Genomic DNA, 57,671 nt, shown 5'->3' with positions numbered 1-57,671 from the left:
AAGCGGACCGCCGGCCTTGGCATACTGCCGCTCGATGGCAGCACGTCCACGGACCGGCGGATGCCCGATCGAGAGCACGAATCCATCCTCGGCAAAGAGCATCGCCAGCTTCTTCGGATCAGGCGCCTGCCAAGCCGCCTCGTAGTCAGTCAGCACGCGAGCCAGCTCCGGCGGCGGCAAGACCGATGGCAACTGCGCCTCGGCTCTAGTCTGCGCCTGAGCACTAAACGCCATGGAGCACACGATGCTCGCGGCTAATAACGTGGAAGTCATGGTTAGAGTCATGCCAACCTCATCAGTTGAAGGTCAGGTTGTGTCGGATCGGAACTTGACTTTCAGCGAGCCAGAATCCTAAGAAACTGAGTCGGTCCGATAATCTCAACTCTCCCATACTTCTTAATGCGAAGCAGGGCCCTGTCGCCGGTAATCACGTAACCGGCCGTGGCGGCGCTCGCCGCCTCCAGGAACTTGTCATCGTCGGGATCATCGCACACTGGCGCCTCGAAGCGCGTAGATGCAACGATCTGTGAGTGGAATTCAATGAGTTCCAGAATTGGGTCGATTACAGTTGACCGTCGAGTCCTGGTCATCTCGTGAAGAACTCTCCGGTACTCCTCGAGGATTGCAGCGGAGATGACCAGCGAGAACTGTCCGTGCTGTCAGGCTCCCAGAATCTCGAACGGTGGCCCCTTCCAGAAGACCCCAGAAATGAGAACGTTCGTGTCGAGGACTGCTTTGAGTTTCACCTCGCGCGGCGCCTGACCTTTAAGAGGGCCGCCTTCAGATCGGATTTCTTGATCCTCACTTTTCGGGCTTCTGCGCGGGCTTGAGCAAGTAGTCCCTCAAACTGTTCGAGTCTGGGGGGAGTGATTGCTTTTAGAATCACCGCGTCACCTTCACCGATGACGAGGAACTGGTCTCCCTCTTTCAGACCAAGATTCGATCGGACTTCCTCGGGGATAACGACTTGCCCTTTTGAGGAGAGCTTCGTAGTACCGTAGCCAGCCATATGTAAATCTTACATGTAAGACGTAAGCACAGCAACGAAAACACCTCTTTAGTGAGTGGGTGCTGCGTTCTTGTAAACCACCCCGCCCTTCATCACAAACACAACCCGCCGCACAGCCGTGATGTACTTCAGCGGATCGCCTTCGAGAGCGATGATGTCTGCCTGCAGGCCCGGGGCGATCGTGCCAATCTGGTTGGACATTCCCAGCGCTTCTGCACTCACTGAGTTAGCGGAGACCATGGCCGCCATTGGATCCGCTCCACACTCGCGGACTCGTTCGACGAACTCCTCAGCATTGCGCCCGTGCATGCCGGCTACTGCGTCGGTGCCGAAGACAATTATCAATCCGGGAATCTTGGCTGCACGCCGCATCACATCGTGGTTCATTGGGATGATCTGCTCCATCGGTGCGAAGCCTTCGAGCGTAGTAGGGAAGTACGGTGTGCCGACGAACTTTTCCTTGTTCTCGAGGTAATTCTTCAGCAGCAGGCCTGCCTGCGGATCGAAGTAGGTTCCTTTTTGGGCCATGAGCTCCAGATCATCGTCCGTAGCGCCGAGGCCATGTTCGACCTGAGTGCATCCGGCAAGCGCTGCGGCGCGGACAGCGTCACGGTAAGCGTGCACGAGCACGCGCAGGCTCTGTTTTTTCGCTTCGTCGCATGCGGCATTCAGTTGATCCTGCGAAAGCGTCATACCGCCCTGGCGCATGCCGCCCGAGGCGAAGATCTTGATCAAGTCCGCGCCTGCTTCCTTCTGCTTGCGCACCCAGGAGCGGATTTCATCTGGTGCTCCGGTTTTCTCGCCCTGGCCCATGAGCGGCTCGAGCGACGTGATGATGCGCGGGCCGGGAAGCAGACCTCTCGCGATGGCGTCGCGCAAGGGAGCATCCACCGCCGACCCGACGCTTTGCACCGTGGTGAACCCGGCCATCAACGTGGCCCAAGCATTCGAAGCCGTCTGATAAGCTGCCTCCTGCGTCGTACCTCCGCCATTTGCGTTTTTGCCGTCCGGACCAAAGCTCCAGCTCATGTGCACATGCGCGTCAATCCATCCAGGCAAGACGGTCAACCCGCGAAGATCGTAGTCCACCGGCGCGGCCTTGGGATCGAGCGCAACGATCTTCCCGCCCTCGACGACGATGCGAGTGTCGTGGAGGATGTGTCCTTTGCCGTCAAGGAGCGTGCTCGCGGCGATCACGATGCGCTTTGGTTTCGTCGGAGACGAGGTCATTTGTTGGCCGAGGACGCAGGCGCCAAGAACAAGGATGCAGAGAACCAAGGCACCAGAAACAGATTGTTTCATAGCCCTCCTCGAGCGACTGCGGAGTGCCGCCCGCCGTGGCGGGGCACGAATGAGAATAGCCCGGCGGTGAAACCCCGGGTTAGGTGGTGTTGGTAACAGGAGTCGGGCTCTTCGAGCCGACGGCTGGCATTTTGCCACTGAAGAACTGGCCATACCAATCGGTTCATAGGGCCAAGCCAATATTCAGCAATAAACTAAGCAACCGCGTTCTTCCAGACTTTCAATCCATTCTGGTAACGGCAGAGTCTCGATCCAGCGCAGGTCCACCTTCTCCAGCTTTGGCAGCAAAGCGATGCTCGCAGGCAACGAGATGAGCGGATTGCTGCGAAGATCAATTTGCCGGAGTTCTCGCAGCGCGCCGACCGCATTGGGGAGTGACGTTAGCTGATTGTTTCTCAAGTGCAACTCCCGCAACCGCGACAAGCACCCGACCGAATCGGGAAGTGAAGTCATCGGATTGCCTTCCGCACGCAACTCGATTAGGTTCGTCATCGACGTAACCGCCTCTGGCAACGCAGTGAACTGGTTGCTGCTGATATTGAGATAGCGCAGCTTCGTTAGCTGGCCGAGAGACGCGGGCAATGACGTTAAGCGATTGTCATGCAGGTAGAGGAAGTCTGTGAGCGCGTCGAGATCGCCAAGCGACTCAGGCACGCTCGTCAGGACATTGTGCCCAAGGTCGAGCATGCGAAGTTTCTTTAAGGTTCCAATTTGTTCGGACACCTCCGCCAGCCCGTTTTCAGCCAGGACGAGTGTTTCCAGTTCGGTTTGTTCCCATACGGAGTCCGGCACACGACCAGGCTGCTTTTTCCAAAAACTCAAGTCCTTTACAGTCGACGACCGCATCAGGAGATATTAAATTGGCTTAGTTTGCGGTTCCAACAATGGAAGGTCGGGAACCAGCAGATTTTTCCTGAAAGGGAATCAGTATGAAACGTTTCGCAATGAACCTCACCGCGTACGTCCTGATCGCATTGGGACTCCTCGTTTCGACGCAGCATGCTTACCTGTATGGGCTGGCAAAAGGCAAGCTGGAGACAGCCTCAAGCACAGACGCCCTGCGTATCCATTCCCTCCAAAATCTGTCCGTCACGGGATTCGCTGGTGGAATCCTGATCCTTGTAATTGGGCAGGTGCTTCTGTATAGAAATGTTCGCAAGGTTCATCCCGATCCAGGCCGCGAAGCCAAATCTGTCGACAGTTGAGAAGCGTGTTGACTGCAGCATTGTGATGATTACAATTGGCGCGCTTACACCCAAGCGACAAACCTAGGTTAACCATTTCGGACACAAACCTACTTCATCAGGAGGAATGATGGTTCCCACCTCGGCGTTATGGCTTCCGATTCTGCTCTCGGCCGTGCTTGTGTTTATCGCGAGCGCAATTCTGCACATGATCTTGCCCTCGCACAAAGGGGATTGCCGGCAGCTTCCGGATGAAGCCAAAGTGCTCGATGCATTGCGCGCCGCAGGCGTGACTGCGGGCCGGGCCTACCGCTTCCCGTACTGCAGCATGAAGGAGATGAAGTCGCCTGAGACCATTGAGAAGTTCAAGCGCGGACCGGTTGGCATGCTAACGATCTTGCCCAGCGGACCCCCTGCCATGGGGAAGTACCTGGGCCTATGGTTTGCTTTCTGCATCCTCACCAGCCTGATCGTCGGCTGCTTTGCCTCGATCTCTCACGGTCCCGGCGTCGAGCATCACGAACTCTTCCACTTCTTCGCCGTCACCGCATTTCTCGCCTACGGCTATGGCCAACTTGTGGATTCCATCTGGAAAGGACAGACGTGGGGAGTAACGCTGAAGCATGTGTTCGACGGTCTCATTTACGCGTTCGTAACAGCGGAAACGTTCAGTTTGCTCTGGCCGAGGTAATCATCCATAGGACGGAGCATACTGCGTCGACCCAGCTTCTCGAATTGGAACTGGTTTGTATCCGGACTATCGGCGAGGCAAATCGAGCAACACAACATCCGAGCGTGCTTGCGCGCGTTCCAGTACAACCTCACGGCCATCCGCGGAGATGTCGTAGTCGCGAATGTCGAAGTCCGAAGGAAGGTTGGTCAACTGTCGCTCGGCGCCCGTTGTCAGGTCGAGGAGCCAGAGATTCTTATGCTGCATCTCTCCGCGCAGGAACACGAGCGCTCCTCCTCCACGCAGAAAGACAACATGTCGAGCTCCCCGAGTCAGAGTCAGGGGTGGTAAGGGATGAGCGGCAGCGTCAGCTGTGGCCGCTTTTACTAAGAACGTAGTGCCAACGTCGGGTCCGGAGTAAACAACGAAGCTGCCGTCAGGCGACCACGCGGGATCTACCGATTGTTCCCGCAGAAAAGGAATGGGCGAGCGACCGTCCAACGGCACGCGATAGAGGCGCGGGACGCCTTGTTCGTCGACGGCCGAGGTAAGCGACTTCCCATCCGGCGACCACGCCAGACCGCCGTGCAGTTCGAGCGAATCGGTCACAATGTGTGCGTTGGCGCCGTCGGACTGCATTACATAAAGGACAGTCCTCCCGCGCTGCCGAACTGAGAATGCAATCGACCGTCCATCAGGGGCGATTGCCGGCGCAGTCAGGATTTGCGCTTCCGGGCCACTCCACAACTCGGTGTTTTTTCCGTTGGCAAGCTTCCAGATACTCTCACTCGGGCCAGTCGCAGAGACATAAAGAAGATAATCTGGACCGAATCGTGGAAAAAAAACCGCATTGTGCGTGAGAGAGATCTGCTCAGCCGACGAAACTTGCGCGGACGAATCAGGAATCCGCAAACGCCACAGTGCTCTCTTTGGAGTTGCGAGTGTCGCAACCAGACGGCGGCCATCTGCGCTTGCTGCCAGAGAAGTGTATCGATCGGGGCCAAAGGTCAGCCGGTGTGGAACGCGGCGCTCGACGTCCATGCTGTAAAGCCACGGCCCGGAACCATCAGGATCGGTCGCAAGGTACACCAACGTCCGCCGATCCAACAGCACGGGATGACTCACCTGCCCATTATGGGAAGTGATCCGTTCAGGAGTTCCTCCTGACGCAGGGATTCGCCAGATGTCGAGTTTGTCCGGCAGCGAACCGTGGACGAAGTACACAAATGAGCCATCTACCCCCCACACTGGAAAGTGGCTGTGGAACCCGGCGGGCGCAGTGAAGATGGGCCGAGCACCCAATCGCAGCCCGCCATCAGAGACAAACATTGGGTCGCCGGGCGCCGGCGTATGGTAGGTCAGGCGGGAGCCGTCCTGCGACCAGTCGTACTCAGCCACTCCTTCAAGGTACGGCTTTGGCTGTCCACCCAGCGTTGGTATCGCCCAGATACTGATGTCGTTCTCGCTCGAGCCATCTCGCTTACGGACCCAAAATGTGACAAAGGCACCGTCCGGGGTGAATCCAAGCGTGCGAACCTGACGATTCACTAGATCCGCGATAGTTCCGTGAGTCAGGTTGTGAAGCTGTCCGGAACCAACCTGAGTAACCCAAACGTCCATCGGTCCGTCCCGATCCGAGAGAAGCGCCACAAACTTGCCGTCGCGGGACAGCGCCGCGGCCTGCTCCAGTCCTGAGAAGTCAGTGACCGTCTGAAAGCGTGCGTCAGCGAGTGGATTCCGCCAGAAGTATTCTTTCCGCTGAAGCCAGAGCACTACGCCGATAACTAGGGCAACTCCGGCCGCTGTGAGCGCCAGTACCGATTTCCAGCGAGGCCAGGGCGACGCTACCGAGGCCGGGACCGATGCAGCCGGATCAGGCGAGACAACCTTACTTCCGTCTTCTGATGCTGCAAGGATGTTCCGACTTTCGGCCCATGCTTCTAACTCCGCCCGAGACGCGTAAACGGACCCCACCCTGCTATGCAGGTGCCGGTGGACCGGCATCCCCTCCCGCTTCTCCCATCGCTGCACGGTGGTCACGTCGCGGTTCAGGTAGGCCGCGATTTCCTTCCAGGAATCGAGGCGATCTTCGGGTGGTCTCACGAATGGCGTCGTGCCAGAGGATGGTTCAGCCATCGTGCTCTCCTGATTTAGCCGGCGGGAATCCCGAAATTGTACCCCGAAGGCCACGGCAAAACACAGCATTTCACTGCAAGTAAAAGCACGGGTTGCAGTTCTGCAGATTGCGGCTTGATCCGCGCGTCGGCACGTCTGATTGTGTTCATCTGCGTTCCACGCTTCCGGGCGCGCAAAGGAGATTAGTTATGCGAGGAAAAATAACTTGGATTGCTTTGTGTACTGCGGCGATGTTGATAGCCGAGATCTACGTGGCAAAAACTGTTCAGGCGACTGCGCCGACTCCGCCGCCAGGATTCATGGGCACGACCATGGCCAGGGGGACCTTCAGCCCATTTCAAGTCTTTAAGGCGTGCGCCTAACCTTCCTACTTTTTTCTTGCTTCTGGGCTTTTTATACCCTCACCATTCAAGCAGATTTCCGTCTATGCGATGTCGGAGGCCCGGTTGGCTAAACACAGCCAGCCGCGTTGCCCAACTCATATGAACACAGTCTTCCTGGGAACCATCGCCTTGATCCGGGCGTTACTAGTGGCGCTCCTTGCCGTTCCGCTCGCGGCACAAAGCGTCGATCAGCTTGTTGGAAAGAACGTTTCGATCGCACAGACGAATTACAAAGGGCGAAGTGCCATTCAGCTGCTGGCCGCTCCACAGGCTGCCAATGACACTTCCTACGCGCTGATCAAGGGCTCTTCATTTAAAGATGGCACGATCGAAGTAGACCTGGCGGGCAAACCAGCCGCCGGTGCCGGCGAAGCCGCGCGCGGGTTCATCGGCATCGCGTTTCGCATACAGGATGATGGAAAGCACGAGTACATCTATCTAAGGCCAACCAACGGCCGAGCCGACGACCAAATCAGGCGAAATCACTCCACCCAGTACAGCTCAGGTCCCGATTTCGACTTCGCCCGTTCGCGCCAGGAGGCTCCTGGAAAATATGAGTCCTACGTTGATCTTGAACCCGGTGTCTGGACCAAGTACAAGATCGAAATAGAAGGCCGCAAGGCACGGCTCTACGTGAACGGCGCCGAGCAACCTTGCTTAATCGTCAATGACATGAAGCTCGAACCGCGCGCAGGCGGTGTCGCGCTCTGGGTCGGCCCCGGCACTGAGGGATATTTTTCGAATCTGAAGATTACGTCGAGGTAGCTTGTGCCATGATGGAGCTGGATTGCGACGTTTACATTCGCCAGAGACTCCGGTGCCTCATCTGGCTCTGTATCACTTTGGAACGCTAGAAAAGAACACTTCGTCACTAACGAGTCTGGCCGAAGACTAAAACTTAGGAGGAAAGATCCCTATGCTTCGGAGAATCTCGCTGGTGTTTGTAGTGTGCATCCTCGCTTCGCTCGTGGCGCAAGCGCAAGACGAAGCCGAATTATTTGGCGGCTTTTCCTATATGCGCTTCCGCGGTGCCAACCTCGCCGGATGGGAGGCCTCAGAACAATATAAGTACCAGGATTGGCTGGGCGTGGTCGCCGATTTTGACGGGCACTATGGATCCATCAGAGGGATCGGCACATCGACCCACACGTTTCTGTTCGGACCTCAAATCTCAGTACCTTCCAGCGTATCGCCCTTCGGTCACTTACTGCTCGGTGGAGCCCATAACAGCACAGGAGGTTTCGGAAGTTCATCTTTCTCGATGGCCCTCGGAGGCGGGGTCGATACGGAACTGACCGATAAAGTGCGATGGCGCCTCGTTCAAGCAGACTACTTGCTAACGCAGTTCGGAGGCGGCTCGCAGAACAACTTCAGGTTCTCGACCGGAGTTATATTCCGATTCTGATTAGCTCGAAACTGGAGTCGCATTGTGGCTGGGCCCGGGCATCGAAAGACCTTTTCCAATCTGAAAGTAACGGCGAAATAGCACCCGCGCATTTCTGGACTATCCGAGGCAGTGTGCCCATTCATAGCTGGTTGATGATTGAAGCCAGATATCCGGCGCCGAATCCGTTGTCGATGTTCACTACGGCTGTGTTTGGCGAGCACGAGTTCAGCATTCCCAGAAGAGCGGCCAGTCCTCCGAAGGAGGCGCCGTATCCAACGCTGGTGGGAACGCAGATCACCGGAGCCGGTACAAGCCCGGCAACAACACTCGGCAGCGCGCCTTCCATGCCGGCGCAGACGATCAGAATTCGAGCCCTGGAGAGAAGATCGTGCTGCGAGAGAAGACGATGGAGGCCGGCGACTCCGACATCACAGAGTTGTTCAACGTCATTGCCCATAAGATCCGCGGTGACAGCGGCCTCTTCTGCCACTGGAAGATCGCTGGTTCCGGCGCAGACAACCGCGACCAATCCCCGGCCTCGTTTCTCGTGATTGCGGTGGAGCACGATGCAACCCGAAATGGGATGGAATTGGGCTTCGGCAATATGGGCGTGTACGGCCTCGAACTTTTCGTGATTCGCCCGAGTTGCGAGTACGTTGTTACTGCGAGCTGCCATTCGCACAAAAATCTCAGAGACCTGCTCGGGAGTCTTGCCGGCCGAATAGATCACCTCCGGCATGCCGACGCGCAAGGGCCGGTGATGGTCGATCTTCGCGAAACCCAGATCCTCGAAAGGAAGATGGCGCAGGCGCGCAATTGCTTCTTCTGGAGACAGTTGGGAATCGCGAACCTGTTCGAGCAGCTTGCGAAGTGCGCTCTCGTCCATGCTCAGGCGACGTGTGACTTCGTGCTCAGCGGCTTTCTGGTGTTGTCGGAGAGGGAAGAGGAGGATTGTCTTTTTGCAAGATAGGAGCCGATCGCCTCCTGCTGAACTTGTTTCAGCGGAATCGAATTGGCCTCGGCGATCCGGCGGCAATCTTCATACTCGGGAGCGAAGTTCGTGACCGTCCCGTTCAAGCGAGACTCTTTTACCCGAACTTCACCCCATTGTGTGGCTGCACGGATCATCGCACGTTCAAGGCAGTCGCGGCGTTCGCGCCGCGTGCGAATTCCGATGGTGCTGGTCTCACGGAAAAGAATCTCGCGCATTGTTGGCGCCGTCGTTTCATCGCACAAGACCGTGAGCAGCGATCCGGGACGATTCTTCTTCATCTGCGCAGGCGTGACGAATACATCAAACGCTCCTTCCGCCAGCAAGCGTTCAGTGACGTACCCCATCACCTGCGGACTGAGATCATCGATTGTCGTTTCCAGAACTGTGACTTCTTGGTGCGAGTGATCGTGATCAAGCATTCCCGTTTCGAGCAGTTCACCGACTGAGATTCGGAGGACGTTCGGCGAGCCATCAAGATCCCGCGAGCCCGCACCATACCCGATCGATTGAATATTCATTGCCGGAAACGCAGAGAAGGAGCAGTCGAGCGCGCGAAGAAGAGCCGCGCCGGTGGGCGTCACCAGCTCCACATTGACTCCCGACGAGTAAACCGGCGCTCCTTTTAACAGAGCGAGAGTCGCAGGAGCTGGAACGGGAAACTCGCCGTGCGCACACGTTACGCTACCGCCACCAAGATTCAGCGGAGAGCAAACGAATCGATCCACGCCAAGTGAGTGACATCCGACTGACGCGCAGACGATGTCCACGATGGCATCGACTGCTCCGACCTCGTGGAAGTGAATCGACTCGAGCGGAACATTGTGAATTCCCGCCTCAGCTTCGCCGAGAAGTTCGAAAGCGCGGATTGCCGTTGCGCGCGCGGTATGCGGAATATCCGCATGCCGAATGATTTCTCGGATTTCCGAAAGTGATCTTCCGTGCTGATGTTCGTGCGCGTGTGAGTGCGAATGGGAGTGGCCATCTCCTGTTGAAACGTCGTTCGGAGCCTGGTGTTCGTGAGCGTGTGGGTGAGCGCGCGAATCATCGTGACTGTGACCGTGCGCATGCTCACGGGAGCGTTGAGGCTGATCCGCGAGCTTTCCGTTCACCAGCACATCGACTTTCGTCGCAGAAATGCCACTGCGATCGACGCGGCTGATGCGAAGCTCGGCGTTGACATTCAGTGCGGCTACCGTCTGCTGCAAAAGCTCCGGCTTGACGCCCCCGTGAAGCAGGGCGCCCAGCATCATGTCCCCACTAATTCCCGAGAAGCACTCTAGATAAGCAACGCGCATGCCTTTTACCTGGTTACACGATCCAATCCCAGTTTGAAGCGACAAAGGAAGCTCACTTCGCCAGCCCGATCTGCTCAATCGGTAGCACAGCATTCATCGAGCCGGACCGATATCCTTCGCAATCCAGGGTCACATATTTGAATCCGAGCTTTTTGAATATCGGCACGAGTCGCGCTGCCATTTCGGGACTGAATGCGCGGTCGAGCTCATCGCGCGCGATCTCGATGCGCACAATGTCTCCATGGTGGCGTACGCGAGCCTGTTTGAATCCCAGCTCTCTAAGCGCATCCTCTCCGGCTTCGATCGCCGCCAGGGCCTCGCGAGTAACCGGACGTCCATATTCAATGCGTGATGACAGACAAGCAGAGGCAGGCTTGTTCCACACCTGCAGACCAGCACGCTCAGATAAAGTGCGAATGTCGACCTTGCTGAGCCCTGCATCTGCCAGAGGACTCAGGACGCGGTGCAGCGCAGCAGCGCGTTGTCCCGGACGAAAATCTCCCTCGTCGTCGAGGTTCTTACCATACGCGATGTAGTCAAAATCCAACTGATCGCGTTCTCTCTCCATAACGGTGAACAGTTCGTCTTTACAGTGGAAGCAGCGAGCCGCGTCGTTGCGCGTGTACTCTGGTCGGTCCATCTCTTGAGTCGCAATCACCTTCAGCGGAATATGCCAGTGCTCTGCGAATTCAATGGCCAGTTTCAACTCGCGGCGGGGAAGACTGGGAGAATCTGCCAATACAGCCAGCATGCGCTCTCCAAGCACTTCGTGAGCGGCCCACGCCAGGAATGCGGAATCCGTTCCGCCGGAATAAGCGACCAGCACGCTTCCCAACGACGCAAGTCGAGCGCGTAAAGCTTGCTCTTTCTGATCAAGGTCGATAGTGAGCGAGCGTGCTCCGAGTGCGGACATGATTTTATTTTCCAGGCGCCATCAGTGCGTTCAACCTAACCATTGCGGATTGTGAACCGTGCCGTCGAAGTTCGTGGTGGTTTTGTACTGCTCGTACTCACCATTCTTCGCCGGAGCGGCCGTTTTAGCCAACAGCGCTGTGCGCTGCCCTTCATCCAAAGGCTTAAAGTCCCGTGCAGCCTTCAGCGCCTGTTGAAGTATATCGATCGAATCGCACCCTGTGACCACGACGCTGGTAGGCAGGCTCATCGCGTAGTGCAGACACTCAACCGGCGTGACCGCTTTGCTGCGGAGAATGATCTTGTCTCCCATCGGCTTCATTCCCAATACACCGATGTTCTTCTTGACCAATATGGGAAGAACGATTTTCTCGAAGCTGTGGTAATGCGCGTCCATTACGTTGAGCGGCATCTGCACACTATCGAACAGGAACTTGTTCTGATCTGCCAGTTCGAGCATGTGACGATGAATCTCAGGGCTCTTGTGTCCGGTAAATCCGATGTAACGGATCTTGCCCGCCTGCTTCGCTTTCACGGCCGCCTCCATGCCGCCGCCAGAGGCGAAGATGCGCTCTGGATCGTTCATGCGAATGATTTCGTGAAACTGCAGCAGGTCGATGCGGTCGGTCTGAAGGCGACGCAGTGATTCGTCGATCTGATTGGCGGCGGACTTCGCATCTCGACCATCGATTTTCGTCATGAGGAAAGCCTTCTGCCGATAGCCATCGCCCAGAGCTTTACCCATGCGGATCTCGCTTTGTCCCTCGTTGTAGTCCCAGCAGTTGTCGAGGAAGTTGATTCCTTCATCTAGCGCGGTTCGGATGATGCGGATGCTCTCGTTTTCATCCTTCTGGCTCCCAATATGGTACCCACCGAGTCCCACGATTGAGACCTTCTCTCCAGTATGGCCGAGCGTCCGTCTCGGAATCGAACCTGTCGATGCATTGAGAACTGGGTCGAAAGAAGAGGCGATTCCGGTCATGGCGATTCCCTTCATGAACTCGCGACGCTTCATAAAAGCCTCCCCGGAAATTCTACTGAAGGGCGAAGTCGGTTGCAGAACCCCTGCGGTAGCGGGAGGTGCTTTTGTCCACCAGCAAAAGAGTTCGCCGGCTCTTAAGCCGATGCACCGATTCTACGAATCAAATCTTCCTGTTCTGTTTTGCTCTCCGCGCCGATCGTGAATGCGTCGAGTGTTCCGAGCGAGAGGGCGAACTTAAGCGCCTCGTCCTGACGCTTGCTCAGATCGCCCTGGCCGAGAATCTTCATTCCGATGATTCCGTTTCCTGCCGCTCGCATTTCTCGAATGACGCTGGCTACCGTTTCAGGTTCGGCATCCATGTGCGAGCCGATGGGATTCATGCGTACCAAATCAACTTCCACCCAGGGAGACTTCGCGGCTGCACGAAGTGCTTCGATGCTGTGACACGAGCACCCATGAGTTCGTATGATGCCTTTTTCTTTTGCCTCTGAGAGCACGTCCATCACGCCGCGGAAACGCGTAGTCCAATCAGCTTCTGTCAGGCAGTGCATGAGGCAGATGTCGAGATAGTCGGTCTTCAGCTCGCGGCGGAAGCGATCAAGATCGGCACGCGCGGTCTGCGCATCGCGCGCCCAAGTCTTCGTCATCACCGTGACCTTGTCGCGAGGAAGCTGCCGAATCGCCTCGGCCACGTGCGGATGACTCCCATAGGAATCCGCAGTGTCAAAGAAGCGCAGACCATGATCGTAGCCATTCAGCAGCAGCTCGGAGAGTCCCTTAACTCCCATGGAGCTCTGATGAGACGTGTGTCCGTACCCGACGGTGCCGGTTCCCATTGCAAGGCGGCTGGTCTTGATTCCCGTCTTGCCCAGTGTGACTGTGTCGGTCGCGGCGAAGCGGCGGGGGAGAGTCTGGCTGAGGAGATTGCTGGCGAAAGGATGAGAGCTTAGCCAGGCAACTCCCAAACCGTAGGCGGAACGGACGAGGAACTCGCGACGCTTCATGGGCGCCTCCGTTTCGATCATTTTAGACGTGGCTAACGCGATTCGGTTTTGCCTAGCGGCTCAGTTTGAAGATGATCGCCGATAGAAAGCCCGAAGCACACAGAAAGCCAGCATCATGGCTCCAGTGGCACCCGTCAAGATCATGGGAATACCAAGGAGCATGCCGAGCACCGCAACGCCGAGACTCTTTTCGCCGGGGCTTAACGCTTGTTCGTGAGCGACTGAAATCTCTAATCCGACATACAGAATTACAGACGCTGCAACCAGTACGCAGCCAGCGAATAGCAATGGTCTCTTGCGCAACATCCTTTCAGCCTAGTTTGCCAGAAGCGGAACTCCAAAGCGTTTGCCACTCCTTGACTATTTGCCTTTTATTCGCCTATAATGACTCAGTGCAACTTGTTGGCCTTCAATCTCTGCGTCTGAGTTCAGCCGCCAGTCATTCGTTCCTTTTCTTAGTGTTCTTAGTGCCGATCCGGCAATTTAATTGTTCATCCATCGCAAGGATCGATGGATATCGCATGAGATCCCAAGGGATTAAACATGGGATATCCCTAGGGACTTCATGGGATCAGAAGGGACTTTGCGATTTTTTTGCGCAATGACGGCGTGGCTCTTGGGTAGGCTGAAGGAAGCCTCGGGTAACGCCGTGGAAAAGTCGGGGTAACGCCGCGGAAATTTCGGCGTTACGCTGTGGGAAATCCGGGGTTACCCCGGGGTTTGTTTGGGAAGATCTTGTGTTCAATACTCCAGAAATCTCCATTGGTTCTTAGTCTAAGTACTGTAGATGACAGAATTTACGCAAGAAGAGGAGGGGAGGGGTGTAGAGCTGGATGTCCCACAGGCGCTTGCCTGGGCGCATCCGCTGGTCCAAGAGTGGTTTGTCTCGAAATTCGGCACGCCCACTGAGCCGCAGGAGGAGGGCTGGCCTCGTATCCTCTCTGGACGCTCCACACTCATCGCCGCGCCTACTGGATCAGGTAAGACTCTTGCCGCGTTCCTTGCCTGCATCGATCGGCTGATATGCAAAGCGGTCACCGGCCAGCTCGAGAACAAGATTGAAGTCGTTTACGTTTCGCCGCTGAAGGCGCTGGGAAACGACATCCAGACGAACCTGGAGCGGCCGCTGGCGGAGATTGCGCGGCTGGCTGGCGAACGCGGGTTGCTTATGCCCCAGATCCGCACCTTTGTGCGTACCGGGGACACGCCTTCCGCCGATCGGCAGCGCATGCTGAAGTCGCCGCCACACATTCTGGTCACCACACCCGAGTCTCTGTACATCCTGCTCACGGCAGAGAAGAGCCGCGAACTGCTGCGCGATGTGGAGACCGTGATCGTGGACGAAATCCACGCCATCGCCGACGACAAGCGCGGCGCGCATCTTGCCATCTCGCTTGAACGTCTTGATGTGCTCGCCCATCGCAAGCCGGTGCGCATCGGGCTCTCGGCTACACAGAAGCCGATAGAACTCGTCGCTAAATTCCTCGCTGGCGCCTCGGGGGAGCCGGAGATTGTGAATGTTGGTCATAAGCGGCGGCTGGATTTCGCCGTGGAAGTTCCTCCGAGCCCACTGTCGGCTGTGATGACCCACGAAATGTGGGACGAGGTCTATGACCGTCTCGCACAGCTCACCGAGCAGCATCGCTCCACGCTCATCTTCGTGAATACACGCTCTTTGGCGGAGCGCATCGCACACTGTCTCGCCGACCGGCTCGGTGAAGACGCGGTCGCTGCGCACCACGGCAGCCTCTCGCGCAAGCTGCGTTTGCACGCTGAGTCTCGTTTGCGAAAAGGCGAACTCAAGGCGCTGGTGGCCACCGCTTCGCTCGAACTCGGTATCGATGTCGGGCACATCGATCTGGTTTGTCACATTGGCTCGCCGCGGTCGATTGCGGTGATGCTGCAGCGCGTCGGACGCGCCGGGCACTGGCGCGGAGCCATTCCCAAAGGCCGCATCTTTGCCACCACCCGCGACGAGCTGATCGAATGCGCTGCGCTCGTTGGTGCCATCGAAGCCGGCGAACTCGATGCGCTGATGATTCCTGAGGCTCCGCTCGATGTGCTGGCACAGCAGATCGTCGCCATGTGCGCTGCCGACGATTGGCCTGAGCAGGATCTGTTCAACGTGTTGCGTCGCGCTTATCCCTATCGCAATCTGACCGAGCGCGACTTCGAGGAGATCGTGACCGTGCTCTCCGACGGTATCGCCGCCAGCCGCGGACGATACGGAGCTTACCTCCATCGCGATCGCGTGAATGGCTTGCTCAAAGCTCGTCGCGGCAGCCGCATGATCGCCGTCACCAATGGTGGCGCGATCCCTGACAATTCGCTCTATACCGTGGTTGCGTTGCCCGAAGAAGCGGTCGTCGGCACGGTCGATGAAGACTTTGCTGTCGAGAGCCAGCGCGGTGACGTGATGCTGCTGGGCAGCACCAGCTGGCGCATTCATCGCGTTGAGTCTGCGGGACGCGTGGTTGTGGAAGACGCGCAAGGCGCGGCGCCAACCATTCCTTTCTGGCGCGGCGAGGCTCCGGCGCGAACTCCCGAGCTGTCGCATCAGGTTGCGGCGATCCGCGCCAAGGTGGATGAACTCACGCCTAACGTGACTCCAGTTGGAATCTCGCAGAACATTCCCGAAGTGGCATCGGCCGTCGGGTGGCTGAAGAACGAATGCCACATGGACGACTCTGCCGCTGAGCAGATCGTGGAATACATCGTCACCGGACGGGCAGTGCTCGGGGCTGTGCCCACGCAAACCACGCTGATTGCCGAGCGCTTCTTCGACGAAGGCGGCGGCATGCAGCTCGTGATCCACGCTCCCCTGGGCGCGCGCATCAACAAGGCCTGGGGACTTGCTCTGCGCAAGCGCTTTTGCCGCTCGTTCAACTTCGAGTTGCAGGCTTCGGCCACTGAGAACGGCCTGAACATCGCTCTGGCCGAGCAGCACAGCTTCCCGCTGGCGGATGTCTTCGAGTTTCTGCGCGAGGAGAGCGTGCAGGAGGTGCTGGAACAGGCCGCACTCGACTCGCCCATCTTCAAGACCAGGTGGCGCTGGGATGCCGGGCGAGCGCTCGCACTGCTGCGGTACCGGAATGGAAAGAAGATTCCGCCGCAGATTCTACGCATTCGCTCCGACGATCTTCTAGCCTCGGTATTCCCCGATGTTGCAGCTTGCCAGGAGAACATCGAGGGCGACATCAAGATTCCGGATCACCCGCTGGTTCGCGAGGTCATGAAAGATGTCCTCACCGAAGCAATGGACATCGATGGCCTGAAGAACCTGTTGCACGGCATCTCGGACGGCTCGATTCGCCTGCTCGCCGTCGATACTCCCGTGCCCTCACAGTTTTCGCACGAGATCCTGAACTCTGCGCCGTATGCCTACCTGGACGATGCTCCGCTCGAAGAGCGCCGCGCCCGCGCCGTGGAGATGCGGCGTACGCTTCCCGATTCGGTACTGCAGGAGGTGGGTGGCCTCGACCTGAGCGCTATCGAGCAGGTCCGCAACGAGGCCTGGCCCGACGTTCGTGATGCCGATGAGCTGCACGATGCGTTGCTCACGTGGATAACTCTGCCCGAGCACTTTTGTACACTTGGAGCACTGTCCTCTAATGACTTTGTGCCACAGCCGCCCTCGGCTGTGGCTCTGCCCAAGGTCAACCCAAGTGATGCTGCATTTGTTACCAATGCACTGAACAGTTCTCTTTTGGACAGGTTCTCGCTTATGTCGCCTGCATCGAACACAGCCGAGGGCGGCTGTGCCACAGGTGACATAGGAGTCACAACCTGGGCCACGTTCTTCTCTGATTTACAAAGGCAGCGTCGCGCCGCACGCGCGCGCGTGGCAGGTCGTTCGTTCTGGGTAGCTGCCGAGAAGCTGACCAGCTTCCGCGCGCTCTATCCCGATTCGGAACTGGAATCTCCGGTCGACTCCGCCGAACGCGAGTCGCCAACTGCCGACGATGCCCGCCTGGCAATGGTCACCGGCTGGATGATGCACTCTGGGCCAGTCACCGCCGAGCAGCTGGCGACCGCACTGCATCAGCCGGCAAACGAGATCGACATCGCCCTGCTTCGCCTCGAAGCCAAGGGCTCGATCCTGCGCGGCAAATTCGCGCGGCGTGACGGAGTTACCGAGTGGTGCGACCGGCGTCTGCTGGCCCGCATTCATCGGCTCACCCTTGGCGTGCTACGCAAGCAGATTCAGCCGGTCACTCCGGCCCAACTCATGCGCTGGTTGCCACGCTGGCAGCATGTGGCGCCGGGGACGCAATTGAGTGGCGAGCGCGGTCTGCTGGAAGTCCTGCGGCAGCTTCAAGGCTTTGAAATTCCGGCGAATGCTTGGGAGAAGCAGATTCTGCCGCAGCGCATCAAGGACTACGATCCCAAGGATCTGGATCACTTGTGCCTAACTGGAGCTGTCGGCTGGGGCAGGCTCTCGCCGCATCCGGCCACACTTGAGGCTTCCGCGGAAAGCAATCGGCGTGTAGTTCCCACGAGCGTTGCGCCAGTCACGTTCTTTCTGCGCGATGAGTCCGATTGGATGACATCGGTCCGCTACCAGCAGCCAATCGCGATCGAGCGCTGCTTGAGCCCTGTGGCAAATGAAGTACTGGCATATCTGCAGTCGCGCGGCGCATCGTTCTTTGCCGACATCGTGCGCGGGACCGGCAAGTTGAAAGCTGAGGTCGAAACCGGCCTATGGGAACTGGTCGCTGCCGGTGTCGTCACCGCCGATGGCTTCGATAACCTGCGTGCCCTGGTCGCTCCCCGCCGCTCCGGAGCCGCCGGACGCGCTAGGCGTCCACGACACAGCGCGGGGCGCTGGACCATCATGCACGGCGAGCCTGCACGCGATCAAGCCGCCGCGCTCGAGGCCACGTGTCGCATGCTGCTGGACCGCTATGGCGTGGTCTTCCGCGAGCTGCTGGTGCGCGAGTCGGTCCTCCCAAAATGGCGCGAACTGCTGCTGACCTTCCGCCGCCTCGAAGACCGCGGCGAAGTGCGCGGCGGCAGATTCGTCTCCGGCTTTATCGGCGAACAGTTTGCGCTGCCCGAAGCGGTTGAATCCTTGCGGGCAATGCGCAATGTGCAGCCCGCGGGGGAGATGGTGACCGTATCCGCGGCTGATCCCTTGAACCTGGCTGGCATCATTGTGCCCGGCGAGCGCGTGCCGGCAATCTCTGGACATAACGTAAGCTTCCGCGACGGATCGCTCGTGGAAGAGGATGGCCCAAGTCCGGTGCTGCAAATTCTCGCGGCGCGCGAGAGCGCAGAAGCAATCCGGAGCGCGAGTGGCGACTGAGCAACACCGCGAGTCGTCCTCCGGTGAACCGCTGGTGGAAGATCTGGATTACTACATCGAGAACGGTCTGTATGTTTTCACCGAGCACTATCTGCTGAAGCGCGGCTATTGCTGCCAGTCAGCATGCCGTCATTGTCCGTATGGCTTTACGAGTGGGGATTCCTCAGACAAATAAAAAGGGGCGGCTATAGAGGCCGCCCTTGTGGTTCGTTGATAACGATCAATTCTTCGCGTCGCTCTTGGCAGAGGCGCCGACCTTAATGCTGTCCTTCACCTTCATGCCATTAGCATTTTCCTTCGCGATACGCAGCGCTTCTTTGCGGTCCTTCGCGGAGTTGGCAGTGCCGGTCAGTTCGATACCCTTGGCGCTTGAGCTGACGCTGATGCCCGAGAGACTCGGATTCGCCTGCAGAGCGGTTTGAATCTTGCTCTGAACATCGGAGCTCGCGTTCATGTCGCTCTGCGGCATTCCCGAAGCGGAACTCGAAGCACCGGACTGGCTGCCGGTCGAGGGATTCGCGCTCTTATCGGTGGATGGCGTTGCGGAGCTGGATGGATTCGCGCTCTGGTCGGTTGCGGAGCTGGAAGAAGAGGGTGAAGTCGCGCTTCCTGAAGTCGCGGGCGAAGTGCTCTGCGAGCTGCTGGAAGACGACGGAGCCGAGCTTGACGACGGACTTGACTGATCGCCGCTGCTGGAGCTCGGTGCAGTTGACGTCGAGGACGAAGAGGACGGAGCCTGGCTACTGGAAGGTAACTGGTCTGAACTCTGCGGCTGTGCTGACGTTGGATTCTGCGACTGGCTTTGGGCAGCAGATGGAGATTGCTGTTGGTCCGGGAAGGTCTTCGGAGTTGTTTGAGTCTGGGATGCGGTGCCTTGGGCGAACGCGAATCCAGCGCTCATCGCGACTACCATTCCGAGCCGATAAAGGTTCTTCTTCATTTTAATTCCTCCTGCTGATGTGTGAGTGATTAATGCCTGCTTAAAACGAAGTGCGCTCACTGGGCGCCCAACAGACAGAGATTAACTACAGCAGGCCTACGGGTCGCAGTGAGTGAGATGGCTGCGCACAACCTGCGGTTGACTCGGATCCAGAATTTTCGAGAGTTGCTGAGTCAGCTCTCGAGCCACTCTGTTGCCGATCCAGGAAGAACATAAGAGGACCTTAGTCCTTTGGAGGATTCCTGAAAGTGCCTGAAGACATTGCGGTTGGTGTGATCTCTGACACACACGGGCTGCTCCGCCCCGAGGCCTTAGACAAGTTGCGTGGAGTGGATGCTATTGTGCATGCCGGCGATATTGGTGATCCCGAAATTCTCGGGCAGCTGCGCAAAATTGCGCCTCTGACCGCTGTCAGAGGGAACATTGATACATCAGCACGGGGCAGTACTCTACCCGAAACGAAGGTGTTGGAAATCGGGGGCGTGAGTCTCTATGTCTTGCACAACGTGCAGGAACTCGATCTCGATCCAGCCGCGGCAGGATTTGCAGCTGTAATCTTCGGCCACTCTCACAAGCCGCTAATCGACTGGCGAAAGGGTGTTCTGTTTTTCAATCCCGGAAGCGCCGGACCAAAGCGGTTTAGTCTGCCTATTTCTTTGGGCAGATTGAGGCTCCGAAATGGAAAAGTGAAAGCGGAGTTGATTGAGTTAAAAGGATGAATGCTCAGAATTCTTTTACCTGTCATCCCGAGCCCCTCTTTTGGGCGAAGGATCTCCGGGAATGCGTCGGACCTATTTTGCTCTTTCGCGGCACTTTCACCATGCAGCCAAGATTCTTGGCCAAAGAGCCTGGATGGCGCGTTCAAGACCTACACATCTCGGGAGATCCTTCGTCCAAAAGAGCGGCTCAGGATGACAGGCTTTACAAGCACGCAGCCACAACAGAATAAAGGCGCGTTCACAGAGACGCAGCATGCTGCGTCTCTACAAACATGATTAATCCACGCGAATTGTTCCCGAACCGGTACTCACTTGCAGCAGAGTGCCGCCGCCATTCACCGTTCCTTCGATGTGGTTCTTTTTCAGGACACCTTGCATGGTTACCGGAGGACGGACTTTGACATTACCCGAGCTACTCTCAGCGTTGATGTTGAACTTCGCATCGGGAGGCAGCTTCACTTCGACTTCACCGGAGCCAGTGTGAATGCGCCAGTCGGAGGCCATCTTGCCCTGAACGTCCACATTGCCGCTGCCGGCGCCAGCCTCCAGGCCACCGGACACGTTGCGCAGATGAATGTTGCCGGATCCGGTTTCGGCGCGAACCGAGCCCGAAGCGGTCTGCTCGAATGTGATATCGCCCGATCCGGCCCGCGCATCAAAGCCTCCCGCAATGCCGGTCGCAACGGTGTTTCCGCTGCCAGTTTCGGCGTAGGTGCGACCCTGCACGTTCTTGACCTCGATGTTTCCGGAGCCTGCGTTGGCGCGCACCTCGGAACCGATGCCGCTAATTATTACATTGCCGGAACCGGTGTTTGCGCGCACCGGTCCATTCACGTCGCTGACGCGCTGATCGCCTGAGCCGGTATGTGATTGGACCGATGTGTCCTTGGGCACGGTCACGTCGTAGCTGATGGAGACGTTGCGCAAAGCCTGATCCTGAATTCGGCCGATGCGGATACTGTTCCCAGTCTGGTCAATCGGCGGGTTCTCATCAAGGCGCTTTACTCGCTCCTCAGCAGACACACCGCCAGAATTGAACCACGAATTGCCGGCGCTGATGTGGCCAATTACGATCACGGAGCTGGAATCGCCGGCATGCACGGTAATGTTTCCGGAGCCGCTCTGGACATCAAGATCGACGTGCCCGCTGACCTTTAACGTCCGTTCGAATTGACCTCGCACTTCCGCATATGCCGCGGAACTGAACGCTAAAACAACCGCTACTGTCGAGATTTGCAGTTTCTTATTCATATGTTTCACATTGCCTCGCAACCACTGCCAAGATTGGACTGCAAAACCGCGCTTTGGTGAGCGAATAGGGCGCGAACGAAAAGACCGCAGATTGCATCTGCGGTCCGTTTCAGGAAATCTACTGCAATATGACCTTGTCTTCCTTTTTGAGGCCGGCCAGCAGTTCGGTTTTCGCGCCATTAGAGATGCCGACTGTAACTGGAACTTTTCGCTTGCCGTCCTTGCCCTTCGGATCCGGGACTTCGACCTGCGCTTTCTTGTCCTTGTCGTAGATGATCGAATTTTCGGGAATGATCAGCACGCCTTTGTGCTCTTCCAGAATGACCTCAGCATTTGCGGTCATGAGGGCTTTCAGCTCGCCACCGGAGTTGTCGATCGAAACTCGCACCTGGAACGTAGTTACGTTGTCTTTTTCGACGCCCATGGGAGCGATCTTCGTGACTTTGCCGGTGAAGCTCTTGTCCTTGAATGACTCAACTTTGATGCGCGCGGGCTGCCCGAGATAGACTTTGCCGATATCGCTTTCGTCTACCTTGCCATCGACGTAAACCTGCTTCATGTCGCCAAGGGTCATCACCAGAGTTGCCGAAGAGCCCAATACCAGAATGGAACTGATAGCATCGCCAACCTCTACATCACGGGAAAGAATAACGCCGTCGATTGGCGCGACAATGGTCGCGTAATTCAGCTGCTCGGAAGTGCGCGAGAGAGTTGCTTTGTATTGCGTCACCTGAGCTTGCGCCTGCTTTACCTTTGCCTGACTCACGATCAATTGCGCGCGCGCGATGTCCCGCTTGTTCACTGCCATCTCATAGTTGCGCTGGGCATCATCGAGCGCCGATGTCGAGACTACTCCTTCGGACGCCATGCTCTTGGCTCGTTCATACGCCCGTTGCAAAGTGGGAACATCCACGCCGGCGGCGTCGACCTTGCCGCGCTCCACATCAGCTTCAGCAGCGCGAAAATTGGCTTCAGCCGCGCTGAGCTGGGCTTCGTCGCCCCGGACCTGAGCCTGCAGCTCCTCTTTGTCGAGCTCAGCAAGGATCTGGCCCTGCTTCACTCGGTCCCCAGCATCAACCAGCAATTTCTTCACAATGCCACTGGCTTTGGACTTCACCTCGACCTTGGTAATCGGCTGCACTTTGCCAGTCGCAACTACACTCTTGGCGAGGTCTCCTTGCTCGACGGTCGCGATCTTTGTGGGGTCAATTTTGGTACTGCCGCTGGTCGCCTTGGTGACCACCCCCCCGATCAGCAGCAGAACAAATACTGCGCTTCCGATCCACCAAATGCGCCGTTTCCTCTTCTTATGATTAGAATTGCCGTTCGCCACTTATTCCTCCACCCCGTTGTTCATGGCTTCATACGCGCGTAATCAGCCGCGAGTTCCTCAATATTTTCCAATGATTTAAGAGTGCCCGCGCGGACACACAAAGGCAATGCACCTTAGACCTGAAAATGGCTGAAATGTAAGCACTCGGCCAAGAAATTAACTTTAAGGTTTCCTTGAAATTGCAGGTTACGGTTCTTCGCGAGCTCCAAACCACTACAGGCCATTGTAGGCCAAGGCTAAGTACCTGCCGATGCTAGACTAAGCAACGATGGCGCCTCTGGTGCTCCTCCGCATTCTGGTGGTCGTGCTGCTGGTGGCCTTGAACGCTTTCTTTGTGGCTGCCGAGTTCGCCATCGTGAGCCTTCGCGATACCCGGATCCAGCAGCTTATCGATGCCCGCCGCACTGGCGCGCGGACGGTCCAGCGCCTGCAGCAGCGTCTCGATGACTTCCTGCCGGCGGTGCAGTTCGGAGTTACGCTCGCCAGCCTGGCACTGGGCTGGATTGGCGAGCCTGTTGTGGCCCATCTCCTTCTGCAACCTCTGGCAGGACTGCCACACGCCGCCGCCTACGCTCATACTGGCGCCGTGGTGATTGCGTTCGTACTGATCACCTACCTCCACGTAATTCTGGGTGAACTGGTGCCTAAATCTTTGGCGCTACAGCGGGTTGAACAGGTAGCTCTCTCCGTCGCAGGCCCGATGGACGTGTTCATCACAATCTCGCGTCCGCTGCTGCACCTGATGACGCGGTCGGCCAACGCTGTGCTCAAGCTCTTCGGCTCGCGCTTAATGCGGGAAGGTGGAATGCACTCGCCGGAGGAGCTGAAGCTGATTCTGACCTCCAGCCGCCGGCTTGGCCTGTTGCCGCCGCTACAAGAAGAGATCATGCACCGTGCTCTCGAGCTCGAAAACATGACGGTGCGAGAAATCCTCGTACCTCGGCAAAACATGTTCTCTTTGCCTGCCGATATGACGCTGGAAGATGCGATGGCGCGTGTCGTCGAGGATCAGCACTCACGGATCCCGATATACGATCCCGCATTGGGCAAAGAGCATATCGTCGGAGTGCTCTACTCAAAAGACCTCTCACGGTTCATGCACCTGCGGATTTCGGCACGCGCGCGCCCACTTCCGCCGGAAGTTACGCTGCGGGTGCGCCACATCATGCGCGATGTGCTAGTGGTTCCCGAAACGAAACCAGTGCTCGATCTACTGGCTGAGTTTCGCCAGCGCAAGCGCCATCTTGCTATCGTCGTGGACGAGTATGGGACGACAGTCGGTCTGGTCACGGTTGAGGATGCGCTGGAACAGGTCGTGGGCGAGATTGAAGACGAGTTTGACGTTACCGTCCAACCGCATTTGCTGGACACGGGCGCTTTGGTTCTGGAGGGCGGAGCCAATGCTCGCGATCTGGAATCTCACCTGCACATCCGCCTTCCACGCGACGAAGGCTTCGAGACCCTGGGCGGCTTCATCATGTGGCGACTGGGACGTTTGCCGCAAACTGGGGATTCAGTCGAGTTTGAAGGCCGTCGCTATACCGTGCTACAGATGCATGAGCGTCGCGTGGTGCAGGTAAAGGTTGAGGTCGTCAGCACGCCAGAACCTCAGGTGGAAGAACAACCCTCTCTCTTCAATGAACCCTAAACCAGCGTCCGCAGAGAGCCCCGCGTGATTCGTCTGATTGGGTCGCGCCTCCTGTACACGTTGCCTGTGCTCTGGCTTGTTGTGTCGGTCGTCTTTTTGCTGATTCACCTGGTGCCGGGCGATCCTATTCTGGCCACGCTCGGCGAAGGAGCCGCGAGTGCCGACGTGCAAGCGGCGCACCACGCTTACGGGCTCGATCAGCCCATAGGCAAGCAATATCTGCAGTACTGGAACGGCGTGCTGCATGGCCGCCTGGGGCAGTCGATTCGCCTGAATCAGGATGTCGGACGAGTGATCTGGGAGCGTTACCCGTACACTCTCCGCCTCACGATTGCGGCTCTGGTTGTGGCTCTTCTTCTATCGATCCCCGCTGGAGTCCGGTCGGCGCAACGACGCGACCTCTGGGATGACCGCCTGCTCAGCGCTGTGAGCTTGTTCGGATTATCGTTTCCTAATTTCGCTCTCGGACCCATTTTGATCCTGTTCTTTGCCATAAAACTCGGACTGCTTCCCGTTTCTGGAGCAGGCACGTGGGAGCACTTGGTGCTGCCCGCGTTCACCCTGGGCGGAGCGTTAGCTGCGATCCTCACACGCATGGTGCGCACTGCCATGCTTGAAGAGCTGAGCCAGGACTACATCCGCACCGCGCGCGCAAAAGGCCTAAGCGAAGGCAAGGTGGTGTACAAGCACGCCTTGCGGAATGCCATGATTCCCGTACTCACCGTTGTGGGACTGCAATTCGGTTCGCTCCTCGCCGGCGCCATCGTAACTGAGACGATCTTCTCCTGGCCCGGAATCGGACGCCTGACCATTAGTGCAATCAGCAACCGCGATTACTTTCTTGTGCAGGGCTGCATACTCGCGATTGGACTTACCTATATCGCAGTAAACCTGCTGACTGACGTGCTGTATGCGGTAGTGAATCCGCGCATTCGACAGTAACTTCGCGATTATCATTTGCGGAAAGTCATTATCAACATCATTCCTACTCGCTTCATGAATTCAACGCTGCGCAGCCATGCTGGAGCTATATGAAATCGATGGGATTCTTCCCTCAGGCCTTGGCGCTGGACCATATTTAATAACTGATTGCGAGTAAGCTGATGAGCCTGATGGCTCAGATAGGAGTCAGATCCCGTCAAATGGTCAAGCGCTGAAAATCGGTGAAAGATCCGGGGATGACGAAAAATGAACTTTTCAATCGCTCGGAGCCAACTCTGACGATTCGGAACCGAGACCACCAAGATTCCGCCGGTCGCTGTTCGAGCGCAGAGACGGAACAATAAGGAGTCGATGCCCGGAACAAACTCGAGCACCGAGAGGCATATGACGATGTCGTAGGTCTCTCGCTCGTAATTGCCTTGACCAGAACTACTCTGAAGCCATTCCAGATTCACGTGTTTGCCGAAGCCGGACAGTTGCTCGTGTGCGGCATCGATCATGGCTTTGGAATGATCCACGCCCGTGACCTGCAAGCCGAGATTGGCGGCATCCTTAAGAAGGACGCCGATGCCACAGCCGAAGTCGAGGACCTTAATCGTTCCTACAGGGCGACTAAGTCTGAGCACCTGCTGTTGAATAATCTTGCTTATGAGTTGCTGCCGTTGTCGATACGTTGGACTCTGATACCGATCGGCCCACGCTGCCGCCTGCCTGTCGAAGAAGGAGCGGGCCAGGGTATCAGACTGGGAACTCAACACGGTGAGCAACTCCAGTCCGGCAGAGCTGCGCCAATAAGCGCCGGCAATCGATGTGGCCTGAATCGCGCATCGAAGTAATCGAAATGTACGCAGTCAACGGTCATTGAGTCAGCAGTATGTGGTGGGCCCTCGGAATTGCGATTTGGTTGTTGCTCTTTTTCGTCGTACTTTCACTCTGCCGTGCCGCTGCGGAAGCCGATCGCAAGATAGCTCACTTGAGGAATACAACGACTACTGCATCACGGCGGAAGAAGGCTGCCTAACATCCACTCCGACGCCGCACTTCAGGCCTGCTTCGAATCGTCGTAGTAGCCCTTCGCGAGCTGCGGATAATAACCGTAGTAATACGATCCAGCTGAGCGTGAACTGACGCCATTTACAACAATCCCCAGCACTGGCGTGCTTGCCTGATTCAACAAGTCACAACTGCGAGCAAGAGCATCGTGTGATGTTTGCCCTGAGCGGATCACGACGAGTACAGAATCAGCCTGACTGGAAAGACGCACCGCATCTGTGACCGCCAGCATCGGAGGGGTGTCGAGGATCACATAGTCGTAGCCTGCCCGCCACGACTGCATTAGTTCCCGCATCTTCGCCGAACCGAGCATCTCCGCAGTCATCGATTGCGACGACCCGGCAGGTATGATCGACAAATTGGCGATCCGCTCTAGTTGCTGGATTGCACCCTCTTCGTCAACTGCATCTGATAGAACTTCGGCGAGGCCTGACGTATTCGCGATTCCAAATTCCCGATGCAGGCCAGGCTTCCGAAGATCAGCATCCACCAGCAGCACACGCTTCCCCTGCTGCGCAATGACGACGGCTGCATTGGCCGCTGTCATAGTCTTTCCCTCGCCGGGAAGTGGACTTGAGACCAGCAGCGTTTTCAACTCGGGCGAGGCGAGCAAGATCGAGGTTCCGAGCGCGCGATAAGCTTCCGCAGTTGCGGAGCGAGGTTCAGTCAAACAGACGACCTGTGTTGCGTTATCCACGTGAGAACTGAGCAGTCTCGCTGTTGGATGGTGCTGCGGAATGATCGCCAATGACGGCATGGCCGTGAATGATTCGACTTCCGCAGGGTCGCGAAGGGCCCGATTCATGCCTTCCCGGAGTCCAATTGCGGCAGCGCTCAGCAGGAATGCGATGAAGAGACCAACATAACCAGCTCGCGCGAGATTGGGCGACACGGGAAGACCCTTTGGCTGCGCAGGATCTATCAGGCGAATATTGCTCGAGCGCAGGCCCGCCGCGACACCTGCCTCCTTCATGCGTTCTTCAAGATTGTCGTACAGCTGACGATTGGCATCGGATTCCCGTTTGAGTAACCCGTATTGAATCGTGCTTTCCTTCAACCGGTTAGCCTCGGCCTTTTGTGTTTCGAATGCCGAACGAAGCTTCTGCTCACGCCGCATGGAAACCTGATATTCGAGGTCTGCTCGATCCCGCAATCTCTTAAGCTCAGTTTGAATACTTGCGTCCATCGCCCGGATGCGATTAGTCAATTCGAGTACTTTCGGATGGTTTGGTCCGTAAGTGGTCGTGGCCTGTGCGTATTCGTTCTTGAGGTCTGCTTCCCGTACGTATAGATTTTCCAGCGCTTCTCCGCTCTTGCCTGCCGGAAGCCGATCGAGACTGCCGGCTGCGATCGCCTGGTAAGCAGCCTCTTTTTCCATGCGATCTTCTTCCGCAGCGGTGACTTGCTTGTTCAGGTCGTCAAGTTTGGCAGTGACTACATTCTGCGTCTCGTCGACCATTACGATGTTGTGTTCACGCTCATAGGCGACCAGCTTCTGTTGCGACTCCTCGACTTTCGTGCGGAGTTCGCTGAGTTGTGCGGAGAGGAATTTAGCTGCGCGGTTCGCGGACTCATAGCGCGAACGGATGTTGTCGTCGATAAAAGCATCGACGAGCGTATTCACGATCATTGCGTTCAGCGTGCGGTCTCGCCCGGTGAAGCTCAATTCGACCACTCGCGTATTCTTGATCGGCTTTACTGAGAGTCCAAACCGGAGAGCTTCCACCGCGGTAGTCTCTGAATCTGATGCATCCCGAAGGGAAGGGAACTCGCGATTGGCGTCCCGCATGAACTCAGCGTTATGGTCAAGGCCGAGCTTGCGAACTACACCCAGAGCCAGGCTCCGGCTTTCAAGAATACGGATCTGCGTTTCCAGACTCACGCTGTAATCGTCCGTATCGCCAAGAGCAGAGGCAAAGCTCTTGTTGAGTGGGATACTCGTATTGCTGTCGCGGTCGATAGCGATATTTGCAGTGGCGCGATAGAGGCGTGGCTGCCGCAGCGCATACAGAAAACTTACGGATAACGTTAGCGCAAGGCACGCTGTTATGATCCAGACATGTTTGTGCAGCAAGCGAACAATGCGCTGTACTGGATTCGATGGAGTAAGACGAGCAGAAGCCCGATAGCTGCGTTCGCGGAGAGGCGAGTCTTGAGTGGAAACCTCAGTCGAAGTCCACTTTATTAGCCCGCGCGAGTCCATGGCGGTGTAGTTCCCTTAGTGGAAGTGCACTCACCTCGAATAGGACGCAAATGGAACGCGGAACTACACCCACATAGGTCCTAGATTCCGAGGACCGAAAAGGTACGCTTATCGCTGGATTTATTCAAGTGCGGATTTTTGAGGGCATTAGCATTCTTGTAGAGACGCAGCATGCTGCAGGGCTGTCCAAATTAGTCTTGGGGAAGGGCACCGGCTTCAGCCGTGCCGTTTGAAGTTTCGGATTGATCAGGCTTTAGCCGCTGGGGTTGTGTTTCTCGACGGAGTTAGCTATTTAGGTTTCGGGTAACCGATTTAAGGTTTTCGGTCACGAAGCGGAATCCACCGCAGCGGCTAAAGCCGGATCGATCATGGATTCCGTCCCGGCACGGCTAAAGCCGATGCCCCTCCCTAAATCGCTAAATTCCTAATTTGGACAAGCCTACAGCGTGCTGCGTCTCTACCTCGCTGATGGCGCGCGCTATCAACCCGGAAGTATCAATTCATCCAGCTCCAGGAATTGACGTAACACTGGGTCATCGCTCTCGCTCATGCCCTTCATCGTCCCGAAGTAGAGCGCTCTGCCTTCATGCAGGAAGAGGACGCGGTCGGCCAGCTTGTGCGCCAAACGCATATCGTGCGTGACTACGATGCTCGTGAGTTTCAACTGGAACTTGAGCTTCTTGATCAAGTCGCCGAGAAGTTGTGCCATTAGCGGATCGACCATCGTAGTGGGCTCGTCGTAGAGAATGCATTCGGGTTGAGCGGCGAGAGCGCGAGCGATAGCCACCGAGCGCTTCATACCGGTGGAGAGATCCGAAGGCAGAAGATCGCGCATGGCCTTGACTCCCACCATCTCAAGCAGGCCATCGACCACCTGAAAGATCTGCTCTTCGTTTAGGTCGCGGCGCTCGCGCAGTGGAAATGCCACATTTTCGCCGACCGACAACGAGTCGAACAGCGCTCCATTTTGGAAGACCATCGTCACTTTCTTACGGATTCGTTCCAAATTGGGCTCGTCCATATGGGTGATGTCTTCTCCCGCGACGATCACTTCTCCGCTGTCCGCTTTCAGAAATCCCATGATGAGTTGGAGCGAAACCGACTTGCCGACGCCGCTGCGACCCAGGATGCACATGGTTTGCCCGGGCGGAACGTCGAAGTTGACATGATGCAGCACCACGTTTGACCCAAAGGCCTTGCAAACGTCTCTGAACTCAATATAAGGATGCCCTTCCTGCGGGCTGCCGTTCGAGTCTGCGAGATGGTGTCCGTTGCTAGACATGCATGATCTTGGCGAGCGCGCGAGCGCGCTCCAGGTCCTCGGGCGTGTTGACGTTCAAAAACGTCTCCGGAGCAAAGCCGTTGGCGATCAGTTGATCTTCTTCAATGATGCGCGTACTGAGCCGTTCTAACAAGCGATGAATTGATGATTCCCGGCTCGTCAGCGCTCGCTCAACCTCGGGTAGTAAATCGCGATGGTAGACGGCACATAGCGGTTGAAGCCGCGATTTCACTCGGGGAACGATCGCTGCCTCAGACGCATCGGCCTGAAAATGTACGAGCCAGATGAGCATCTCCGAGGTGATCAGCGGCAAGTCAACAGCGAGAACTAGATTCCAGTCGGTGGCGGAATGACTCAGCGCCGCATGAATGCCGGCCAGGGGGCCGAGCCCGGACTCTTTGTCGAGGAGGACTGTCACGGGCAAATTGTTTGCCTTAACCGCGCCTACGACGAAGACGTCCTCAGAGACGCGCTTCATCTGTTCGATGGCATGAGTAAGCAATGTACCCGCGCCCCATGGAATCTGGGCCTTATCGCGCCCCATACGACTGCTGGCGCCACCGGCTAGAACGAATCCACTAGGGTGCGTTCGGACTGTGCTCGACTCACGAGCCATACCTTCAGGAAGATACCTGAAGCCGGCGTAGAACAGGCCTTTAGAGCGGGTAAGCGGAGGTTTTCATGCTAAGATTCAGCTACTTTCCCCACCTGTACCGGGCCTCATGGAACTCCGCCGACAACTCAGGATTGCCTTCATCTTCCTTTTCATCGTTCTGGCGATCAGCGTAACCGGATACCGGCTTCTGGGCGGCCCCTCGGTCACACTTCTCGACGCGCTTTACATGGCGATCATCACGTTGTCGAGCGTCGGCTATACCGAGATCGTCGACACCTCCCACAACCCGATGCTCCGGGCATTCAACATCTTCGTGATCGTTTTCGGTGTGATGATCATGTTGTATGTGTTCTCGGTGGTGACCGCTTTCCTGGTGGAAGGCCAGATTACTGATTTTTTCTGGAGACGTAAGATGCTCAAGCGTATCAGCGAGCTGAAGGATCATTACATCGTCTGCGGACTGGGCGACACCGGCCGACATGCAGTCGAAGAATTGGCAAGAACTCACGCGCCCTATGTTGTGATTGAGAGCAATGAAGATCACATCAAGCGGATCGTAAACGACGAGAGCGGCTTCTACCGCGAGATGTTGTACGTAGTGGGTGACGCCACCGACGCCGATATGCTGGATCAGCTTGGTATTGATCGCGCCAAGGGCATGATCACCACGCTGGCCTCGGACAAAGAAAACCTCATCATCACGGTGCTGGCAAGACAAAAGAATCCTGACCTGCGTATTGTCGCGCGCTGCATCGATCAGAAGTTTGCTGAACGGCTGACCAAGGCCGGAGCCGACTCCACCGTTTCGCCGAACCAGATTGGCGGGATGCGGATCGCCAGCGAGGTGCTTCGTCCTCACGTGGTGAACTTCCTCGACCTCATGCTCAAGGACAAAAGCCGCACGTTGCGCATTGAGGAGATCGAAATCCCCGAGCACTCAACCTGGATTGGTAAGCCAGTCGCGGATCTGCATCTGCGGGGCAGCTATAACCTGTTGCCGCTTGCAATTAAGGATGCATACCACGACGGCAAGAAACATGGCTTCTGGGTAAATCCTCCGGAGAACATTACCTGCCATGCGGGACTGGTGCTGATCGTGCTTGGTGATGCCAAGGACGTCTGCAGCGCGCGGGAGCATGCCGCCAGCCTCGTCCGGTTTGTCACCACCTAGCTCTTTGTTAGATTAGTAGGATATTTCCATGACGTGGACCGAAACATTTCACTGCGAGATCTGCGGCAAGCAGAAAGGCAGTGTTGACCACTGGTGGCTTGCCTGGACCGAGCGTTATCGGCCATTCGAGGACTTCTCCCGAACGCCCGCTGTTGAAGATCTATCCCTGGGAAAATATGAGCGCACATGACGCAGACGTGAAGCACTTGTGCGGACAAGCCTGCGTTCAAACTATGGTTGCCCGTTGGATGAACGCTAGTGTCGGAGTCACGCACCCCATGAGCTCGGCAAAGCGAGCGTGAGCGCTCCCTCTCTCTAACCGACTAGACCGACGAATTTCCCCGACTTAAGCTCGCATTGTCGGTTATATTTCTTTAGCCGAACCCGAGGATATCCACTCAATGCCTGCAACTTCTGGAACCACGTCTGTTCAAGCTGTCAGCGCTCCCCAGCAAAGCACGAATTATCGCGCGATGGCCATGGTGACCACCCTCTTCTTCATGTGGGGATTTCTCACCTGCCTGAACGACATCCTGATTCCTCATCTGAAGAGCATCTTCGATTTGAATTATGCGGAAGTAATGCTGGTGCAATTCGCCTTCTTCTCGGCGTACTTCGTCTTTTCGTTTCCCTCGGGCAAGATCATCGACTTCTTCGGATACAAGAAAGCGATGGTCGCGGGTCTGCTGACGATGGGAATCGGCGCCTTCATGTTTGTTCCTGCGGCAGCGGTTCCCTCATTTCCGTTGTTTCTCGCCGCTCTGATTACCCTCGCAGCAGGCATGACGATTCTTCAAACGTCCGCCAACCCTTACGTTGCTGTGCTGGGACCGCCACGAACGGCGTCCAGCAGACTGAACCTTACGCAGGCGTTTAATTCACTTGGAACGACATTAGCGCCAACCTTCGGCAGCAAATTGATTCTTGGCGCCGTGGCAGCACCGGTAGCGATTGAAGTTCTCCGGACAATGGATTCGGAGACGCTGCGTGCCTATCGCGTCTCACAGGCGGCCTCTGTAAAAGGGCCTTACATCGGGCTCGCGATCGCGCTCTTCGTACTCGCGATCATCATCGCTTTTTTCAAACTACCCAGGATTGAATCCGCTGAAGCGCACGGAGTGGTTCACGACTCAATTTGGCGGTACCGGCACTTGGTTCTCGGTGCAGTTGCGATTTTTGTCTACGTGGGTGCCGAGGTCTCGATTGGCAGCTTTCTGACGAACTACTTCAACCGCTCAGATATTGGCGGACTGAGCCTGAAAGACGCCGCTGACATGCTGAAGTATTACTGGGGCGGAGCGATGGTAGGCCGCTTCGTAGGGTCCGCGCTGTTGCAGAAAATCAGCACCGGAACCCTGCTGGGATTCAATGCCATCGTTGCTTGTTTACTGGTAATGGCGTCCATGCTCACCTTCGGACATTTCGCAATGTGGACGATTTTGCTGGTTGGCCTCTTCAACTCCATCATGTTTCCGAGCATTTTCACTCTAGGGGTCGATGGACTCGGCCCTCTCACCGGAGACGGCTCCGCGCTGCTGATCGCCGCAATCGTGGGCGGGGCCATCATCCCCGAGTTACAGGGCCTGCTAGCAGATCGGATTGGAATTCATCACGCGTTCATTCTGCCGGCAATCTGCTACCTGTACATCGCGTACTACGGATTTAGAGGTTCGAGACACGCAGCCATCCAAGTGCAAGCGTAGAGGAAGAGAAGCAGCCGCGGCAGGGTTGTCCAAATTAACTTTGTCAGGGAAGAGCTAATTCTGGTCAGCTCTGCAGCTTGCTGGCGTCTCTACCAAGACAAATTAGGCTTGCGGAAACGCTGGCGGTGCTATTTCGGGAATTGCAAGGACGTTTGGCGCTACCCACGCTGGTTTCGCTGCCTGCCGTGGAGCGATAAACCGGAACAACCTACTGCACTCCAGCCAAGTAACAAGTAATTGCTGTGCCCACGCGCTCTCGGTGAGTAAGGCGTGAACGCGCACGAGCATCTCCAATTGATAAAGTTGCGCGTTAGAAGGAATGCCGAGCTCAACCGACTCCGTATTCACGCGAGTCTCTGTAAGGTTGGCAGGGTCAAAGACATAGGCCTTCCCACCAGTCATACCTGCCGCGAAGTTGCATCCGATGTCTCCAAGTACGACGACGCAACCACCAGTCATGTATTCGCAACCGTGGTCGCCTAATCCTTCAACAACCGCGACTGCTCCGGAGTTCCGAACTGCAAAGCGCTCCCCGGCACGTCCAGCGGCGAAGAGACGTCCCGACGTGGCGCCATAGAGAGCCACGTTACCGAGAATCACATTCTCGTTGGAAGCGGCCACTGCCGCTCCGCGAGGTTTCAGGATGAGCGCACCGCCAGAGAGGCCCTTGCCGACGTAATCGTTCGCTTCGCCCTCGAGTGTGAGTTCCATTCCTTCGACACAAAACGCTCCGAAGGATTGGCCGGCAGCTCCACGGAACAGGAGACGCACTTCGCTGCTGTTCAATCCGCGTGCGCCGAACTGACGCATCAGCTCGCCGGCAATGGCCGTACCCGCTGACCGGTCCTGATTCCGAATCTGGAACTCGCGATCGAAGCTCTGGCCGCGGCGAACACTCGCGGTAATCTCTTCGGCTAGCTGCAGCCCGAAAGCGTCATGATCGGATGGCCGGTTGTTTCGGAAAGTCATGCAGCGAGGGGCATCGCCCTCGCTCTTGTACAGCAATTGCGATAGCTCCAGCGGTCCGTCACTTGAGATCTGTTGCAGCAAGTCACATCGTCCAACAGCATCGGCAAGAGAGCGCAGGCCGAGTTGCGCAAGCAGTCTTCGCACGTCCTCGGCAATCCGCAGGAAGTAGGTGACTACGTGCTCAGGCTTTCCGCGGAATTTGGCGCGCAGTTCAGGACGCTGTGTAGCAATACCAGTCGGGCAAGTGTCTAGATGACACTGACGGGCCATATCGCACCCGAGCGCGACCAGAGCAGCCGTGCCAAAAGCGAACTCCTCCGCTCCCAGGAGAGCGGCGATTACAACATCGCGTGCCGTGCGCAGACCACCGTCGACTCGCAAGCGAACGCGGCTGCGGAGTCCGTTACGCATCAGCGTCTGCTGCGTTTCGGCCAGCCCGAGTTCCCATGGTGCGCCTGCGTGCTTAATACTGCTCAGTGGCGATGCTCCGGTCCCTCCGGAGTGTCCAGATACGACGATGTAGTCGGCATAGGCTTTGGCAACGCCTGAGGCCACGGTGCCAATTCCGGCCTCAGATACTAACTTCACACCCACGCGAGCAGTTGGATTTACTTGTTTAAGATCGTGAATGAGCTGCGCCAGGTCTTCGATGCTGTAGATGTCGTGGTGAGGGGGAGGGCTAATCAACGACATGCCAAGCTGAGCATGGCGTAACCGCGCGATGAGTTCGGTCACTTTGGCGGCTGGAAGTTGCCCGCCTTCTCCAGGCTTGGAGCCTTGGGCGATCTTGATCTCCAACTCCTCAGCCTGCACGAGGTACTCTGTAGTCACACCGAAACGGCCGGAAGCCACTTGCTTGACCTTGTTGTTTGCGCCGGGCTGCGAACGATAGATTTCTGGGTCTTCTCCACCCTCGCCGGTATTCGATTTGCCGCCGAGCAGATTCATGGCCTGCGACAACGTGCGATGCGCCTCCGGGCTGATGGAGCCCAGGGACATCGCGCTCGTGACGAAGCGGCGCGCGATTTGATCCGCTGGTTCGACCTCCGCTACTGCCAGCGGATCTGAAGCTGAGGAGAACTCGAGCAGATCGCGCAGGTTGTGCGGCTTCGGCGTCTCGGCCTGATTCAGGAAGTCATTCCATGCGATTTCGCCCGGTGCGATATCAGACTTACGGGCTACGCCCACGGCGGCTTGCATCGCCCGCACCACAGGCGGCGCCCAACCATGTTGGTCGGCATTATCCGCTTTGCGATAGCGCACGGAGCCGTAGTCCTGAAGGACGTTGAATTCTTTCTCGCTACCACTGTTTCGCTGTGCTCGGCGCACCAGCTCATGCTGAATGCTCTCGAATCCAATTTTTCCGAGAAGATTGGGAGTGCCTGCGAAGCAAGCTTCAACGATCTGGTCGTCGAAGCCAATGGTTTGGAAGAATTGTCCGCCCCGATAGCTGGCCACGTCAGAGATGCCCAGCTTGGACATTACCTTCTTTAAGCCATTTGCCAGCGCTTCCGATAGTTTTTGGGGAGACTCGCAGCTACGCAGCGCCAGCCATGGACAAACCGCTCCCGCGCCGTAGCCGATCAGCACCGCTATATGGTGGACGTCCCAGGCGTCGCCGGTTTCCGCGACTAAATCGCAGCTCATGCGCAAACCAGCTTTGATCAGTCGATGGTGCACCGCCCCCATCGCGAGAGCCATTGGGATTGGCAGCTCAGTAGGACCTGCATTCCGGTCCGACAGGATCAGCAATTCGACGCCGTTGGACGAAGCTTGTTCCGCCGCCCCGCAAAGATCCGAGATCGATTGCCGCAGATCGCCCGAAGTTCGAAGCGTGCACTGGAGTTCCGCAGTCTTGACGAATGACTGAACGCGAATGCCCTGAAGCTCCGACTCGCTGAGCACTGGGGAGGCGAAATTCAGCAGTGTCGCGCTTCGGTCCTCTTCCTTTTCAGCGCAGCACGACGGCTTGCGTCCCAACACAGTGCGCAAGGACATCATCAAGTCTTCCCGCAATGGGTCTATAGGCGGGTTCGTCACCTGTGCGAATCGCTGTCGAAAGTAGCTATAGGTTGAGCGTGGGACGTGAGCGAGCGCGGAGACCGGAGTATCGTCACCCATGGACCAGACAGGTTCCTTACCGTCCCGTGACATGGGACCGATAACCAATTTGAGATCTTCGCGCGTATAGCCGTACAGAGCCTGTAAATGCTCGTTCGGAATCGGCTCAATCGGCGCCGATACGGTAGGTACGCTCAGCAAGCGCGAGTTCCGTTTTGGGTTCACCTTCAGAAGATGATGCTTGATTCCGTCGGCATCGAGAATCATGTGCTCGTCGAGATCGACGACCAGCATCTGCCCTGGACCCAGTCGCCCTTTCACGCGAACGCATTCCTCGTCTAGATCGAAGAGGCCAACCTCAGACCCGGCGACGACGAATCCATCGTTTGTAACGGCGTAGCGCATCGGGCGAAGGCCGTTGCGGTCGAGCGCGGCTCCCACATAACGTCCATCAGTGAACGCCAGAGCGGCTGGACCGTCCCAAGGCTCCATCAAGGAGGAATGTTCCCTATAGAATCCGGCGAGGTCGTGAAACGCCGGATGTGCTTGCCACGCGGGAACAACAAGCATCGCGATGCTGTGCAGCAGATCGCGTCCGCCGCGGAGCAACATCTCGGCGGTTTCATCCAGATGGCAGGAATCGGAACCGCCTTCGCGTAGCAGTGGCAAGAAGTCTGGCGGCAAGTGATTCTCGCGAGCCTTCATCCACGTGCGGTTCGCGCCGATGGTGTTGATCTCGCCGTTATGAGCGAGCAAACGAAACGGCTGCGCCAGCCACCAGGAGGGATGCGTGTTCGTCGCGTAGCGCTGATGGAAGACGACGAAGGCGGTCTCGAAATTGGGATCCTGAAGATCCAGATAGAACTCGCGCAGGTGCGCGCCAGTACAGAGAGCCTTGTAGACAATGGTCTTCGCCGATAGTGAGGCGATATAGGTATTCAGGTTCGCTCGTTCGAATGTCTTGCGGGCACGGTGCAGCCTAGTCTCGAGCTCTTCAACCCGCATGGCGAAGTGCGGAACGATGAGTGCCTGCCGGATGACAGGCATAGAAGCCAGCGCGGTCTCTCCAAGCGCTTCTTCGTTGACTGGCACATCACGCCAGCAGAGCAACTCCAATTGCTCTTGTTTCAAAGCGGAACTTAGGATCTCTTCGCTGACTGAAAGTTCTTCCAGGCTGCCAAAGATCATTCCCGCAGCAAGAGAATGGTCATCTCTGATCTGCAACCCACGTTCGCGTAAGAAGGCCCGAAATAGCCCGTGCGGCAGGCCCGCGGTAATGCCAGCTCCGTCTCCGCTGCGTCCGTCGGCGGCGATAGCGCCCCGATGTGCAAGACGCGAGAGAGCTTCGAGTCCCATCCGGAGCATGTCAAAAGAGGGCATGCTGGAGATTCGCGTAATGAAACCTACGCCGCAGGAGTCGTGCTCGAACCGGGGATCGTACAAGCCTTGCTGCACATTTGCCGCCTTACCAGAAGTTTCACAGGGTGACACTGCGCCCGAGATTACTGTTCAGGTGTATAGCCACTTGACTCGAGGTTCCAATCGAAACTTCGGATAGCGTGCATCAGGAAAGCCAATGAGCAACTTGGCAGCTTTGCTCAGGCTTATATTGTTGACTTCTTCATAAGCGACATTTATAGTTCCAGTCCATCGAAGCAGTCGGAACAGTTCCATGAAAAGCATCGCGAACATAGGCACAAAGAACGTAGGTTTCAGTGGAGCTGAGGTTTTGTCTGTCGTCGCGGTCGTTCGAATTTCCGTGCTTACACCCGTCCTTTTGCGGGAAGCAACGGGATGATGGCCTAAAGAAGCAGCAAAGTTCGAGGCCATCATCCAGCAGATGATGGCCTCAAGTGTTTTGGGAGAGTTCAAGGTTTTGTGATGAACGAGCGCAAGAGAAACAGCGCAGCGATCACCGAAGGGCCAAGCAGGGCTCCGGCTCGCGCGATGCTCAAGGCTGTGGGATTCACTGATGAAGACCTGCGCCGTCCGATCATCGGCATTGCTAACACGTGGACCGAAATTGGTCCGTGCAACTTCCACCTGCGCGATTTGGCGGCTGAGGTGAAACGCGGCGTACGCGAGGCCGGCGGGACTCCGATGGAGTTCAATACCGTCTCCATCTCCGATGGCATCACGATGGGCGCGGAGGGCATGCGAACATCGCTAGTCAGCCGTGAGGTCATTGCCGATTCCATTGAGCTGGTTGCGCGCGGGAATCACTTCGACGGCCTCGTGGTCTTGGTTGGTTGCGACAAGACCATTCCCGGTGCGGTAATGGCGATTGCGAGACTGAATCTTCCATCAGTCGTTCTGTATGGCGGCTCCATCGCTCCCGGATCTTTTCGCGGGAAGAATGTCACGATTCAGGATGTTTTCGAAGCGGTTGGCGCTCACAGCCGCGGCAAGCTGGCGGATTCGGACCTGAAGGAGATCGAGGACAAGGCTTGTCCTGGCGCGGGAGCCTGTGGGGGCCAATTTACCGCAAACACCATGGCGATGGTGTGCGAGTTTCTAGGAGTCGCTGCGATGGGCAGCGGAGGCGTTCCCGCAACTCACCCGTCCAAGATGCGGCAGGCGCAGGCGACCGGGCGCCTCGTGATGGAACTTGTGGGGGCACAGCGTCTGCCGAAACAAATCCTTACACGAGGTGCGTTTGAGAATGCCGTGGCCAGTGTTGCAGCCACCGGCGGATCGACGAATGCAGTGTTACACCTGCTCGCGATTGCACACACTTCCGGTGTAGCGTTTAGGATCGATGACTTCCAGCGCATCAGCTCGCGCGTCCCACTTATCGCAGACCTCAAACCCGGCGGGAGGTTCGTAGCTACTGATCTGTTTGAAGCCGGCGGTACTCGGCTGGTCGCTCAGCGGCTGCTCGCCGCTGGTCTATTGCATGCCGATGCGCTGACCGTGACCGGCAAGTCGATCGGAGAAGAGGCGAAGTCCGCGGTCGAGACACCAGACCAGGAAGTGGTTCGTCCGGCAAACAATCCACTGAAACCGACTGGCGGACTGGTAATTCTGAAAGGCAATCTCGCGCCCGAAGGCTGCGTGCTGAAGGTCGCAGGTCACGATTTTCAACATCACGCAGGACCAGCACGCGTCTTCGACAGCGAAGAGCAGGCATTTGCTGCCGTGCAAGGCGGCCGGATCAAAGCAGGCGATGTCGTAGTGATCCGCTATGAAGGACCAAGAGGTGGTCCAGGGATGCGCGAGATGCTCGCGGTTACCGCCGCTCTTGTCGGAGCAGGGCTGGGTGATTCTGTCGCGCTGCTCACCGATGGACGATTCTCTGGTGCAACTCACGGGCTGATGGCTGGCCATGTCGCTCCGGAAGCGATGAGCGGCGGACCGATCGCCGCCGTCTGTGAAGGAGACGTAATCGTCTTCGATCTCAAAAAGCGCGAGTTACGCGTGGAAGTTTCCGATTCCGAATTGAAACAGCGGCTGGCATCCTGGAAGCCACCCCAGCCCCGATATGGAACGGGTGTAATGGCGAAGTATGCCAACCAAGTGTCGTCAGCCTCGCTCGGGGCCGTAACGATTTAGGCGGAGGAGATGAAGGAACGATGAAGACCGGTGCGCAAATCCTGTGGGAGTGCTTGATCGGAGAGGGAGTGAAGCACGTCTTTGGATACCCGGGCGGCGCAATCCTTCCAGCTTACGATGCGCTTTGCGGATACCCAGAGATTCACCACGTTCTCGTTCGCCACGAGCAAGGCGCAACCCATATGGCAGACGGATACGCGCGCGCGGGAGGCGGAGTCGGGGTTGCAATCGCGACATCTGGTCCAGGCGCTACCAACATGGTGACCGGCATCGCCACTGCCATGATGGATTCCTCACCCGTCGTCTGCATTACGGGGCAAGTAGGCAGCAAATTCCTCGGCACCGACGCATTTCAGGAAACCGACATCACTGGCATCACGCTGCCGATCACGAAACACAATTATCTGGTGAAGCGCGCGGAAGACGTGGCTCCCACGTTGCGCGCGGCGTTCCATCTGGCCCGTAGCGGCCGTCCCGGTCCGGTCTTGGTAGATATCACGAAGGACGCCCAACAATCGTCATGCGAGTTCGATCGCACAGCCTACACTCCGCCTGCTGTAACAGAAGGCAAGCAAAGCTTCGACGCTGACCAATATGCCGCTGCCATTGAAATGATCAACGCAGCGGAGCAACCAGTGATTCTCGCCGGTCACGGAGTCCTGCTTTCGAACGCGATGGACGAGCTTCGCGAGTTTGCTGAGCGCGCCTCAGTTCCCATTGCGATGACGCTGCTCGGTATCGGAGGCTTCCCGGCGTCCCATCCTCTCAATCTCGGAATGATGGGCATGCATGGCGAAGCGTGGGTAAACCATGCCATTCAGGAAGCCGATCTGCTTCTGGCTTTCGGCATGCGCTTTGACGATCGCGTAACCGGCACACTCAAGACGTATGCGCCACGAGCAAAGAAGATTCACGTCGAGATCGACCCGGCGGAGATCAACAAGAATGTTCGCGTTGACATCGCTCTGGTCGGAGATCTGCGCCAGGTTCTTACCCAGATGATTCCTGATTTGGCGCGTGCAGACCGGCAACGATGGTTGCACTACATTGACGAGCTCAAGGGGGATTCTGCTGTCCGTGACATTCAGAAGTTGCCGGATAGCGGTCACCTTTACGCCGCGCATGTGATCCATGATCTGTGGCGCGAGACCAATGGCAACTCCATCGTGGTCACCGACGTAGGCCAGCACCAGATGTGGGAGGCGCAGTATTACAAGCACGAGCAGCCGCGTTCATTGATCACATCCGGCGGTCTTGGCACTATGGGATTCGCGTTGCCCGCGGCGATTGGTGCGAAGTTTGCACGGCCCGATGCGGAGGTCTGGGTGGTCGCCGGCGATGGCGGATTCCAGATGACGATGCCGGAACTCGCCACGGCAGCGCAGGAGGAGCTCGACCTGAATATCGCTGTGATCAACAACGGGTATCTGGGCATGGTGCGGCAGTGGCAGGAGTTTTTCTATGACCGTCGCTATTCCGCAACGCCGCTGCTGAGTCCTGATTTCGCAAAAGTCGCGGAGGCTTTCGGATTGCTTGGGATTACGGCACGCAGTCGAGAGCAGGTTGGACCTGCGATTCGCGAAGCGCGCCGCCGCCGCGGCACTGCGTTGATCAATTTCATGGTGGAACAGGAAGACTCTGTGTTTCCAATGGTGCCCAGCGGAGCAGCTCTGCACCAGATGATTCGCCGTCCAAATCCACTAGTAGAGACCGCGGCATCGGAGGCGTGAGCATGGTACGCACATTTATCGTCTACGTTGCCGATCATCCTGGCGTTCTGAACCGCGTTTCGTCACTGTTCCGGCGGCGAGGGTACAACATCGAGTCGTTAACGGTTGGACACACGCATCTGCCGGAGATTTCGCGAATGACGGTAGTCGTCGCAATCGATGCTCAGGGAGCCCCCCTGGTGGAAGCCAACTTGTACAAGCTGCCCGAAGTGCTTCATGTCCATGACATCTCGTCGGTTCCGTCGCTGCACCGCGAATTAGTAATCGTGAAAGTGGCTGCCTCTCAGGAAGTGCGGCCAGAAGTGATGCGCGTGGTCGACGCATTCCGCGCCAGAGTTCTTGAAGTCTCCGCCGAGTCACTCGTCATAGAGGCCACCGGTCCCGAAGACGCGATCGACAGCTTGCTCGAGGGGGTGCGTCCGTACGGCATTCTCGAAATGACTCGTACAGGGCGCGTCGCCATGACCCGGGGAAGTGCACCTGTCTTCGCTCCCGGGACAGGGTCGTCCAAGGGCGCTGCACCATTGTGGAACTCGGATCACCTCAGCATATTGCGTAACTGTTCTTAGGAAAGGAAGTCTCAATGGCAACGATTTATTACGAAAACTCGGCAGATTTGGCACTCATCAAGAACAAGAACGTAGCTGTTTTCGGCTACGGGTCACAGGGGCATGCACATGCGCTGAATCTTCGCGACAGCGGAGTTCAGGTTCGGATTGCGCTGGAACTCCAGAGTCGTTCGCGATCCAAGGCGCGCGAAGCGGGCTTTGAGGTCCTGGTTCCAAAGGACGCGGCCGTGTGGGGCGACGTTTTGGTGGTGCTGGTACCCGACACGGTCCAGCCAAAGCTCTATCAGGAGGCCATTGCGCCTGCACTCTCGGCAGGCAAAACGCTCCTGTTTGCACACGGCTTCAACATCCACTTCAAGACCATCGAACCCCCTGCGGCCGTCGATGTAATCATGATCGCGCCAAAGTCTCCGGGCCACCGCGTGCGTGAAGTCTTCGCGGAAGGTGGCGGCACGCCGGGACTCCTGGCAGTCCATCAGGATGCGAGCGGCAAGGCCAAGTCTCTGGCTCTCTCCTATGCCAAAGGGATCGGCTGCACGCGTGCCGGTGTAATTGAGACGACCTTTGCCGAAGAAACAGAAACCGACCTCTTTGGTGAACAAGCGGTGTTGTGCGGCGGTGTGAGCGCGCTGATCAAAGCCGGATTTGAAACGTTAGTAGAAGCCGGATATCAGCCGGAGATCGCATATTTCGAGTGCATGCATGAACTCAAATTAATTGTCGATCTCATGTATCGGGGTGGACTCAACTTCATGCGTTATTCCGTGAGCGACACTGCGGAATATGGTGATTACACCGGAGGACCGAAAGTCGTAACCGCCGAGACCTACGCCGCCCTAAGACGAATGCTCGCCGATGTCCGCAGCGGCGATTTCGCGCGACAGTGGATTGCCGAAAACGAAAAAGGACGACCCTGGTTCAATCAGGTTCGCAGCCGGGAGCGCGAACACTTGATTGAGCAGGTAGGAGCGAAGTTACGTTCGATGATGCCATTCGTTAATCCTGTGACGATCGGTCCAGATCAAACCGAGACTCGATCACAGGCGGACGAAACCAAGGATGAAAAGAAGGCTGTAGCAGTCTAGAAGGGTGACCCACCATGGCAGTCTATGACATGAACAAGATGCGGCCCGATTACTTGACACGCGAGTATCGGCGTAAAGTAGCTACCGGAGAGAGCCTGACACTCGCGCGCTTGGAAGCCAAGCAAGGATCGGTAACCAGACCTCACTGCCACGATCAGGAAGAAGTGATTTTCCTGCTGAAAGGCTCGTGGCGCTTCCAGTTACCGACCGGGCCGGTGACGCTGCTACCAAATCAGGTCTTGACTATCCCACGCGGTGTCGAGCATTCGTCGGAAGTGCTGGAGGATGTAATAGCAATCGACGTATGCACCCCACAGCGTAAGGACTGGATCACAGGCGAAGATCGCGGATTACATTCGGATCAGGACGAGAGTCTGTGGGCAGTCTAGACAACGAGCCGCGGTGAAAGCGCGCCGGTCTTCTCGTAAAAGTCCCGACTGGAAACCGGGGCCTCGGTCAGGGCCCATGATACCGTTTCGGGAATCGTCTCTACAGCTTGTACTTCTTCGCGAGATGGCGGAACGAACGGTACGAGAGCCTCAACAACTCCGCAGCACGAGTCTGAACGCCGCCTGACTGCCGCAGCGCCGACTGCAACATCGAGCGCTCTAGATCGGCAACGTAGGCTTCCATATCGATTCCCTCGGCGGGCACGCCTAGAGAATCTCCAGGTGAAGCCCCCAATGCGGCCGCTGCGATGCGCGCCTTGGAACGCTCTTCTGGCGCTGCAACGTTCAGCACTTCCCCAGTCTCCATGGCCACACCACGTTCAACGGTGTTCTCGAGTTGACGAACGTTGCCCGGCCAATCATAAGCCAGGAGCCTTTCAATGGACTCATGGGAGATGCGCAAGATGTTCTTCCCCGCGGCAGGTGCGTAGCGCTTCAGGAAGTGGTTGGCGAGCAAAGGAATGTCTTCCTCGCGAGATCGCAGAGGAGGGACGTCGATGGGAATGACTGAGATTCGATAGTAGAGATCCTCGCGGAAAGCTTTTTCCTCGACCATCTGTTGCAAATCCCGGTTGGTTGCCGCAATTACGCGAACATCGATTGGAATTTCCGATGTTCCCCCTACAGGACGAATTGTCCGCTCCTGCAAGGCACGTAGCAACTTCACCTGCATCGCGAGGCTCATCTCTGCTATCTCGTCGAGAAAGATGGTTCCCCCGCCGGCGACTTCAAAGAGCCCTTGCTTGTTTTGAGTAGCGCCGGTAAACGCGCCTTTCATGTAGCCGAAGAGTTCGGTTTCGAGAAGCGTTTCTGGGAACGCTCCACAATTAACCGAGACAAAGGGCTGTCCGTCTCGCTGTGAACATGCATGAACTGCACGCGCGACCAATTCCTTTCCGGTTCCACTTTCGCCGTGAATCAGAATAGTACTGCCCGTGGACGCAACCGTACGGATCGTTTCTTTCAGCGTATTAACCGCGGGGCTGCATCCGATGATGTTGTCGAGTGAATTGCGGCTGGCTGCGTCCCGGCGGAAGGCCTGATTCTGTCGACGCAGTTCAATAACCTCTGCGGCCCGGCCAATCGAGACCCTTACTTCGTCAACGAGGGCGTTAGGAGTTTTTTGTATGTAGTCGAAAGCGCCTGACTTCACGGCCTGCACGGCAGAATCGAAATCACCGGCCGCGGTGATGAGCACAACGGCAGACTCCGGTGATAGGCGATGTGCATGCTTCAGTACCTCGATGCCGTCGATCTTAGGCATTCTAATGTCAGTGACGATCACATCGTAGCGAGCGCCTTCCATCTTGCGAATCGCGAGCTCGCCAGAGTTTACCGTCTCGACCTTGTGTCCTTCTTTACGGAGTGCAATCTCGAGCAGTTCGCGAATCGAACGCTCGTCGTCACACACTAAAACGTTAGCCATTCACTCTCTCCGATACAGCCATCGAGGCACGCACTCTCTTCTCCGCAAGCGTCAGGGCTCTCGGAAGCGCCTGAGCTTGTGGAATCTCCACTACGAATTCAGCACCTTCTCCTGGCGTGGAGATCGCATACACACGCCCTTTGTGCGCCTGAACGATCTGATACACGAGGGCTAGTCCTAGTCCGGTGCCGCCCTCAAAGTTCGACTGGAACGGTTCAAAAACCTTTTCGAGTTGTTCTGGTGGCAAGCCAACGCCACTGTCCTTGAAAGATAGCGCCCAATTGCTGCCGCGCGCCCTGAGACTTACTTTGAGGGAACCTCCATTGGGCATCGCCCGAAATGCGTTATCGCACAAATTCCAGAAGACCTGCTTGAGGCGGTCAGTGTCAACCATTGACAAGGCTTCACGGACCTCGAAGTTGCGAACCAACCGGTACTCGGCAGTATCACGCGATGGCCGGTTTTCCATAAGCCGCAAGGTGTCGTCCAGTAAAAGCAGCAGGTCGTGTTGCGCGAACTTGTAGTTCTTCTCACGAGAGTACGAAAGAAAGTCAGAGATGATGTTGTTCAACCGCTCTGACTCGCGACGCACGATGTCGACCAAGACTTGCTGTTCTTCATTCAACGTCGCCATCGTCGAGAGTACTTGAACCGAGCCTGCGATCGACGAGAGAGGATTACGAATTTCGTGAGCAATGCCTGCTGCGAGGCGTCCGATAGCGGCAAGACGATCGCGCTGGCGAATCTCGTTTTCCAGTCGCCGTACCTCTGTGAGGTCCGCGAAGGTGTAAACAAAGCCTACGACTTCACCATCGTGAATCGTGAGGGGCGTCACAGTGAGACCAAAGATCTTTTCTCCATCTGGAGTGGCAGCACGCAACTCGTCCTGCACCGGGTAAGAGTCCGCTTCAGGCATCGGATCAATGAAGACTGATGAGATGTGAGTGCCCAGCATGTCACTCAATGTGCGCCCAAGAAAATTCAGACCTGGCTGGTTCACCAGACTGATGTGCCCTTCGAGATCGGTTGTGATTAGCCCGCCACGCATTGAATGCAGAATGTTCTCCTGCATCACTTGCAGATCTTGAAGCTCGTCACTCTTCACGTGTAGCTCGACGCCCACCTGTCGCAGCTTCGCGCTTAGATTGCTCGCGAGATATGCAATCGCCATGTATGCGAAAAAGTTGACGCCGACGACAAGCTGTACCGACTTTAAGTCTGGGCGGGAGACCGAAAACGATCGAATGATCTGGTAGAACGAGAGATCAAGGATTGCGCCGAACGCGATAAAGGAAAACGCCGCGGTCAGATACGCCCACCAACGCGGCAGCAGAATGCTGGCGACAATGATTACAAGCGGGTAGAGGAAGTTGAAGGAAGTATCAATTCCGCCGGTGATGTAGATAACTGCGGTCGTCAGAGCGAGATCGCTGATGACCTGAATGCGCGCTTGCAACTTGTAATCTTCCCAGACCGACTGCAGCAGCAGGAAGAAGACTCCGACGGTATACCACAACAGGATGAGGCTGACGAACGCCCACTCCGAGACATTCGTGTGAGTGAGCCGAATAATGGCGAGTCCGATGCCCAGCAGGAAGGTGATGATGATGATCCTCACCTTCACCAGCCAGCTTAACCACGTTCGTTCGTCGAAGGTACGCATGTGGAGTTTAAGAATGAACGATCGAGGGGCCGTGGCTATGCACAGATTTTCTGCCCAAACAGAACAACAAAATCTCGGGCAGAGACGGGTTCTTCCCGCCTCTGCCCTAAGTTGACTAGCCTGAAAGCTTCGCGATCATAGAGAAGAGCGGCATATACAGTGAGATGACGATGCCGCCGACTGCGACGCCCAGGAAAGCGATCATCAGCGGTTCCAGCATTGTCAGCAAATCCTTCGTGGCCGCATCCACCTCATCCTCATAGAAGTCTGCGATCTTCTGCAGCATATTGTCCATCGCACCAGTCGCTTCACCGACGCCGATCATCTGCGTCACCATGTTTGGGAATACACCGCATTCTTTCAGCGGATCAACGATGGTACGTCCCTCCTCGATTGCCTTACGAACTTTTAACAACGCCTCTTCAAGAACCGCGTTGCCAGACGTACGCGCAGTAATCGAAAGTCCTTCGAGGATGGGCACGCCGGAAGTGATCAGGGTACCGAGGGTTCGCGTAAATCGGGCGACTGCAATTTTGCGTAGTAGCGCTCCGACGACAGGTAATTTGAGCAGAAGATTATCAGTGATGTACTTGCCTTTTTTATCCTTTCGCACTTGCTTGATGCCAAAAATCGCGGCGATCAGACCTACGATCGCAACCCACCAGAAGTTCTGCACAAACTGGCTGAAGCTAATCACGATTCGTGTTGGTAGTGGCAGATCTACGCCCAGTCCTGCGAAAAGTTTCTCAAAAATTGGAACGACGAACTTGAGCAGCGCGCCCACGACTAATACCGCGATGCTGATAACCGACACGGGGTAGATCAAAGCTGACTTTACTGCTGACTTCAGTTTTACGGCCTTCTCCACATAAGTAGCCAAACGCTGAAGAATGACGTCGAGAATACCGCCAGTTTCCCCAGCCTCGACCATGTTCGTGGTCAGGTCATCAAATACCTTCGGGTATTGGCGCATCGCATTGGCGAGAGTCGAGCCACCTTCTACCGTCACCCGAACTCCAGTGAGCGACTTCTGGAAAGCCGGGTTCTCCTGATTAGCCGCCAGGATTTCGAGGCATTGCACGAGGGGCAAGCCGGCGTCAATCATTACCGAAAACTGCCGGAAGAATATGGCGATGTCCTTGACTGGGACCTTGCCGGAACCGAGCGTGGGAAGCGTGAACTCCTTGCCTTTTTCCTTGACAACAATGTTGGCAATGCGCTCTTTGCGCAAGTTCGCCTGGAGCACCTGCTTGTTCGTAGCCTCCCGCTCACCGGCGACTTTGGTTCCGGAAGCATCGACTCCTGAGAATTTATAGATCGGCATCGCTATCTCCTGCGTTTCGTTTCACCAGGCCTAACTCCTGGTCAATTTGTTATTTGCGTCCTGCGGCCGGAGCTGCCTTTGCGCCCACCGCCGCCTGACCGCGATTAATCATCTCCTGCAGCTCGTCAGGCATTGACGAACGCAGCAGGGCCGTCTCGAGTGAAATCTGCTTGCTGAAATACAAGCTCGCCAACGACTGGTTGAACGTTTGCATTCCGTACTTATCCTGACCAGACTGCATGGCCGAATAAATCTGGTGAATCTTGTCTTCGCGGATCAGGTTGCGGACTGCCGCATTCGGGACGAGAATTTCCATCGCACAGGCTCGTCCCTGACCGCCGATCTTCGACAATAGTGATTGGCAAAGAACACCCTCGAGCACGAGCGATAGCTGGGCCCGAATCTGGGATTGCTGGTGCGACGGGAAAACGTCGATTACACGGTTAATCGTGGAAGCGGCCGAGTTCGTGTGCAAGGTGCCGAAAGTGAGGTGGCCCGTCTCGGCGATGCGCAGCGCGGACTCAATCGTTTCAAGGTCGCGCATCTCACCGATCAGTACAACATCCGGGTCTTCACGAAGCGCGGCACGCAGAGCGTCGCTGAATGACTTCGTATCCGAGTGCACTTCGCGCTGATTTACCAGGCAATTCTTGTTCTGGTGAACGAACTCAATCGGGTCTTCGATCGTGATGATGTGATCGTGACGCTCGGTGTTGATCTTGTCGATCATGGCTGCAAGCGTCGTCGACTTTCCAGAACCTGTAGGGCCCGTAACTAGGATGAGTCCCCGGGGCTTCTCGCATAGCTTAGCCACGATCGGGGGAAGATTGAGCTGCTGAAACGACCTGATCTCGAACGGGATCACACGAAAAACAGCGCCTGTAGCACCACGCTGATTGAAAAGATTGCCGCGGAAGCGTGCCAGTCCCTTCAAACCGAATGAGAAATCGAGTTCGAGATTCTCTTCAAAGCGGTGCTTCTGCGCGTCCGTCAACACGCTATAGGCCAGTTGTTTGGTTTCTGATGGCGTAAGCATGGGCATATCCAGCGGCTGAAGGTGCCCGTGTACTCGCACCTGCGGTGGGGAGTTTGTGGAGATATGCAGGTCGCTTCCGCTCATCTCCAACATCTTCTTTAACAAATCGCTTAGCGTCGCAGTCATTCGTTCCTCTGTTCGAGCTCTGCCTCGATAGGTTTGTTCCTTACTGCGCGAAATTCAATTCGCGCGAGCTAGCCGCTGCTACTTTTAGTGCACGGTTTCGCGAGCAACCTCTTCCATCGTGGTGACACCATCCGCCACCTTTCGCAAGCCGCTGCCGCGAAGCGTAATCATGCCGCGCTCCATCGCCTTCTTCTTCAATTCCACGGCAGATGCGCCGACCAGAATCAACTCGCGAATCTCGTCGTCGATCACCATTACTTCGTAAAGGCCGGCGCGTCCTTTGTATCCACTGTTGTTGCAAACCGAGCAACCCTTCCCCTTCGATACTTTTGCGGTCTTCAGTTGCTCGGGCGTGAAGCCGGCATCAAGTAAAGCCTGCGGATTCATCTCCACCGGCTCGATGCAATTAGCGCAAATGCGACGGATGAGTCGCTGGGCGACAATCAGGTGCACGGCGGTCGCAACCAGGAAAGGCTCAATGCCCATGTTCATCAGTCGGCTGATGGTTTCGGGAGCGCCGTTCGTATGCAACGTCGAGAGTACCAGGTGGCCAGTGAGAGCTGCCTTAATGGCAATTTCCGCAGTCTCGAAGTCACGAATCTCGCCCACCAGAATCGTGTTGGGATCCTGACGCAAGAAAGCTCGCAGGGCAGCAGCGAAGTTCAGTCCAATCGCTTCCTTCATCTGCACTTGGTTCACACCAGCAAGCTGAAACTCGACCGGATCCTCCGCGGTCATGATGTTCGTGTCAGGCTTGTTGAGAAGTGAAATCGCGGAGTAGAGCGTGTTGGTTTTGCCAGAACCGGTGGGACCGGTCACCAGCACCATGCCATAAGGCTTCAGTACAGCCTTCTGAAACTTCTCGAGCGACTCCGGCTCGAAGCCAAGCTTAGTCATATCGAGACGCAAGTTCTCTTTATCGAGCAGACGAAGAACGATCTTCTCGCCCCAGAGCGTCGGCAGGCAGTTCACGCGAAAGTCGAGCTGCTTTTTGCGACCATTGAGGTTCATCTTCAGCATGATGCGTCCGTCTTGTGGCAGGCGCTTCTCGCTGATATCAAGCTTCGACATGATCTTGATACGCGAAGTGATTGCATCCTTCAGCTTCAACGGAGGCTGCATGATGTTCTGCAGCACACCGTCAATACGAAACCGAACTCGATACTCCCTCTCGTAGGGCTCAATGTGAATATCGCTGGCACCTCGCTTTACCGCGTCGGTAAGGATCAGGTTTACTAGCTTTACAATCGGCGCTTCTTCTGCGCTCTTCTCCAGGTCAGAGGCGTTTAGCTCTTCGGCGTCGGCCTGCAGCTCAAGTTCGGCCTCCTCGCCCATTGAGTTGATGATGTCGTCCAGATTCTCCTGCTCCGCCTCGGGCAGCGCGTAAGCCTGCTCGATGCGGTCCATGATGGCGCTCTCGGACGCGACGACTGGTTCAATGTTGAACCCGGTCATGAACTTGATATCGTCCATGGCGAAGACGTTGGTCGGGTCCACCATTGCGATGGTGAGCGATGCGCCGACTCGGCTGAGCGGAAGAATCTGATGCTTGCGCGCGGTTTCCTGCGGAATGAGCTTTATGACATTAGGATCGATTTCGAAAAACTGCAGATTGATGGCAGGAACGCCGTACTGCCGGCTGAGAAAGTTTGTGACTTCCTCGTCCGTCAGCAAACCCATCTTGACGAGTACCGACCCAAGTCGGCCGCCACTTTCCTTTTGCTTCCTGAGCGCTTGTGTCAGTTGGTCATGGTTAATGACCTTTTCCCGCACCAGCAGATCGCCCAGTCGTTGAGACATACGTTCGCTTCCCCGGGGACCGGATTGATTCCGGTCTCAGCATTTCCCAAAATTGAATGGGCCACGCGACAGCAACTGCACAGTTTCGGCTGATCGTCGCACGCTCTCGCGCAACGAATACCTTCACAGATTCGGTAATTAGCCGCAGAATGTGAGAGGTGACATTTATTGTCAACGCAGAAAGACTGCAAACGGAAGAAGGAAAACTACTTAGTTACTAAGGACATACACCATCGTTATGCCTGCGTGAATGCGGGCGATCAGTTCGAAATTCAAAAACAAAAACCGGTCTTTGGAAGACCGGTTTCCGGCTCTCAACTTTAAGACGCCTACGGGAGCAGTTTTGATAATCCGGGAAGCGTTTTCGTGATGTCGTTGAAGATCACCATCGCGGCGAACAGGACCAGGAAGACGAACGCAGCTTGATAGATTCGTTCCTTGATGTGCAAACTGATGTCGCGCCGCATCAAGCCCTCGATGAGCAAGAGCAGGATCACGCCGCCGTCGAGGATCGGAATCGGAAACAGGTTGAAGATTCCGAGATTGAGACTGATACCAGCCATCAGAAGAAGAAGCGGAGTCCATCCGGGCTCGCGAGCGGCTTCGCCCGATACCTTCGCGATATCGATAGGCCCGCTCATCATTTTTACAGAGACCTTGCGCTGCACCATCTTCTCGACGAGTTCAACCAGCAAGAATGCATACTTCTTGTTCGTCTCGATCGATCGGTTCAGTGCTTGCACGAACGTCAGCCTGTCAATGTGCTGCCGCACTCCGGGCGAAAATCCTATCCGGTAGCGTTGTGCGCCTTCCCCATTTGGAGCGAGCACTGGAGTCATTTGGTATTTGTTCGGCTTGCCATCGTGCAAAACGGTCATCTCAACCGGCTTGCCTTTGTCCTGCTGCAGGTAGTGAGTCAACTCTCCAATTGAGTGCAGCGCGGTCCCGTTGATCGCGAGTATCTCGTCTCCCTTGCGGATGCCAGCCTTATACGCAGGCATGTTCTCTTCCATCGCCTCTACTGTGATTCCGGCAGCAGGCTCAAGACCAGCTTCTCCGGCCCGGCTCGGACCATAAATGTCGGGCGTGAGTGTCGTGGAGATAGTCTGGTCCCCACGTTTCAGAGTGATTGGGAGCGCCTGTTGTGGGCTAATCGTGATCTTGGCTTTGGTGTCTTCCCACAGAGGGTTCGAGACGCCGTCGATCTGCGTGATCATATCGCCCGGCTTCAGGCCTGCCTTTGCAGCAGGAGAGTTCTCCTCTACCCATCCGACCTGTGTTGGCTGGTCGAGATACCAGTCGTGCGAGTAGTGAAACATGAACACGCCAGTCACGATTCCGACCGCTAAAAGAATGTTCATCATGGGGCCAGCTACGGCAATCAGCAGCCTTTGCCAGCGCGGATGCGAGACAAATTCGCCCGGATCTCCCGTGCGAGCGTCCATCGGATTCTCGCCGGCCATCTTGACGTAGCCCCCTAACGGTAGAGCGCTAACCCGATAATCGGTATCGCCGCGCCGGAAGCCGAACAAGCGCTTCCCGAATCCCAGGGAGAACACGTCAACGCGAACGCCGCACAGCTTCGCTACAGCATAGTGGCCGAACTCATGCACCAGGATCATTACCCCGAGCACGAACGCGACCGCCACGACCGCATACGCGGTACTTACAAGAAAATTGGTCAAAGATTGCATCTTGTGATTTCAGTGATTCCAATGGGCCGAAGCTTAATGAGTGTACACCCCCAAAGCAGGGACGGACGGCCTTTCCAGCCCTGTTACCTCAGCAGCAAAGGCCCTTGCTTCGGCATCAATCTGTAGCACTTTCTTAATAGATTCAGGATGCGCCGGAGTAGTTTCGTCCAGCACCCTTTTTATTGTCTTGGGAATGCCCTCAAAGCCGATCACGCCATCCAAAAATGCTGCAACCGCAACCTCGTCAGCTGCATTGAGAGCAATCGCCTTGGCTCCCCCCGCCTGAGCAGCCTCGTACGCCAGGTTCAGGCAAGGGAATTTCTCCGTATCCGGTTGGGAGAAATCGAGCTTCTTCAAACTCGTTAAATCGAACTTCAACTCTGATTCCAGCCGCTCTGGATAAGTGAGGGCATACAGGATCGGAAGCCGCATGTCGGTCACGGACAGTTGAGCAAGGATGCTGCCGTCGCGGAATTCCACTAAAGAGTGAATCGTCGACTGCGGATGGACGATCACCTTAACCCGGTCAGGCGGCAGATTGAAGAGCCGGCAGGCTTCGATGACTTCAAAGCCCTTGTTCATCAAAGTTGCTGAATCGATGGTGATGCGCTTTCCCATCTTCCACGTGGGATGATTCAGCGCCTGCTGCACCGTGATACGGCTGAATTCGGATTTCGGCGTATTCAGAAATGGACCGCCCGATGCGGTAAGCCACACCGCCGTTACTTCATCAAGAGTGCCGCCACGCATGCATTGATGGACGGCATTGTGTTCACTATCAATCGGGAGAAGGGGTTTGCCCTGGCGACGCGCTTCCGCGGTGATTAACTCTCCCGCGGCTACGAGGCATTCTTTGTTGGCTAAGCCAACCCATTTTCCTGCTCGTACCGCTTCGAATGTGGCTTCCAGACCCGCCACGCCAACGATAGCACTCACTACGAAATTTGCATCGGCGTGGGTCGCAACCTGAACCGCGCCAGTTGCTCCAGAGCAAACTGGAATCCGTACACCAGACGCCTCAAGCCTGCTTTGCAGCTCTGCCGCACGTTCCTCTGTGGCCATGGAGACCAGCTTGGGTCTCCACCTGCAACATTGGTCAAGAGCAACATCAACGTTGCTACCGGCCGCTAACGAGGTCACGCTGAAGCGTTGCGGATAGGCTTCGACGATTTTCAGCGTGCTCATGCCGATCGAGCCAGTCGAACCGAGAATGGCTATCCGGCGCTTGGAATCGGGAGAAGCTTCCAGCAGAGAAGCTGGGTTGAGAGAATTACTCACGTCTTAGAAATGAACTAGGCGGAAAGAAGAATAGTACCACAGCACAGGGGATGCCAGCAGCAGAGCATCCACTCGATCGAGGACGCCGCCATGTCCTGGAAGCAGTTTCCCGGAATCTTTAATGTCGGCACCGCGCTTCATCATCGACTCCACTAGATCCCCAAACTGAGCGGCGATGTTGATTGAAGCTGAAACCAAGATTGCCATCCAGATCGCATTGGGCTCGGGAGTTGGTCTTCCCGACAGAACACTTTGCCCAGCAAGCAATTTCCAGTCGTACAGCCGCTCTGCAATGGGACGGTTATAAACCAGAATTAAGCCTCCGACGATCATACTTCCGATTATCGAGGCGGCTGTGCCCTCCCATGATTTTCCGGGACTAATCCGCGGCGCCAGGCGATGTCGCCCAATCGCGCGCCCTACGTAGTACGCGAAAATATCGCCCGCCCATACGACCAACAGCAAATAGAAAACCGCCAAGGCTCCATCTGGAATCAGTCCGCGCGTGAATAGCAGGAACCCCAGAGTGATCCCGATATAGGGAACAGCAAGAAATGAGACGGCTGCAGAGGGAAGTGCTTGCCGCAGGTCTTCTGTTTTCAGCGCAGCTACCAGCAATACGAACGGCGTGAGGCTTACGAGGACGAGAAGGCTTTCGTACTGAACAAAAGGATCGCGCAGCATTTGCCATCCGCTGGATCCGGTGGGACGCAATCCTCGAATGGCGATCGAGAGATAGTATTCGCCGAGCACGGCTAATACCGCGATGTACGTCAGCGTTCGCTGCGGCTTCAGATTGTGACCCGCAGCAATGTCTAAGTACTCCGCTAGGCAGAGCAGGGCCAAGATGGCAATAATGACTGCATAAAGCCAAAACGGCGCCTTGAAAACTGCCAGTACCACAAGCGGAATGAGGATGATTGCCGTAAGAACGCGCTGCATTGGATGGATTAAATCATCCCGCGCAGGGAGGCGAAAGTGCTTGATCAGTGTCTACTTGTGCGCGACGGCGATGTCGATCAACGGGTGGTCGCGTCCAGCACCGTTGCGGGACGCTCGCGTTCCGTGTCCGTTGGAAGGAGTGCTGAGTCCGCCATAACGTCGATCACGACGCTGGTAGTCGGCGATAGCCTCGAGAAGGTCAACGCCTTCGAAATCCGGCCATAATTTGCCAGTTACATAGATTTCGGCATACGCGATCTGCCACAGCAGAAAGTTGCTTACGCGCAATTCGCCGCTGGTGCGAATCACCAAATCAGGATCGGGCAAGGCGCCGTATAGGTGGCGACTCACAATATCTTCAGTAATGTCCAGGTGATCGATGCCGCCGTTATTCTTCGCTGCAGTGATGATCGACCGGAAGGCATCCACGATCTCGGCGCGTGCGCCGTAGTTCAGCGCAAGAGTCAAAACCATACTGGTGTTGCCGGCCGTCGCCTCTTCCGCCCACTTCAAACGTTCCTGGACACTTTCCGGCAACTCGTGAATGCGACCGATGTACGTGAGTCGTACATTGTTTCGATTGAGGCGCGGAACTTCCTGCTTCAAATACTGGCGCAACAACTGCATCAAAAAATCGACTTCAGTGCGTGGGCGGCGCTTCCAGTTCTCGGCGGAGAATGCATAAAGCGTTAGGTAGGACAAGCCGATCCGTGCCGCTGTCTCAACGACACCGCGCACCGTTTGGACGCCACTGCGGTGTCCGACAAACCGAGGCAGATGTCGCCGGTTTGCCCACCGCCCATTACCATCCATGATGATGGCGATGTGTTGCGGCACCAGGGCCGGATCAAGACGCGAATAGATCGCGCGCTCCTTCGCTGAGAGCTCATCGACGTTGCCACTGTTTTGTTGCAAGTGCTTCATGGCGCAAAGTAGTACGTTATCACAAGGTGTAAACCGATGTCATGGCCTGGTTAGCCCTTGAGCCAATTTTGTCATTCTGTGACTACTTGCCAGTCCTGCAGGGGCATCGGAGTACAAGCAGTCTGGCGAGCAGGCAAACAAAGAGGCCGGAGAACAGTTCTCCGGCCTTCCTATTCTTAGAATCAGTTTTCAGCTAGATCTTCACGCAAACCGCTTTCGTCTCCGTGTAGAGCTCTAGCGCCTCCTTACCCATCTCGCGGCCCCACCCGGACTGCTTGTAGCCGCCGAAGGGCATGGCCGCGTCAAAGACGTTGTAGCAGTTGATCCACACGGTGCCCGCTTTGAGCTTGTTGGCAAGGGAGTGGGCCTTAGCGATGTCCTTGGTCCAGATTCCTGCGGCGAGCCCATAGCTGGTGTTATTGGCTTCGGTGGCGATCTCATCGACGCTCTTGAAAGGCATCGCGGTAACCACCGGCCCGAAGATCTCCTCCTGCACGACTTTCATTTTGGGATTCGTGTTGACCAGAACAGTCGGCTCCACAAAGTAACCACGGTTGCCAACTTTTTTGCCGCCAACTACGGCCTTTGCGCCTTCGTTCAGGCCGGCCTCCATGTAGCCGCACACGCGCCGGAACTGTTCGTCCGACACGAGTGGCCCCATCTGAGTATCGGGATTCATGCCCGGACCTACCCGGATCTTCTTTGCTGACTCCGATATGCCCTCAACCACTTTGTCGAAGATTTTGTCTTCCACAAAGAGACGGGAACCTGCGCAGCAGCATTGTCCGTGGTTGAAGAAGATCGCGTTGGCAGCGCCAGCAGTCGCCTTGTTCACGTCGGCATCGTCGAAGACGATGTTCGGCGACTTGCCGCCCAGCTCCAGCGTTACCTTTTTAAGATTTCCCGCTGCGGCATGAACAATGAGCTTGCCGACTTCGGTTGAGCCGGTAAAGGCGATCTTGTCCACGTCGGGATGCGCTGCCAGCGCGGCGCCAGCCGTTTCGCCGAACCCGGTCACAATGTTCAACACGCCCGGCGGAAGACCAGCCTCCAACGCCAGCTCACCCAATCGCAGAGCGGAGAGCGGAGTCTGCTCGGCGGGTTTCAGAACGATGGTGCATCCGGTCGCGAGCGCAGGTCCCAGTTTCCACGCCGCCATCAGCAGCGGAAAATTCCATGGGATGATCTGTCCAACTACGCCGATGGGCTCGCGTCGGGTGTAGGCGAAGAACGGTCCCGCAACGGGAATCGTGCTGCCCTCGATCTTGGTCGACCATCCCGCCATGTAGCGAAACAGATCCACGGCGAGCGGAACATCGGCAACGCGCGAGACTGAGATTGGTTTGCCGTTGTCGAGGGTTTCGAGTTCTGCGAGTTCTTCGGTGTGTTGTTCGAGCAGGTCGGCGATCTTCCAGATGATGCGACCACGCTCACTGGCTGACATTTTTGCCCACGGACCGGACTCAAAGGCCCGGCGCGCTGCCTTCACGGCGAGGTCAATATCAGCCTTGTCGCCCTCGGCCACTCGGGCCAGCACTTCACCTGTTGCGGGATCGATGGAATCGAAGGTCTTACCCGACGAAGCAGCGACCCACCTGCCGTCGATCAGAAGTTTTCTC

48 protein-coding genes and 1 pseudogene (2 of these 49 running past the window's edge) are annotated in these 57,671 nt (G+C 56.6%); 19 read left to right on the top strand and 30 right to left on the bottom strand.

Features of this window, described 5'->3' with window-relative positions; genetic code table 11:
- The 5 genes and pseudogenes from VNX88_03475 to VNX88_03455 all read right to left on the bottom strand — a co-directional run.
- Positions 1–285, bottom strand: partial view of a DUF4440 domain-containing protein gene (locus tag VNX88_03475; GenBank protein HWY67696.1) — the 5' portion only. It extends 174 nt beyond the left edge of the window; the window shows 285 of its 459 coding nt (coding positions 1–285); its start codon is at positions 283–285; its stop codon lies off the left edge, out of view.
- Between the two features lie 50 nt (positions 286–335).
- Positions 336–644, bottom strand: a pseudogene (locus VNX88_03470) (putative toxin-antitoxin system toxin component, PIN family).
- 98 nt (positions 645–742) lie between these two features.
- Positions 743–1,009: an AbrB/MazE/SpoVT family DNA-binding domain-containing protein gene (locus VNX88_03465; protein HWY67695.1), complete on the bottom strand. Its 267-nt coding sequence runs from the start codon at positions 1,007–1,009 to the stop codon at positions 743–745.
- Between the two features lie 48 nt (positions 1,010–1,057).
- A complete protein-coding gene (locus tag VNX88_03460) occupies positions 1,058–2,311 on the bottom strand; it encodes an amidohydrolase family protein (protein ID HWY67694.1) in 1,254 nt (417 codons plus the stop codon).
- Between the two features lie 183 nt (positions 2,312–2,494).
- Entirely contained in the window at positions 2,495–3,157 is a 663-nt protein-coding gene (locus VNX88_03455; GenBank protein ID HWY67693.1) for a leucine-rich repeat domain-containing protein, read from the bottom strand.
- Positions 3,158–3,240: 83 nt separating this feature from the next.
- Here VNX88_03455 and VNX88_03450 point away from each other — a divergent pair, with 83 nt between their 5' ends.
- Both VNX88_03450 and VNX88_03445 read left to right on the top strand, forming a co-directional pair.
- Positions 3,241–3,516: a hypothetical protein gene (locus VNX88_03450; protein ID HWY67692.1), complete on the top strand. Its 276-nt coding sequence runs from the start codon at positions 3,241–3,243 to the stop codon at positions 3,514–3,516.
- Between the two features lie 106 nt (positions 3,517–3,622).
- Positions 3,623–4,186 carry a hypothetical protein gene (locus VNX88_03445; protein HWY67691.1) on the top strand — a complete coding sequence of 188 codons (564 nt, stop codon included), beginning with the start codon at positions 3,623–3,625 and terminating at the stop codon, positions 4,184–4,186.
- Between the two features lie 66 nt (positions 4,187–4,252).
- On the opposite strand, the gene VNX88_03440 is transcribed toward VNX88_03445, so the two are convergent.
- Positions 4,253–6,301 carry a hypothetical protein gene (locus VNX88_03440; GenBank protein ID HWY67690.1) on the bottom strand — a complete coding sequence of 683 codons (2,049 nt, stop codon included), beginning with the start codon at positions 6,299–6,301 and terminating at the stop codon, positions 4,253–4,255.
- 188 nt (positions 6,302–6,489) lie between these two features.
- On the opposite strand from VNX88_03440, the gene VNX88_03435 reads away from it, so the two are divergent.
- The 3 genes from VNX88_03435 to VNX88_03425 all read left to right on the top strand — a co-directional run bounded on the left by VNX88_03435 (position 6,490) and on the right by VNX88_03425 (position 8,089).
- Positions 6,490–6,663, top strand: coding sequence for a hypothetical protein (locus tag VNX88_03435; protein ID HWY67689.1), 174 nt, complete (start codon positions 6,490–6,492; stop codon positions 6,661–6,663).
- A gap of 120 nt (positions 6,664–6,783) precedes the next feature.
- Positions 6,784–7,449: a hypothetical protein gene (locus VNX88_03430; protein HWY67688.1), complete on the top strand. Its 666-nt coding sequence runs from the start codon at positions 6,784–6,786 to the stop codon at positions 7,447–7,449.
- Positions 7,450–7,600: 151 nt separating this feature from the next.
- Positions 7,601–8,089 carry a hypothetical protein gene (locus tag VNX88_03425; GenBank protein ID HWY67687.1) on the top strand — a complete coding sequence of 163 codons (489 nt, stop codon included), beginning with the start codon at positions 7,601–7,603 and terminating at the stop codon, positions 8,087–8,089.
- Positions 8,090–8,210: 121 nt separating this feature from the next.
- On the opposite strand, the gene larB is transcribed toward VNX88_03425, so the two are convergent.
- The 6 genes from larB to VNX88_03395 form a co-directional block, all read right to left on the bottom strand.
- On the bottom strand, positions 8,211–8,957 hold the full coding sequence (gene larB / locus VNX88_03420; protein ID HWY67686.1) for a nickel pincer cofactor biosynthesis protein LarB: 747 nt from the start codon (positions 8,955–8,957) through the stop codon (positions 8,211–8,213).
- 2 nt (positions 8,958–8,959) lie between these two features.
- Positions 8,960–10,405 (bottom strand): nickel pincer cofactor biosynthesis protein LarC, encoded by a 1,446-nt coding sequence (gene larC, locus VNX88_03415; protein HWY67685.1) that lies wholly within the window; start codon positions 10,403–10,405, stop codon positions 8,960–8,962.
- A 7-nt stretch (positions 10,406–10,412) separates the two neighbouring features.
- On the bottom strand, positions 10,413–11,273 hold the full coding sequence (gene larE, locus VNX88_03410; protein HWY67684.1) for an ATP-dependent sacrificial sulfur transferase LarE: 861 nt from the start codon (positions 11,271–11,273) through the stop codon (positions 10,413–10,415).
- Positions 11,274–11,303: 30 nt separating this feature from the next.
- Positions 11,304–12,287, bottom strand: coding sequence for an aldo/keto reductase (locus VNX88_03405; protein ID HWY67683.1), 984 nt, complete (start codon positions 12,285–12,287; stop codon positions 11,304–11,306).
- 101 nt (positions 12,288–12,388) lie between these two features.
- Positions 12,389–13,258: an aldo/keto reductase gene (locus VNX88_03400; GenBank protein HWY67682.1), complete on the bottom strand. Its 870-nt coding sequence runs from the start codon at positions 13,256–13,258 to the stop codon at positions 12,389–12,391.
- A 60-nt stretch (positions 13,259–13,318) separates the two neighbouring features.
- Positions 13,319–13,564: a hypothetical protein gene (locus VNX88_03395; protein HWY67681.1), complete on the bottom strand. Its 246-nt coding sequence runs from the start codon at positions 13,562–13,564 to the stop codon at positions 13,319–13,321.
- 481 nt (positions 13,565–14,045) lie between these two features.
- Between VNX88_03395 and VNX88_03390 the strand changes: the two genes are divergently transcribed.
- On the top strand, positions 14,046–18,563 hold the full coding sequence (locus VNX88_03390) for a DEAD/DEAH box helicase (GenBank protein ID HWY67680.1): 4,518 nt from the start codon (positions 14,046–14,048) through the stop codon (positions 18,561–18,563).
- The gene (locus tag VNX88_03385; protein HWY67679.1) at positions 18,553–18,738 is read left to right on the top strand and encodes a DUF5522 domain-containing protein; all 186 of its coding nucleotides are present in this window, start codon (positions 18,553–18,555) and stop codon (positions 18,736–18,738) included. Before VNX88_03390 ends, VNX88_03385 begins: the two co-directional genes overlap by 11 nt.
- A 45-nt stretch (positions 18,739–18,783) precedes the next feature.
- Here VNX88_03385 and VNX88_03380 read toward each other — a convergent pair whose 3' ends face one another.
- Positions 18,784–19,017 carry a BON domain-containing protein gene (locus VNX88_03380; GenBank protein HWY67678.1) on the bottom strand — a complete coding sequence of 78 codons (234 nt, stop codon included), beginning with the start codon at positions 19,015–19,017 and terminating at the stop codon, positions 18,784–18,786.
- Here VNX88_03380 and VNX88_03375 point away from each other — a divergent pair.
- Positions 19,016–19,246 carry a hypothetical protein gene (locus VNX88_03375; GenBank protein ID HWY67677.1) on the top strand — a complete coding sequence of 77 codons (231 nt, stop codon included), beginning with the start codon at positions 19,016–19,018 and terminating at the stop codon, positions 19,244–19,246. The two genes, VNX88_03380 and VNX88_03375, sit on opposite strands and share 2 nt — an antisense overlap.
- A 505-nt stretch (positions 19,247–19,751) precedes the next feature.
- On the top strand, positions 19,752–20,222 hold the full coding sequence (locus tag VNX88_03370; protein ID HWY67676.1) for a metallophosphoesterase family protein: 471 nt from the start codon (positions 19,752–19,754) through the stop codon (positions 20,220–20,222).
- 276 nt (positions 20,223–20,498) lie between these two features.
- On the opposite strand, the gene VNX88_03365 is transcribed toward VNX88_03370, so the two are convergent.
- Both VNX88_03365 and VNX88_03360 read right to left on the bottom strand, forming a co-directional pair.
- Entirely contained in the window at positions 20,499–21,473 is a 975-nt protein-coding gene (locus tag VNX88_03365; protein ID HWY67675.1) for a DUF4097 family beta strand repeat-containing protein, read from the bottom strand.
- 118 nt (positions 21,474–21,591) lie between these two features.
- Positions 21,592–22,806, bottom strand: a complete 1,215-nt coding sequence (locus VNX88_03360; protein HWY67674.1) for an efflux RND transporter periplasmic adaptor subunit — start codon at positions 22,804–22,806, stop codon at positions 21,592–21,594.
- A gap of 268 nt (positions 22,807–23,074) precedes the next feature.
- Here VNX88_03360 and VNX88_03355 point away from each other — a divergent pair, with 268 nt between their 5' ends.
- Together VNX88_03355 and VNX88_03350 are read left to right on the top strand one after the other, a co-directional pair.
- Positions 23,075–24,454 (top strand): hemolysin family protein, encoded by a 1,380-nt coding sequence (locus tag VNX88_03355; GenBank protein ID HWY67673.1) that lies wholly within the window; start codon positions 23,075–23,077, stop codon positions 24,452–24,454.
- Between the two features lie 24 nt (positions 24,455–24,478).
- Entirely contained in the window at positions 24,479–25,396 is a 918-nt protein-coding gene (locus VNX88_03350; GenBank protein ID HWY67672.1) for an ABC transporter permease, read from the top strand.
- An 11-nt stretch (positions 25,397–25,407) separates the two neighbouring features.
- Here VNX88_03350 and VNX88_03345 read toward each other — a convergent pair whose 3' ends face one another.
- The 4 genes from VNX88_03345 to VNX88_03330 form a co-directional block, all read right to left on the bottom strand.
- Positions 25,408–26,154 (bottom strand): methyltransferase domain-containing protein, encoded by a 747-nt coding sequence (locus VNX88_03345; GenBank protein ID HWY67671.1) that lies wholly within the window; start codon positions 26,152–26,154, stop codon positions 25,408–25,410.
- A 284-nt stretch (positions 26,155–26,438) separates the two neighbouring features.
- Positions 26,439–28,652, bottom strand: a complete 2,214-nt coding sequence (locus tag VNX88_03340; protein ID HWY67670.1) for a polysaccharide biosynthesis tyrosine autokinase — start codon at positions 28,650–28,652, stop codon at positions 26,439–26,441.
- Positions 28,653–29,133: 481 nt separating this feature from the next.
- Positions 29,134–29,934, bottom strand: coding sequence for an ATP-binding cassette domain-containing protein (locus VNX88_03335; protein ID HWY67669.1), 801 nt, complete (start codon positions 29,932–29,934; stop codon positions 29,134–29,136).
- Positions 29,927–30,550: a molybdenum cofactor guanylyltransferase gene (locus tag VNX88_03330; protein HWY67668.1), complete on the bottom strand. Its 624-nt coding sequence runs from the start codon at positions 30,548–30,550 to the stop codon at positions 29,927–29,929. Before VNX88_03330 ends, VNX88_03335 begins: the two co-directional genes overlap by 8 nt.
- Before the next feature lie 106 nt (positions 30,551–30,656).
- Between VNX88_03330 and VNX88_03325 the strand changes: the two genes are divergently transcribed.
- The 3 genes from VNX88_03325 to VNX88_03315 all read left to right on the top strand — a co-directional run bounded on the left by VNX88_03325 (position 30,657) and on the right by VNX88_03315 (position 33,424).
- Positions 30,657–31,721, top strand: coding sequence for a potassium channel protein (locus VNX88_03325; protein HWY67667.1), 1,065 nt, complete (start codon positions 30,657–30,659; stop codon positions 31,719–31,721).
- A 28-nt stretch (positions 31,722–31,749) separates the two neighbouring features.
- On the top strand, positions 31,750–31,911 hold the full coding sequence (locus VNX88_03320) for a hypothetical protein (protein ID HWY67666.1): 162 nt from the start codon (positions 31,750–31,752) through the stop codon (positions 31,909–31,911).
- 211 nt (positions 31,912–32,122) lie between these two features.
- A complete protein-coding gene (locus VNX88_03315; GenBank protein ID HWY67665.1) occupies positions 32,123–33,424 on the top strand; it encodes a sugar MFS transporter in 1,302 nt (433 codons plus the stop codon).
- A 102-nt stretch (positions 33,425–33,526) separates the two neighbouring features.
- Here VNX88_03315 and gltB read toward each other — a convergent pair whose 3' ends face one another.
- A complete protein-coding gene (gltB, locus tag VNX88_03310; GenBank protein HWY67664.1) occupies positions 33,527–37,909 on the bottom strand; it encodes a glutamate synthase large subunit in 4,383 nt (1,460 codons plus the stop codon).
- A gap of 426 nt (positions 37,910–38,335) precedes the next feature.
- Between gltB and ilvD the strand changes: the two genes are divergently transcribed.
- From ilvD to VNX88_03285, 5 genes are read left to right on the top strand one after another with little or no spacing between them, the layout of a single operon-like run.
- Positions 38,336–40,006 (top strand): dihydroxy-acid dehydratase, encoded by a 1,671-nt coding sequence (gene ilvD / locus VNX88_03305; GenBank protein HWY67663.1) that lies wholly within the window; start codon positions 38,336–38,338, stop codon positions 40,004–40,006.
- Between the two features lie 20 nt (positions 40,007–40,026).
- The gene (gene ilvB / locus VNX88_03300; GenBank protein ID HWY67662.1) at positions 40,027–41,736 is read left to right on the top strand and encodes a biosynthetic-type acetolactate synthase large subunit; all 1,710 of its coding nucleotides are present in this window, start codon (positions 40,027–40,029) and stop codon (positions 41,734–41,736) included.
- Positions 41,737–41,738: 2 nt separating this feature from the next.
- Positions 41,739–42,305 (top strand): acetolactate synthase small subunit, encoded by a 567-nt coding sequence (ilvN, locus tag VNX88_03295; protein ID HWY67661.1) that lies wholly within the window; start codon positions 41,739–41,741, stop codon positions 42,303–42,305.
- A 14-nt stretch (positions 42,306–42,319) separates the two neighbouring features.
- The gene (gene ilvC / locus VNX88_03290; GenBank protein ID HWY67660.1) at positions 42,320–43,390 is read left to right on the top strand and encodes a ketol-acid reductoisomerase; all 1,071 of its coding nucleotides are present in this window, start codon (positions 42,320–42,322) and stop codon (positions 43,388–43,390) included.
- Positions 43,391–43,404: 14 nt separating this feature from the next.
- Positions 43,405–43,779 carry a cupin domain-containing protein gene (locus tag VNX88_03285; GenBank protein HWY67659.1) on the top strand — a complete coding sequence of 125 codons (375 nt, stop codon included), beginning with the start codon at positions 43,405–43,407 and terminating at the stop codon, positions 43,777–43,779.
- Positions 43,780–43,879: 100 nt separating this feature from the next.
- On the opposite strand, the gene VNX88_03280 is transcribed toward VNX88_03285, so the two are convergent.
- From VNX88_03280 to VNX88_03235, 10 genes are all read right to left on the bottom strand, one after another.
- The gene (locus VNX88_03280; GenBank protein ID HWY67658.1) at positions 43,880–45,265 is read right to left on the bottom strand and encodes a sigma-54 dependent transcriptional regulator; all 1,386 of its coding nucleotides are present in this window, start codon (positions 45,263–45,265) and stop codon (positions 43,880–43,882) included.
- Positions 45,258–46,928 (bottom strand): ATP-binding protein, encoded by a 1,671-nt coding sequence (locus VNX88_03275; protein HWY67657.1) that lies wholly within the window; start codon positions 46,926–46,928, stop codon positions 45,258–45,260. Before VNX88_03275 ends, VNX88_03280 begins: the two co-directional genes overlap by 8 nt.
- A 115-nt stretch (positions 46,929–47,043) precedes the next feature.
- Positions 47,044–48,252: a type II secretion system F family protein gene (locus VNX88_03270; protein HWY67656.1), complete on the bottom strand. Its 1,209-nt coding sequence runs from the start codon at positions 48,250–48,252 to the stop codon at positions 47,044–47,046.
- A gap of 49 nt (positions 48,253–48,301) precedes the next feature.
- Positions 48,302–49,414 (bottom strand): type IV pilus twitching motility protein PilT, encoded by a 1,113-nt coding sequence (locus VNX88_03265; protein HWY67655.1) that lies wholly within the window; start codon positions 49,412–49,414, stop codon positions 48,302–48,304.
- An 84-nt stretch (positions 49,415–49,498) separates the two neighbouring features.
- Positions 49,499–51,214, bottom strand: a complete 1,716-nt coding sequence (pilB, locus tag VNX88_03260; GenBank protein HWY67654.1) for a type IV-A pilus assembly ATPase PilB — start codon at positions 51,212–51,214, stop codon at positions 49,499–49,501.
- Between the two features lie 329 nt (positions 51,215–51,543).
- On the bottom strand, positions 51,544–52,908 hold the full coding sequence (gene rseP / locus VNX88_03255; protein HWY67653.1) for an RIP metalloprotease RseP: 1,365 nt from the start codon (positions 52,906–52,908) through the stop codon (positions 51,544–51,546).
- 33 nt (positions 52,909–52,941) lie between these two features.
- Positions 52,942–54,186: a 1-deoxy-D-xylulose-5-phosphate reductoisomerase gene (locus tag VNX88_03250; protein HWY67652.1), complete on the bottom strand. Its 1,245-nt coding sequence runs from the start codon at positions 54,184–54,186 to the stop codon at positions 52,942–52,944.
- Positions 54,187–54,189: 3 nt separating this feature from the next.
- Complete coding sequence (locus tag VNX88_03245) at positions 54,190–55,128, bottom strand: phosphatidate cytidylyltransferase (GenBank protein ID HWY67651.1); 939 nt, start codon at positions 55,126–55,128, stop codon at positions 54,190–54,192.
- 51 nt (positions 55,129–55,179) lie between these two features.
- Positions 55,180–56,052 carry an isoprenyl transferase gene (locus tag VNX88_03240; GenBank protein ID HWY67650.1) on the bottom strand — a complete coding sequence of 291 codons (873 nt, stop codon included), beginning with the start codon at positions 56,050–56,052 and terminating at the stop codon, positions 55,180–55,182.
- A gap of 193 nt (positions 56,053–56,245) precedes the next feature.
- Positions 56,246–57,671: the 3' portion of an aldehyde dehydrogenase family protein gene (locus tag VNX88_03235; protein ID HWY67649.1), read on the bottom strand. It continues 59 nt past the right edge of the window; only the last 1,426 of its 1,485 coding nucleotides appear in the window; its start codon lies off the right edge, out of view; its stop codon occupies positions 56,246–56,248.

This window comes from Terriglobales bacterium (genome assembly GCA_035567895.1).
GTDB lineage: Bacteria > Acidobacteriota > Terriglobia > Terriglobales > Acidobacteriaceae > Gp1-AA112.
The sequence above is the reverse complement of the archived record's forward strand: the minus strand, read 5'-3'. Positions and strand labels throughout refer to the sequence as shown.

Bases quoted from the DNA above. Each gene is read 5' to 3' on its own strand.
- VNX88_03465 (HWY67695.1), bottom strand. From the start codon at position 1,009: ATGGCTGGCTACGGTACTACGAAGCTCTCCTCAAAAGGGCAAGTCGTT.
- VNX88_03460 (HWY67694.1), bottom strand. From the start codon at position 2,311: ATGAAACAATCTGTTTCTGGTGCCTTGGTTCTCTGCATCCTTGTTCTT.
- VNX88_03455 (HWY67693.1), bottom strand. From the start codon at position 3,157: ATGCGGTCGTCGACTGTAAAGGACTTGAGTTTTTGGAAAAAGCAGCCT.
- VNX88_03450 (HWY67692.1), top strand. From the start codon at position 3,241: ATGAAACGTTTCGCAATGAACCTCACCGCGTACGTCCTGATCGCATTG.
- VNX88_03445 (HWY67691.1), top strand. From the start codon at position 3,623: ATGATGGTTCCCACCTCGGCGTTATGGCTTCCGATTCTGCTCTCGGCC.
- VNX88_03440 (HWY67690.1), bottom strand. From the start codon at position 6,301: ATGGCTGAACCATCCTCTGGCACGACGCCATTCGTGAGACCACCCGAA.
- VNX88_03435 (HWY67689.1), top strand. From the start codon at position 6,490: ATGCGAGGAAAAATAACTTGGATTGCTTTGTGTACTGCGGCGATGTTG.
- VNX88_03430 (HWY67688.1), top strand. From the start codon at position 6,784: ATGAACACAGTCTTCCTGGGAACCATCGCCTTGATCCGGGCGTTACTA.
- VNX88_03425 (HWY67687.1), top strand. From the start codon at position 7,601: ATGCTTCGGAGAATCTCGCTGGTGTTTGTAGTGTGCATCCTCGCTTCG.
- larB (HWY67686.1), bottom strand. From the start codon at position 8,957: ATGGACGAGAGCGCACTTCGCAAGCTGCTCGAACAGGTTCGCGATTCC.
- larE (HWY67684.1), bottom strand. From the start codon at position 11,273: ATGTCCGCACTCGGAGCACGCTCGCTCACTATCGACCTTGATCAGAAA.
- VNX88_03405 (HWY67683.1), bottom strand. From the start codon at position 12,287: ATGAAGCGTCGCGAGTTCATGAAGGGAATCGCCATGACCGGAATCGCC.
- VNX88_03400 (HWY67682.1), bottom strand. From the start codon at position 13,258: ATGAAGCGTCGCGAGTTCCTCGTCCGTTCCGCCTACGGTTTGGGAGTT.
- VNX88_03395 (HWY67681.1), bottom strand. From the start codon at position 13,564: ATGTTGCGCAAGAGACCATTGCTATTCGCTGGCTGCGTACTGGTTGCA.
- VNX88_03390 (HWY67680.1), top strand. From the start codon at position 14,046: ATGACAGAATTTACGCAAGAAGAGGAGGGGAGGGGTGTAGAGCTGGAT.
- VNX88_03375 (HWY67677.1), top strand. From the start codon at position 19,016: ATGTCGCTCTGCGGCATTCCCGAAGCGGAACTCGAAGCACCGGACTGG.
- VNX88_03380 (HWY67678.1), bottom strand. From the start codon at position 19,017: ATGAACGCGAGCTCCGATGTTCAGAGCAAGATTCAAACCGCTCTGCAG.
- VNX88_03365 (HWY67675.1), bottom strand. From the start codon at position 21,473: ATGAATAAGAAACTGCAAATCTCGACAGTAGCGGTTGTTTTAGCGTTC.
- VNX88_03355 (HWY67673.1), top strand. From the start codon at position 23,075: ATGGCGCCTCTGGTGCTCCTCCGCATTCTGGTGGTCGTGCTGCTGGTG.
- VNX88_03340 (HWY67670.1), bottom strand. From the start codon at position 28,652: ATGGACTCGCGCGGGCTAATAAAGTGGACTTCGACTGAGGTTTCCACT.
- VNX88_03335 (HWY67669.1), bottom strand. From the start codon at position 29,934: ATGTCTAGCAACGGACACCATCTCGCAGACTCGAACGGCAGCCCGCAG.
- VNX88_03330 (HWY67668.1), bottom strand. From the start codon at position 30,550: ATGGCTCGTGAGTCGAGCACAGTCCGAACGCACCCTAGTGGATTCGTT.
- VNX88_03325 (HWY67667.1), top strand. From the start codon at position 30,657: ATGGAACTCCGCCGACAACTCAGGATTGCCTTCATCTTCCTTTTCATC.
- VNX88_03320 (HWY67666.1), top strand. From the start codon at position 31,750: ATGACGTGGACCGAAACATTTCACTGCGAGATCTGCGGCAAGCAGAAA.
- VNX88_03315 (HWY67665.1), top strand. From the start codon at position 32,123: ATGCCTGCAACTTCTGGAACCACGTCTGTTCAAGCTGTCAGCGCTCCC.
- ilvD (HWY67663.1), top strand. From the start codon at position 38,336: ATGAACGAGCGCAAGAGAAACAGCGCAGCGATCACCGAAGGGCCAAGC.
- ilvB (HWY67662.1), top strand. From the start codon at position 40,027: ATGAAGACCGGTGCGCAAATCCTGTGGGAGTGCTTGATCGGAGAGGGA.
- ilvN (HWY67661.1), top strand. From the start codon at position 41,739: ATGGTACGCACATTTATCGTCTACGTTGCCGATCATCCTGGCGTTCTG.
- ilvC (HWY67660.1), top strand. From the start codon at position 42,320: ATGGCAACGATTTATTACGAAAACTCGGCAGATTTGGCACTCATCAAG.
- VNX88_03285 (HWY67659.1), top strand. From the start codon at position 43,405: ATGGCAGTCTATGACATGAACAAGATGCGGCCCGATTACTTGACACGC.
- VNX88_03280 (HWY67658.1), bottom strand. From the start codon at position 45,265: ATGGCTAACGTTTTAGTGTGTGACGACGAGCGTTCGATTCGCGAACTG.
- VNX88_03275 (HWY67657.1), bottom strand. From the start codon at position 46,928: ATGCGTACCTTCGACGAACGAACGTGGTTAAGCTGGCTGGTGAAGGTG.
- VNX88_03270 (HWY67656.1), bottom strand. From the start codon at position 48,252: ATGCCGATCTATAAATTCTCAGGAGTCGATGCTTCCGGAACCAAAGTC.
- VNX88_03265 (HWY67655.1), bottom strand. From the start codon at position 49,414: ATGACTGCGACGCTAAGCGATTTGTTAAAGAAGATGTTGGAGATGAGC.
- pilB (HWY67654.1), bottom strand. From the start codon at position 51,214: ATGTCTCAACGACTGGGCGATCTGCTGGTGCGGGAAAAGGTCATTAAC.
- rseP (HWY67653.1), bottom strand. From the start codon at position 52,908: ATGCAATCTTTGACCAATTTTCTTGTAAGTACCGCGTATGCGGTCGTG.
- VNX88_03245 (HWY67651.1), bottom strand. From the start codon at position 55,128: ATGCAGCGCGTTCTTACGGCAATCATCCTCATTCCGCTTGTGGTACTG.
- VNX88_03240 (HWY67650.1), bottom strand. From the start codon at position 56,052: ATGAAGCACTTGCAACAAAACAGTGGCAACGTCGATGAGCTCTCAGCG.